Origin of the sequence: Pseudomonas sp. JY-Q, from assembly GCF_001655295.1 — a bacterium.
GTDB classification, from domain to species: Bacteria; Pseudomonadota; Gammaproteobacteria; order Pseudomonadales; family Pseudomonadaceae; genus Aquipseudomonas; species Aquipseudomonas alloputida.
Genome location: NZ_CP011525.1, coordinates 3,361,709 through 3,418,681, shown reverse-complemented (window position 1 = coordinate 3,418,681; position 56,973 = coordinate 3,361,709). Strand labels below are relative to the sequence as shown.

Sequence of the window (56,973 nt, the reverse complement as noted above, 5' to 3'; positions counted from 1 at the left end):
CTAGACCAGCGTGTACAGCTGGCCCGGGCGCAGTTGCGCCAGGGCCGTTCAATTGCTGAAGTTGCACAGGAGGCCGGGTTCGCTGATCAGGCACACCTGCAGCGGGCATTCAAACAGCACCTGGCGGCGACACCGGGACATTACAGAAATGCTGTCGCTAGCCTCGGTGCTCCTGCAGGAGCCGTGCATGCCTTAAAGGATCAGGTAAACCGCACTGGCAACCAGTAACACGGCCAGGCTCCGATTGAGCATGCGCAGGTGACGTGGGTTGTCCAGGTACCGGCGAATCACGCTGCCGGCCCAGGCCCAGCAGGCCACTGAGATGAAACAGATCGGCCCGTAGATCCAGGTAAACAGCCACAGCAAGTGCTGTTCACCACCGGTGTAGGCACCCACCCCGGCAACGGCTGCCAACCAGGCTTTGGGGTTCAGCCACTGCATTGCTGCGCCGTGCCAGGCTGAAGGGGCTTGGGTAGGCTGTGCGTTGTTCAGGTTGCCGTCGTCACTGGCCAGCTTCCACGCCATGTACAGCAGAAACGCCACACCGCCCCAGTGCAACATCAGGCCCAGCAAAGGCCAGCGAAGCAGCAGTTGATGCAGGCCCAGCCCGACCAGCACCAGCAACAGGCAGAACCCCAGCGTGGCGCCGGCGACATGTGCAACGCTGGCGCGCAGGCCATGGCGGGCACCGCTACCAAGGGCGACGATGTTGACCGGGCCGGGGGAGATCGAGGCCGCAAGGGCGAAAGCGGCCATGGACAGGTACAGGCTCATGAGGAAGATCCACGTGGTTGGAGAGGCGTCATCCTCGCGTCGCCGACGGTCTGATGTATTGAACAAAAGTACCCGCGCACGACTCGCTCCCGCGGGGCGATAGGGCGTTGCAGGGTCGTTACAGGTTTTGTAATAGTTTTGCGCTACAACAGAAACCTGCTGTGCTTGTAGCATCGTTCTCCCAATTTGTTATCAAGGTCTATATGAGCACCTTCGCGGAGCCCCCCAGTCTTCGGCCTTTCTGGCCATCCTTCTCCCGTCCTTGTGACGTGTCCCACGTGAGTACCCGCTAATGGAATGGCTAGCCGACCCCACGGCCTGGCTAGGCCTGTTGACGCTTATCGTCCTCGAGCTGGTGCTGGGTATCGACAACCTGGTGTTCATCGCCATCCTTGCCGACAAGTTGCCGCCCCATCAGCGCGACCGCGCTCGGGTCATTGGCCTGAGCCTGGCGCTCATCATGCGCCTGGGCCTGTTGGCCAGCATTTCGTGGATGGTCACCCTTACCGCGCCGCTGTTCGAAGTGTTCGGCAAGAGCTTCTCTGGCCGTGACCTGATCATGCTGTTCGGTGGTGTGTTCCTGCTGTTCAAGGCCACCATGGAGCTGCACGAACGCCTGGAAGGTCACGTGAGCCAGGCCAGTGGCACGCTGCGCCATGCCGCGTTCTGGCCGATCGTTGCCCAGATCGTGGTACTGGACGCGGTATTCTCGCTGGATGCCGTGATCACGGCGGTGGGCATGGTCGATGAGCTGTCCGTGATGATGATCGCGGTGATCTTCTCGATCGGTATCATGATCGTTGCCAGCAAGCCGCTGACCCGCTTCGTCAACGCCCACCCCACGGTGATCATGCTGTGTCTGGGTTTCCTGATGATGATCGGTTTCAGCCTCACCGCCGAAGGCCTGGGCTTCCATATCCCGAAAGGCTACCTGTACGCGGCCATCGGCTTCTCGATCCTGATCGAGCTGTTCAACCAGCTGGCGCGCGCCCGTCGCAAGCGCAGCCTGCAACAGCACAAGCCGTTGCGTGAACGCACTGCCCATGCCGTGCTGCGCCTGCTGGGCGGCCGCCGGGTCGAGGCTGACGAGGTCGGCGAGGAGATTGCCGACCTGGTCGAGGGCGGCGGGGAACAGGTGCTGTTCGACCGCCGTGAGCGGGTCATGATCAGCGGCGTGCTGAACCTGGCCGAGCGGCCGATTCGTACGGTGATGACAGCCCGTGCCGAGGTTGATGTGATCGACCTGGCGCAACCGGCCGACGCCATTGCCCAGGCCCTGGCCAATTCGCCGTACTCGCGCCTGCCGCTGATTCGCGATGGTCGCGTGGACGAGCCCCTGGGCTTTGTGCACAAGAAGGAACTGCTGAAGGAACTGCTCTCGGGCAGCCAGCCCGACCTGGAAAGCATGGCCCGGGCGCCGTTGAACCTGCTGGAGAGCTTCAGCATCCTCAATGCCCTGGAGCAAATGCGTGGCCAGTCGACCCATATTGCCTTCGTGGTCAACGAGTTCGGTGACTTCACCGGGCTGTTGACCATGACCGACATCCTTGAGTCGATTGCCGGTGAGCTGCCGGATGCCAGTGAAATTGAAGGCCCGGGCATCGTCCAGGAAGGGGAAGGCTTTGTGGTCAGCGGCGCGCTGAACCTCAGCCAGGTGCAGGCGCGTACTGGCTTCAGTGCCCGTGCTACCGAGGATTACCAGACCCTTGCGGGCCTGGTGATGAGCTTGCTCGACCGCCTGCCGATGGTCGGTGACCGGCTAGCCTGGAATGGCTGGATGCTGACCGTGGAGGCGGTTGAAGAGCGACGGGTACGTCAGGTTCGGCTTACACCGAACGGCGACGCTGACGTAGCAGGTGCTTGAAGCCCTCAAGCACCAGCACCAGTACTGCGGCCCAGATTGGCAGGTAGGTCAGCCACTGATCCGGGCCGATGGTTTCGCCCAGCAGCAACGCCACGCCCACCAGCAGCACGGGTTCGACGTAGCTGAGCAGGCCGAACAGGCTGAATGGCAGCATGCGGCTGGCCAGCACGTAGGCGATAAGCGCCGACGCGCTGATCGCGCCAAGGATCGGCACCAACACATACAGCCCGGGGTGTGCTTGCAGGTCAGCGCTGGAAAGTGGGCTCTGGATCACGAAGTACAGCGCCCACGGCAGCAGCAGGCACATGTCGCACCACAGGCCGCCCAGGTGGTCGGTGCGGCAGCGTCGGCGCAGCACGAAGTAGACCGGGTAGCCGATCGTTACCAGCAGGGTTTCCCAGGCAAAACTGCCATTTTGGTACAGCTCGTGGCCCACGCCCAGTGCGGCGCAGGCCACGGCTACCGTCTGCAGGCGTGACAGGCGCTCGCCATAGACCAGCCGCCCGGTCAGGACCATGGCCAGTGGCAGCAGGAAGTAACCCATCGACACTTCCAGGCTGCGCCCATGCAGGGGCGCCCAGAGAAACAGCCACAGTTGCACCCCCATCAGCCAGGACGTGCCGACCATGCCGAGCAACAGCACCGGCGTGCGTTTTACCCGGCCCATCAGTTCGCCCACCCGCTTCCAGTCTTTCGAGACAAGCATGAACAAGGTGAGGCAGGGCAGTGTCAGCAGGGTGCGCCAGCCAAAGATTTCTTCGCCATCGAGTGGCTTGAGCAGGGAGGTATAGAAGTACATCACAGCGAACAGGCAGGACGCCATGACCGATGAAACAATGCCTTTTGACACGAATGCCTCGAATACGGGAATTGAGCGGGTTGATCAACTGCGCATGATCTCAGGGGGCGCATCTTGCGGCAACTGCGTTGCGCCCGGGCGGGTGGCCAAGGCTGCGAGGAACTGGGCGGCTGGCATGGGCCTGGCGAACAGGTAACCCTGCTGGAAGTCCACCCCATGCTTGGCCAGGTAGTCGCGCTGCATGTCGGTTTCCACACCCTCGGCGACGATGCCCAGGTCCAGCTTTCCTGACAGTTCAATGATGCTCTCGAGTATGTGCACTGACAGCGCATCGGCGCCGATCATGGCAACGAAGCTCTGGTCGATCTTCAGGTAGTCGACCTTGAATTGCCGCAGGTAGTTGAGGCTCGACTGGCCGGTGCCGAAGTCGTCGAGGGCGATCATCACGCCCATGGCATGCAGCTTTTCGAACAACTCAAGGGTGACCGGCGTGGGCTCGATCAGCTTGCGCTCTGTCAGTTCCAGGGTCAGCACCACCCGGCCGGGCGGAAAGTGCTGCAGGAACGTGCGACAGTCATCCAGCAGGCTGAGGTCGCGGCAGTGGTCAGCGGTGATGTTGACACCAATATGGAAGCCGTCTTCCAACAACCCGGCATAGGGCGCCAGGCTTTGCGCGGTATGTGTCAGCAGCGCGCGGGTCATGGCGACAATCTGCCCGCTGTGTTCGGCATAGGGGATGAACAGGTCGGGGCGAACCAGGCCTTCTCGTGGGTGGTGCCAGCGCATCAGCACTTCCGCACCGGCCCAGCGGTAATCGCCCTTGCGCACCACCGGCTGAAAATACGGCAGGAATTCATCGGCCTGCAGGGCACGGTCCAGTTCGGCACGCGGTGAGGTGGCGCGGCGAATCTGCCAGCGGCATGCCAGCGCTGCCAGGGCACCCAGTACCAGCAACAGACTGAGCAGGCCAGGGTAGTGGCTGCGCAACAGTTGGCCTTGCTTGTCGGCACTGTAGCCGCCCTGCACGCTGAAAGGGTAACGCGTCGAGCCTATCAGCACGTTGGCACTGGGGGCGGCAGGGGAGACGCCTTTGTGGACCACGCCATCCTTGCCCATCCAGGCGTCGCCCACGCGGATTTGCAGTTCTTCATCGGGCCCGATCAGGCGCAGTGCTGTTAGCAGGTGGTCGCCGTCCACCGTGGTGATTGCGCCGTGGTCGCCGTCGCTGGCACGGTAGACCAGCAGCGGGTGGCCCGGCGTAACCGAGTTGCCGTCCATCAGCCATAACTTGCCGTCGACGTAATCCCCAGGATTGACCGGTTCGTCGAACTCGCCGAACAGCGAGGTGCAATACAGGTTGTTGTGCCTGAACAGGTTGGTCGAGCGCACGAAGGCATTGCGGGTAACCTGGGCCCGTAGCATAAGCTTGACCTGCTCGCATGGGCTGTCAGTCAGTGGAAGTAGCGAATTGGCGGCACGGGACAGGTTGTCGAGGATGTGTTCGACGTGCTCCAACGCCTGGCGGGTGGTGGCGTGGCTGCTGGCCTGCATTTCACGCTCGACCTGCCAGTTCATCACGGCCAGGCCGCACATGACCGGCAGCACGGCGACGACCCAAGGCAAGAGCGTGCGCCAGCTGAGTGCAGCGCGGCGTTTGGCGGTAAGGGGCATGCTGACCTGACTATCATGGCGTAAAACGAGAGGATAGCCGTTTGTCGCCGCGTACGAGCAACTAAAACGCGACAAACCATTTTACGCAATGTAGAATCGATTTACGAATACAACAATAAGGTCCTTCACCTCCGAAGGATCAAGCCCGCCGAGAATGGGTCCATATGACATACCATGGGTTCAAGCTGATCATAGGTGACTTCCTCGCCCGCAGCGTGCGCGGTATCCCGTGCTCACCGCCGTTTCTGTTCCACATCCTACGCAATCTATAATTTTCGCAGCAGATGAGGACACGAACATGGCTGATATCTTCGACAATCCAATGGGCCTGATGGGCTTCGAGTTCATCGAACTGGCTTCGCCGACCCCTGGCGTACTTGAGCCTGTATTCCAGATACTGGGTTTCACCAAAGTGGCCACCCACCGCTCCAAGGATGTGCACCTGTATCGCCAGGGTGGCATCAACCTGATCCTGAACAATGAACCCAAAAGTATCGCTTCGTACTTCGCCGCTGAACACGGCCCGTCGGTATGTGGCATGGCTTTTCGCGTGCGCAATGCCCATGAGGCTTATGCCCGCGCCCTGGAACTGGGCGCCCAGCCGGTAGAAATCGAAACCGGCCCGATGGAATTGCGCCTGCCTGCGATCAAGGGTATCGGGGGGGCACCGCTCTACCTGATCGACCGCTTCGAGGAAGGCAGTTCGATCTACGACATCGATTTCAACTTCATCGAAGGTGTGGATCGCAACCCGGTGGGTGCTGGCCTGAAAATCATCGACCACCTCACCCATAACGTCTACCGCGGGCGCATGGCCTACTGGGCCGGGTTCTACGAGAAGCTGTTCAACTTCCGTGAAATCCGCTACTTCGACATCAAGGGCGAATACACCGGCCTCACCTCCAAGGCCATGACTGCGCCTGATGGCATGATCCGCATCCCGCTCAACGAAGAGTCGTCCAAGGGCGCGGGGCAGATCGAAGAGTTCCTGATGCAGTTCAACGGTGAAGGTATCCAGCACGTGGCCTTCCTGACTGATGACCTGCTCAAGACCTGGGATGCCCTGAAGGGGCTGGGCATGCGCTTCATGACCGCGCCACCGCAAACCTACTACGAAATGCTGGAAGAGCGCCTGCCTGGCCATGGTGAGCCGGTCGACCAACTGCAAGCGCGTGGCATCCTGCTCGATGGCGCCTCGCAGCCCGAAGACAAGCGCCTGCTGCTGCAGATTTTCTCGGAAACCCTGCTTGGCCCGGTCTTCTTCGAGTTCATCCAGCGCAAAGGTGACGATGGCTTCGGGGAGGGCAACTTCAAGGCGCTGTTCGAATCCATCGAACGTGACCAGGTACGCCGTGGCGTGCTGAGCACAGACTGATCGCCCCTGGAGTACCGTCGTCGTCATGTTCGTTCGGCGGCGGTACCCCGTCTGTTGGCACGTGCCCTGAACAGGGCCAGGTAGACGATCGAGCCGGTCACGATCCCCACCAGCATCAGCGAGGGGACGATCTGCAGCACCGACTGGCGGATTTCCTGAGCGGTGAAACCCTCTGGGTAGCCACCTTTGACCGTGTATCCATACTTGGCCGACATTGCGCTTGTAAAGAACTCGGACTGTGAAGGGCGCTCAAGGTCACGGCTGTCACCGTTGCTCCATATGTAGCGGTCGCCAAATTCGACCAGCAGTGTCAGCCCATCCAGAAAGCCATCCAGCTCGTTGCGAATCTGCATGGCATAGGCGGTGACGATTACGCTATTGCTTTTACCCTTCTGGTGAAAGTCGACCAGCAGCTTCTGACGCGTATCAGGAGGGCCGTAGGACAGTGCGACTCGCTGGCCGGACGACGCGAAGGATGAATAATGCTCCAGCGAACCTGAAGCCGTGCTGCAGTAGGGTTGATTGTCTTTGAGCAAGGTCAGCGACCTGACCATTGAGCGAATGGCAACCTGGTCCTGCAAGGCACTTTTGACGTTATCGCAAGATTCCCCTGCAAATGGCAGGGTGCGCAGGGCCGTCTCGTGCATTCTGTCCAGTGCATTGTCGACGCTGAAAACCGCCTCCTGAACGGAAATGCTGGCGTTTTCCGCAAGTTTCGCTTCCAGCTGGAAAGCCATCACCAGCAAACCGGAAACCACAGGCACCAGCGCCACTGCAATGAGCAGCAGCAGCTCCACCATGCTGCGCCCCGCGTGCATGATTTTCGACATAGGCTAATAGTTCTCCGCTCTGAAACTGTCCGTGGTGAACAGCTGAGCCCTGAGCCTATGTATTTGCTGACCGGGCTGCTCTAGTCCGGCTGCAGTTGAAGCGGTAGGAAATCGAGCGCCTTGATGTAGCTAACTGCCCTTGAGTTTTTTCAGCACTGCCTCGGCCAGCATGGCGGTAGAAGCGGGGTTCTGCCCGGTGATCAGCCTATCATCGTCGACCACGTACGGCTTCCACGGCTCATCATGTTTGCTGTAATTACCGCCGCGACCTACAAGCTCGATCTCCGTCAAGAAAGGCACTACGTCGTTCAATTCGACCAGTTTTTCCTCTATGTTGGAAAAGCCGGTCACCTTGCGGTCTTTGAGGAGCAGGCAGTTGTTACTCAGCTTGATGTTCAGCAGGCCGACAACGCCGTGACAGACTGCTGCGACAATGCCACCTTTTTCGTAGATTTTGCGTGCCAGTTCTTGCAGAGCCTGGTTTTCCGCGAAGTCATACATCACCCCATGGCCACCGGTGTAATAGATGACGCTGTATTCATCGGCTTTCACCTGCCCTGGGGCCAAGGTACTGCCCAGGCGCGTCATGAAGCGCTTGTCGTCGTACCACTGCCAGTCCAGGTCAGGGGCCATATGCAGGCTTTTCGGGTCGACGGGAACGTAACCGCCCTGTGGGCTGACATAGTCGACGGTGTAGCCGGCCTTTTCGACTTTCTCGACAAAGTGAACGGCTTCACCCAGCCACAACCCGGTCGCCCGTTTGAGGGTTGGATACTTCGCTGTATTGGTCAACACCACCAAAATTTTCTTGCTCATGACCCTGCTCCCATCGGCAACCTGAATGGGCCGGTGCTCCCTGGCCCGAGGGAAAACCTAAATAGCATAGCTGCCACCTGCAAGTGCGCCATGGTGTGCGGGACATGCTGTGCTAATTTGAACAAATCCACGGGCGAGCGTGCCAGGCTTGGCGGCGCTGTGGTCAACCCTGAGCATTGCTGGAGTCACGATATTGGTCGCTAACGGTAAGCCACGCGAGCCCGCGTCGCAGGTCATCCTGCAGTCGCCTGTTTTGCCATCGATCGAGCCGATGGGGGAGCGGATAGCCCAGTTCGACTGGTGGCGTACCTCGCTTGGGCCATTGTCGCGCTGGCCTGCTTCGTTGCGCATAGCCGTGGACATGATGCATTTGTCACCTTTCCCATGTGCGGTGGTCTGGGGGGCGGACCTGTGTGTGGTGCATAACGATGGCTACCGGGCGTTGCGGGCATTACCGGATGCGCTGGGCATGGCGTTCGATACCCTGTGGAGTGATATCTGGCCTGCAGTGGGCCCCTGGGTGTTCAAGGCACTGGAAGGCCACTCGAATTTTGTCGAGGACCCACCCCTGCGTATCGTCCGCAGTGAAGGCGCCGAACCACTATGGTGCGCATTCGGTTATGCCCCCCTGCACGATGAACTCGGTAACGTGGCGGGGTTTCTGCATACGGTGATCGAGACCACGGCCAGCGTCGAGGCCCACCGCCATTGGCGTGAGCAGGTGCAGAGCTTTGAACGCCAGGTTGAGCAGCATGTGGCCGAGCGAGAGCAGTTCTGGTTGCTGTCGCGCGAAGCGATGATGATGCTCACCCCTGAATTGAAATTGCATGCTGCCAACCCTGCCTGGTACCGCATTCTGGGCTGGACACAAGAGCAGGTGCAGGCAATGTCGGTGATGGAGCTGGTGCACCCGACAGAGCGTACCGAAGTACGATTGGCAGTGTCCGGGCTGTTCCAATGCAGCCACGCGGAGCAGCTGGAGATCCGCCTGCGACACCGCGATGGTCACTACCACTGGTTTCGCTGGAGTGCGCGGTTTGACGGCAACCTGCTGACGGCGGTTGGCCGGGACATCACCGCAGACCGTGAAGAGGCTGCGCGTCAGGCAGAGGCGCTGATGCACAACAGTGAGCGTATGGAGGTGGTTGGCCAGTTGGCGGGCGGCATGGGCCATGAAATGAACAACTTGCTGTCCGGTATCGGTGGCAGCCTCGAACTGCTGCAGCGACGCCTGCAGGAGGGGCGGCTGGAGCGTGTGGAAGCCTACGTGGACGTTGCGCGCGACGCGGTGCAGCGTGCCATGGACCTGACCCATCGGTTGATCGCATTTTCCCGCCATCAGCCATTGGCCCCTCGGCCACTGGACTTCAGTCGGCAGTTACGCCTGAGCGAACCCCTGTTGCTGCGGGCGCTGGGGGCAGAGATGCGTTTGCACTGGCAACTGGACGTTGCACCTTGGGCAGTGAGCCTGGACGTACCCCAGCTAGAGAATGCCTTGATCCACTTGTGTGCCAATGCGCGTGAAGCATGCCTGGAACAGGGCAATGTCACCCTCAGCAGCGTCAACGAACGGCTGACCGCCTTTTTCCCGGATGAAGGGGGCTTGCCGCCAGGCGACTATGTGGCCTTGCATGTCGAGGACGATGGCCATGGCATGGCAGCGGCGGATATCGCCAGGGCTTTCGAACCGTTTTACACAACCAAACCTCTCGGGCGTGGTGCCGGGCTTGGCCTGTCGATGGTGTATGGCTTCGTCCGTCAGTCGGGCGGGTATGCCTGGATCGAGTCGGCGCCGGAGCAGGGCACCAGGGTTTCCATGCTTTTCCCCAGGTGCCATGAGCCGGTTCCGGATGAGCCCGCGCCGGTACCGCTTTCGCAGCGCATGGCACGGGGCGAGCGCCTGCTGCTGGTGGATGACGAGCTTGATCTGCGCGCGGTCATGCGTGAATACCTGACTGAGCGTGGTTTTGACGTCACGGATGTGGGCGATGCCAATAGCGCACTGGAGCGCTTTCGCCATGGCGGCCCTTTCGATCTGGTCATCACCGATATCGGCTTGCCGGGTGGGTTCAGTGGCCGGCAAGTGGCCAAGGCCATGCGCATGCAGCTTGCACAGCAGAAAATTCTGTTTATCACCGGATATGCGGATCAGTCCATTGAACCGCAATTGCTCGATCAGCCGGGCACGGCATTGTTGAACAAGCCGTTTTCGCTGGCGCTGCTTGCCGATGAGGCGCTACGCATGCTTGACGTGTAAGGCGCTTCAAGGCTTGCCTAGAATCTGTGCCACTCGCGTCTGTAACTGCTGCAACTCGAACGGCTTGCAGATCAGCTGCATGCCTGCGCCCAGGAAGCCTTCGCGGGCCATGGCCGTTTCCGCGTAGCCAGTGATGAACAGCACCGGTAATTGTGGCCGCAGGCTGCGGGCAATTTCTGCCAGTTGCCGGCCGTTCATGCCGGGCAAGCCCACATCGGTGATGAGCAAATCCACCGGTTGTGCCGAGCGCAGCACCTTCAGTCCCTCGTTGGCGTCGGCTGCGCTTTGGCAGGGGAAGCCGTTTTCGCCCAGTGCCTGGCAAAGCAGTTGGCGCACATGGGGATCGTCCTCGACAATCAGCACGTGTCGGCTGCAGCCGTCTTGCCTGGCCGGCACAGGCTTGCTGGATGGCAGGGCCTGGTCGACATGGCGTGGCAAATACAGCTCCACCTGGGTTCCCTGGCCAATCTCGCTGCTGAGGGTGATATGCCCATGGGACTGCTTGCTGAAGCCGTACACCATCGACAACCCCAGGCCAATGCCCTGGCCGGTCGCCTTGGTGCTGAAGAAGGGTTCGAAGGCGTGCTCCAGCGTGCTTTGCGCCATGCCTTGGCCGCTGTCGGTGATTCGCAGGCGCACATAGTCGCCAGTGCGCAAAGCGCCGTCCGCAGCTTGCTCGGTGGCGATGTGATGATTGTTCGCCTCGATGCGTAGCAGGCCACCGTTGGGCATGGCCTCGCTGGCATTGAGCAGCAGGTTGTCGAGGGCCTCTTGCAACTGCTGGTCATCCGCCTCCACGGGCCACAGGTCTTTGGCCGCGTGCACTTGCAGGGTTATTGACGGGCTCAGGCAAGCTTCCAGGCGTTCTGTCTTGAGCAAGGTAGGCAGGTCTATACGTTGGCTGTGCAGCGATTGGCGGGAAGAGAAGGCAAGCAGGCGGTGGGTCAGGCGGGCGGCGCGTGAAACGGCCTCGCGGCCCATGCACAGAACGCCATCCAGTCCCTCGCCGCGGCCTTGGCGCAGCCGCCGCTGGATGAGTTCGAAGCTGCCGCTGATGCTGGTGAGCAGGTTGTTGAAGTCATGAGCGACGCCGCCGGCCAGTTGGCCGATGGCCTCCATCTTGCGTGCCTGGCAGCGGGCGAATTCACCGCGGTCCTGCTCTTCTTCCGGCGTTGGAGGCCGGCTGTCCAGGCGCTGCTGCATACCATAGAGTTCATCACGCGTAACGTACTGTCGCCGGCGGTTGCGCAGTGCGGACCGGGTCATGTGCAGTAACTGGGCATTCTCGTAGGGCGCGCCCAGCCATAGCAGATTGCCCACCGGATGATGACTCACGCCAGCGGCCGACCAGGCGCTCTGGGTCAGCAGCACAATGGGCAAATCCGACCAGCTCGGTTGCTGGTCGATGAATGCCTGCAGCAAGGCGCTTGGGCCTTGGCTGAACACTTGCTCGGCAATAATCGCCAAGCCTGCGCCTTCGGCCAGACGCGCCTGCAGGTTGGCCAGGTCGACCGCGCAGAGGCTGTTGATGCCGGCGGAAGTCAACAGACGTGAGGTATCCGCCGCCAGTTGTGGCGGTGCGAGGATCAAGGCACGTTCATCCAGCGCCAACGAACTGGCCAAAACGACTCTCCTTTAGGGTGGCCTGATACCCACTGGACCCTGGCGCAGGCTCAGGGTTCAACTGAATCCAGGCACTGCCTACAGGCCCTGTTGCAGCGCAGGGTCGTCCGGGTTCTGGCGCTCCAGCTCGGCTAGCGAAACTTGTACGTTCTGCAGTTGGCCGGACTCTTTCCAGTACTGGATCAGCAGCACCCGTACCCGGCGATTGGCTGGCTGGCGATTGAGCACGGTTTCCAGTTGCTTCTGGGCGGCGTCGGGCTGGTCCAGTTCATGCAGAGTGACCGCCAGGGTATAGCGGTAATCGGCGTTGTCCGGGTCCAGTTCCACGGCGCGGGACAGGGCCAGCAAGGCATACTCGTGCTGTTCGTGGCGCTTCAGCCAAAGCCCTAGCTCATACTGCAGAAAGGCCGAGTCGGGGCTCAGCGCCAGGGCTTTGCCCAGCACCTGGCGGGAGGCGTCGTGGTGGCCCTGGCGCTCGAGCAGGCGTACCTGAGTTGCCAGGGCATCGAGGTTGCCGGGGGCAACCGCGAGCGCACGTTGCAAGGCCGCAGCGGCCTGCGTGTAGTCGTTTTCATGCAGGTACAGGCGCGCCAGGTGCACTTGGGCGTCGGCATCTTCAGGCTGTTGCTCCAGGGCTTGCTGGTATTGCTCCAGGGCTGACTGCAGGGGGCCGAAATAGAGGCCGATGGCGTCGGGATCGAGGCCCAGCAGGGCATCCACGGCGGCAAAACGCACGCTTTGCTCACTGTCGTCCAGCAGCGGGCCGAGTACCAGGCTGCGCTGCGCTGGCGGTAGCAGGCGGCGGATACTGGCAATGGCCGCTCGACGCACCAGCGGCTCGGCATTTTCCAGGTCCTGGCGGGCCAGTTTCAATGCCTGCGGCGAGGGGTAGTTGGGCAACTCATCGTAGAGCGCCGCACGGCGGATCGCAGGCAGGTCGTTACGTTGCAATTGCTGGTACAGCACCCGTGCGGCACCGGGCTGGCCATCGTGGGCCTGGCGCAGCGCCTTGGCGTAGCTGTGTGCTGGCAAGGTCGGCGGGGTTGGCGGGGCGTCGCGCCACAGGTAGCCGAACAGGGCCGATACCAGAATCGACAACAGCAGGGCGATCAGGTAGCGGTTGCGTCTGGGCATCGGACGATCCGTGGCGGCGGGAAGGGCAGAGCTTGGGCCAGCCGGGGGGTAAATGCAACCGAACCGGGCACGCCGCTCGCCAGGCGCCAGGCCTGAGGTGGCATTCCATGCACTGCGTATTGGGGTGAATACGATGGCAAACATAAAAAAGCCCCGCGGGCCAAGGCCTGCGGGGCAAACGGTTGGGGGAGGAGCCAACCAAAGGAGTCGTTGAGCAGTGGAATCAGTGTGCGCTGGCCACTGTCTCCGGTTGCCAGCCGCCACCCAGGGCCTTGTAGATCGAGACGATGCCGCGATAAAGGTCGACTTCACCCTGAGCTTGTGCATCTTCAGCACTTAGCCGCTCACGTTCGGCATCGAGCAGTACCAGGTAGTCCACGGTACCCTCGCGATAGCGAATCGAGGCCAGTTCTGCAGCCTTGCGGCTGGCGTCGCTCTGGCGCATCAGCGACAGCAGACGCTGCTGGGTCTTGTCGTAATCGCTGAAGGCGTTGGCCGACTCTTCCAGCGCCAGCAGCACCTGCTGTTCGTAGTTGGCCAGAGCCCCTTCGGCATCGGCCTTGGCGCCGCGCAGGCGGGCCCGCACGCTGCCCAGGTCGAAGGCCGCCCAGGTAATGCTCGGGCCCAGTGCCCAGGCGTTGGCCGCCGAAGAGCCGATCTGCGAGCCGCGGGCGGCGGTAAAGCCGAGGAAGCCACTAAGGCTGACGCGCGGGAACAGGTCGGCGGTGGCCACGCCAACGTTGGCGGTGGCGGCCGCCAGTTGGCGCTCGGCGCTGCGGATGTCCGGGCGGCGGCGCAACAGCTCACCCGGGTCACCGACCGGCAGCGCCTTGGCGATGGCCGGCAGGGCCTTGGGCGACAGGTCTACGCTGAGCGCGTCAGGGCGCTGGCCGAGCAGGGTGGCGATGCGATGCCGCGCCCGTGCCTGTTCGGCTTGCAGTTGCGGCACGGTGGCTTCGACCCCGGCCAGGCGGGCATCGGCACGCACCACGTCGAGGTCGTTGCCCACGCCGGCATCGCGCAGGGTTTCGGTGATGGTGCGCGATTCCTGCTGGGTCTTGAGGTTGGCCAGGGCAATTTTCTCGCGCAATTGCGCGCCACGCAGCTGCCCATAAGCATCCACCAGCTCGGCGATCAGGCTGACCTGCAGCTGTTGCAGGTCGGCGGCGGCTACCGCTTCCTGGGCTTCGCTGGCTTCGATCTGGCGCTGGATGCGCCCGAACAGGTCAAGCTCCCAGGCCATGTCCAGGCCCAGGTCGTAGCGCTCGCTGTTCACCCGCTCGGTGGTCTGGCCGGGGATCTGGCCTTTGCCGAGATCGCTGCTGGCACGGCTGGTGACCACCGGGAACGGGTCGTTTTCGGCGTCTTCGCGGATCGAGCGAGCCGACTTCAGGCGGGCGAAAGCCACGCGCAAGTCACGGTTGCCGTCCAGCGAAGCCTGCACCAGCTGGTTCAGCACCGGGTCGTCGAACTGCTTCCACCACAGGCTCTCGAAGCGGCTACGGTCGTAGGCCTTGGCCTGCACATCGCTGCCCAGTTGTGCAGGTTCGGTGGCGGGCGCCTGATAGTCCGGGCCTACCGCACAGGCCGCCAGGGCCAGTGCCAGCAAGCTTGGGGTCAAGGGTTTGAGCAGGTTCATGCATGGTTCTCCAGCACTTGAGCGTGTTCAGCCTTGCGGGCCTGGCGACGCTCGACGAAACGGCGGATCAGGAAGAAGAACACCGGGGTCAGGAACAGGCCGAATACGGTCACGCCGATCATCCCCGAGAACACCGCCACCCCCATGGCATGGCGCATTTCCGAACCTGCTCCGGAGCTGAACACCAGGGGCACCACACCCATGATGAAGGCGATCGAGGTCATCAGGATCGGCCGCAGACGCAGGCGGCAGGCTTCCAGCACCGCAGCCAGCGGGTCGAGGCCCTTGGCCTGTTCGTCCTTGGCGAACTCAACGATCAGGATCGCGTTCTTGCACGCCAGGCCCACCAGTACGATCAGGCCGATCTGGGTGAAGATGTTGTTGTCGCCACCCGAGACGATCACACCGGTGATGGCCGACAGCAGGGTCATCGGCACGATCAGGATTACCGCCAGCGGCAGGCTCCAGCTTTCGTACTGGGCGGCCAGCACCAGGAACGCCAGCAGTACGCACAGCGGGAACACCAGCAATGCGGTATTGCCCGAGAGGATCTGCTGGTAGGTCAGGTCGGTCCACTCGAAGGTCATGCCGTTTGGCAGTTCCTCTTTCAGCAGCTTCTCGATCGCAGCTTCCGCCTGACCAGAGCTGTAGCCCGGGGCGGCAGCGCCGTTGATCTCGGCAGTGATGAAGCCGTTGTAGTGCATGACCCGGTCCGGCCCGGAGGTGTCGCTGACCTTGAGGAAGGTCGCCAGCGGGATCATCTCACCAAGGTTGTTGCGCACTTTCAGTTGGCCGATCTGCTCGGCATCAAGGCGGAACTGCTGCTCGGCCTGGACGTTGACCTGGTAAGTGCGGCCAAAGCGGTTGAAGTCGTTGGTGTACAGCGAGCCCAGGTAAACCTGCAGGGTGTCGAAGATGTCGGTAATCGCCACACCGTGGGTCTTGGCCTTTTCCCGGTCGATGGCGGCATCGACTTGTGGCACGTTGACCTGGTAGCTGGTGAACAGGCCTGCCAGCTCTGGGACGTTGTGGCTTTTGGCGATGATGTTCTGGGTTTCCTTGTACAGCGCTTCGTAACCCAGGTTGCCACGGTCTTCGATTTGCAGACGGAAGCCGCCAATCGTGCCCAGGCCCTGTACCGGCGGCGGTGGGAAGATGGCGATGTAAGCGTCCTGGATGTCGGCGAACTGGGCATTCAGCGCGGCTGCGATGGCTGCCGCCGACTGGCTCGGGTCCTTGCGCTCATCGAATGGCTTGAGCGGGGTGAACACGATGCCGCTGTTAGGGCTGTTGGTGAAACCGTTGATCGACAGGCCCGGGAAGGCTACCGAGTCGGCCACGCCAGGCTGCTTGAGGGCGATTTCGCTCATGCGCTTGATCACCGCTTCGGTACGGTCGAGGCTGGCCGCGTCCGGCAGTTGGGCGAAGGCCACCAGGTACTGCTTGTCCTGGGCCGGCACGAAACCGGTCGGCGTGGACGAGAAGCCGAGGTAGGTCAGGCCCATCAGGCCGGCATACACGAACAGGGCGATGCCGCTGGAGCGGATGACCCGGCGCACGCCACCGACGTAGCTGTGGCTGGCCCGGTCGAAGAACCGGTTGAAAGGGGAGAACAGCCAGCTGCCCAGCAGCTTGTCGAGGAACCGCGAGAAACGGTCCTTGGGTGCGTGATGGTCCTTGAGCAGCACCGCGGCCAAGGCTGGCGACAGGGTCAGCGAGTTGAACGCCGAAATGACGGTCGAGATGGCGATGGTCAAGGCGAACTGCTTGTAGAACTGCCCGGTCAGGCCGGAAATGAACGCTGCAGGTACGAACACCGCGCACAGCACCAGGGCGGTGGCGATGATCGGCCCGGTCACTTCGCTCATGGCTTTTTGCGTGGCTTCCAGCGGCTTCAGGCCCAGCCCGATGTTACGTTCGACGTTCTCCACCACGACGATGGCATCGTCCACCACGATACCGATGGCGAGCACCAGCCCGAATAACGACAGCGCGTTGAGTGAAAAACCGAACAGGTGCATGACCGCGAAGGTACCGATCAGCGAGACCGGCACCGCCAGCAGCGGGATGATCGAGGCGCGCCAGGTCTGCAGGAACAGGATCACCACCAGCACCACCAGCACCAGGGCTTCGAACAGGGTGTGCACCACTGCTTCGATGGAGCCGCGCACGAAGATGGTCGGGTCATAGACGATGCTGTAGTCCATCCCCTCCGGGAAGTCCTTTTTCAGCTCGGCCATTTTCGCCCGCACTTCGTCGGAGATCTCGATGGCGTTGGAGCCTGGGCGCTGGAAAATCGGGATGGCCACCGCCGGCTGGTTGTTCAGCAGCGAGCGCAGGGCGTACTGGCTGGAGCCGAGTTCAACCCGGGCGATGTCTTTCAGGCGGGTGATCTCGCCATCGGCACCGGCGCGGATGATGATGTTCTCGAATTCTTCCTCGTTGACCAGACGGCCTTGGGTATTGATCGACAGTTGGAAGCTGGTCGAGCCTGGGGCAGGCGGCGCGCCCAGCTGGCCGGCGGCCACCTGGCGGTTCTGCTCGCGGATTGCCGCGACCACATCACTGGCCGTCAGGTTGCGCGAAGCGGTCTTGTTCGGGTCCAGCCAGACGCGCAGCGAGTAGTCGCCCATGCCAAACAGCTGCACATCGCCTACGCCGCCCAGACGCGCCAGCTCGTCCTTGATGTTGAGGATGGCGTAGTTGGACAGATAGAGCATGTCGTAGCGGTTGTCCGGCGAGGTCAGGTGCACGACCATGGTCAGGTCAGGCGAGGCCTTGTCGACGGTGATACCGATACGGGTCACTTCCTCGGGCAGCTTGGGCTGGGTGCGGGTGACGCGGTTCTGCACCTGCACCTGGGCGTTGTCCAGGTCGGTACCCAGGGCGAAGGTGATGGTCAGCGTCAGCTTGCCGTCCGCAGTGGACTGGGAGGACATGTACAGCATGTTCTCCACACCGGTAATGGCCTGCTCCAGCGGCGCGGCAACGGTTTCGCCGATGACCTTGGGGTTGGCGCCGGGGAAGTTGGCGCGCACCACCACGGTGGGCGGCACCACTTCGGGGTATTCGCTGATCGGCAGCTGGAACAGCGAGATAGAACCCGCGATCAGCAGCACCAGCGACAGCACCGCGGCGAAGATCGGCCGGGTAATGAAGAATTTCGAGAAGTTCATCGGTAGGGTCCCTTAACCGCGTGGCGCCTGGGCGCTGGCGACTTTCACGTTGTTGCCCGCCACCTTCGGCGCCGGGTTGCTGGCCTCCAGGGCCTGGCGCTGCTGGGCGAGGGCGGCGAGGGTTTGTTCGCTGGCCATCTGTGTTTCTTCCGGGGTTACCGGCGAACCAGGGCGCACGCGCTGCAGGCCCTTGACCACGATGCGGTCGTCCTTGCCCAGGCCGCTGCGCACGATGCGCAAGCCTTCCAGCTTTGGCCCCAGTTCCACGGCGCGGTAGGTGGCTTTGTTGTCCTTGTCCATGACCAGCACAAACTTCTTGCCAAGGTCGGTGCCCACGGCTTCGTCGTTGATCAGCATGGCGTCGTACTGGGCGCTGCCGACCAGCTTCAGGCGCGCATACAGGCCCGGGGTGAACTGGCCGTTGCTGTTGTCGAATACCGCGCGGCCGCGGATGGTGCCGGTGCGCGGGTTGACCTGGTTGTCGACGAAGTTCATCTGGCCCAGGTGCGGGTTGCCGCTTTCGTTGGTCAGGCCCAGGTATACCGGGGTGCTCTGGCTACGCTGGCCTTCACGGGCCAGCTGGGTGTACTTGAGGTACACGCGCTCGTCGGCGTCGAAGTAGGCGTAGACCTTGTCGGTGGACACCACACTGGTCAGCGGGGTGACATCGGCGGTGACGATGTTGCCGGCGGTGAACTCGGCGCGGCTGACACGGCCACTGATGGGCGCGGTGACGCGGGTGAAGCTGAGGTTCAGGCGTGCCAGGTCGAGCTGGGCCTGGATCGCATCGACGCCGGCACGGGCTTCGGCGGCGGCACTGCTGCGCGATTCGGCCAGTTCGGCGGAGATGGCGTTGCTGTCACGCAGGCGCTCGCCACGGCGGGCTTCGTTGGCGCTGCGGATGGCGGTGGCCTTGGCCTGTTGCAGCTGGGCTTCAAGGCGGCGGACTTCAGCCTGGAACGGGCGCGGGTCGATCTGGAACAGCAGGTCGCCTTTCTTGACCTGGGCGCCTTCGGTGAAGGCGACCTGGTCGATCTGGCCGGAGACCCGCGGGCGCACTTCGACGGTTTCCGGGGCTTCGAGGCGGCCGGTGAACTCGTCCCATTCGGTGATCGGTTGTTCGATCACCTTGGCCACACTTACCTTCGGCGCGGCGGGAGCCTGCACGGCGTCGGGGGTTCGACCGCAAGCGCTGATCACCACCACTGCCAGGGCAGCGAGGGGGAAGCGCAAGGGTTTGAGTGATTGTTCCATGGAGAACTCCGCCAATGTATTAGTAGTGGGCGGAGTGTGAGTGTGTTGCGCGCGAGGCACGAATCGAACGGGACGAAGGTTAATATCACGCTGAATGATAAGTGGGGATCAACTATCGATGGCTGCCAGGGTTGGGCGCAGGGCACCGCCTGTGCGGGCACTACGTTACGCGAAAGCCTGGGCCTGGCCATTCAGTGAATACTTGAGGCCAGCTCGAAGATTGGCATGTACATGAGGATCACGATCAGGCCGATCAGCAGGCCGATGAAGGTCATCAACAGCGGCTCGAACAGTTTGACGAACCATTCCACCCAGCGGCCGATTTCCTGATCATGGAAGTCGGCGCAGCGCTCCAGCATCTCGCCCAGGTTGCCAGACTGCTCGCCAGCGCGCAGCAGGCGCAGTGACACCGGTGTCACCAGGTGCCCGGCCGCGAGTGCATCGGAGAGGGGCAGCCCTTCGCCCACCCGCTGGCTGGCCTGCTCCAGGCCCTGCGCTGCTGCGTTGCCGAGCAGGCCGCGGGCCATGCCCATGGCGGTGAGGATGGGGATGCCGCCTTGCAGCAGGATGCCCAGCGAGCGATAGAAACGCGCCAGCTCGTACATCATCAGGCGCTGGTGCAGCGCGGGCAGGCGCCGCAGTTGGCAGGAGGCCCAGTACCGTACACGCGGGTGCCGGCGCAGCAGCCAAAGCGCCGCGACCCCACCGACGGTGCCCAGCGCCAGTGGCGCTTGCTGGGCATGCAGAAACAGGCCGACCTGCATCAGCACCCGTGACAGCCAGGGGAGCTCGGTGCCCATGCCCTCGAACACCTGGCTGAACCGCGGCACCACATAGCCGAGCAGGAACAGCACCACACCGCCTCCCACCAGCAACAGCAGTAATGGGTAGACCGAGGCACCCACCAGCTTCTGCCGGACCAGGTCCAGGCGCTGGCGATAGCTGATGTAGCGGGTGAGGGCGTCGCCCAGAGCACCGGTGCGTTCGCTAGACTGCACCAGCGCCACATACAGCGGCGGGAATACCCGCGGTTGCTGGCCCAGCGCCTGGGACAGCGAGCGGCCCTCGTACAGCTGGCGCACCAGCTCGGCGAGCACATTGCGCGCTGTCGCTGCGGGGCTCTTCTCCGCCAGGCTTTCCAGTGCGTCAATCAGCGGCAGGCCGGCATTGAGCAAGGTTGACAGTTCCTGGCTGAACAGCACCAGGTCGAACGCCGCTTCACGGCGCCAGGCCATGCCGCGCAGGGTGCCGCCGCTGCTGCGCAGGCTGAGCACACGCAGGCCTTGGTCTTCGGCCTGGCGGCGGGCCTGGTCGGCGTCCTCGGCGTCGATCTGCAACTGCACCACACCCTGCCTACCCAGGGCCTTGAGGCTATAGCGCATGGCCGCTCTCCTTACTGCCAACTGGTGATTTCGGCGTTTTCCCCATCACCACCCGGCTGGCCGTCCTTGCCCATCGACAGCAGGTCGTACTCACCGCCGTTCTCGCCAGGTTGCCGGTAGATGTAAGGGCGGCCCCACGGGTCTTGCGGCACGGCCTTCTGCAGGTACGGGCCGGTCCAGCGAGCCTCGCCACTGGGCGCGACCACCAGCGCCTGCAGGCCTTGTTCGCTGTTGGGGTAGTGGCCGACCTCCAGACGATACAAGTCCAGGGCCTTGCTCAGCCCCTCGATCTGCGCCCGCGCTACCTTGGCCTCGGAGCGGCCTAGCTGACTGAAGTATTTGGGGGCGACGATGCCGGCCAGCAGGCCGAGTACTACCAGTACCACCAGGAGTTCAAGCAGAGTGAAGCCACGTTGCGGGTTGGTTCTGCGCTGCATGGTGAAACCCTCCACTGCATGGGGACAAGCGTTGACATGCACCATGCAACAGCCGTGCACGTCTGCCTTGGGGCCTTGCGCCATGCGGCACAGGAAGCGGCACAGTGCTTGCGTCGTGGTGAATGTCCTCGGGTTTTCCGGGGCATTTCCCCCACATCGGGGGCCACGACGAAGAGGCGACCGGCATGCGTGGACTCATCCTCGGTTTGATCTGGCTGGCGGCAGGTGCTGCCCAGGCCGATGTGTACATCTCAATCGATGCCAAGGGTGGCTACGTAATGACCAATGTCCATCGACCAGGGCGACACTATGAGAAGGTGATCAGCGAGCCGCTGGCCCAGGGCGGGCCGGTCAAAGCGCAGATGATCACCGGCCGCCCTTACGCCGAGGTAGTCGCCACGGCTGCGCGCCTCCACAACCTGCCGCCGGCGCTGCTGCACGCGGTGATCAAGGCCGAGTCCGGCTACAACCCCAAAGCCCGTTCGCGGGCGGGTGCAGTGGGGTTGATGCAACTGATGCCGGACACCGCCCGCGAGATGGGGGTGCAAGACCGCCTGGACCCGGAAGACAATGTGCAGGGCGGGGCACGCTACCTCAAGCAGATGCTCACCCTGTTCGACAACGACATCACCTTGGCCGTGGCGGCCTACAACGCTGGCCCGGATGCTGTACTGCGGCGCGGTGCCGTACCGCCGTTTGCCGAGACCCGGCGCTATGTGCCCACGGTGCTGCGCGAGTATCGAAAGTTGCAAGGGTTGACGGATGATTCGTCTTTGTAACAGCGGGCGTGCAGCTCAAGCATTCCCGCAGGGGCGGCGCCACCCTCAAGCTGTTTTGGGTAGGTGAAGTCAGGGCGAATAAATACCCTTCGGCGGATGCCATCAATTTAATACTATAGTTTCCCCAAGTCTGGGCTATAACCTTCTGAAGGTGCCCAGCTGAGGAGTCCGTTATGGACGCCGCCCCTCGTTCCGTCACTCTTGACGTGCCAGCCGGTAGCGAGTTGGCCGCCCCGCGCAAGCCATTCAACCTGCTGCGCTGGTATGCCTGGGTCAGTCTGGCCATCATTCTCTCGGTGGCGGCCGGGCTGGGGCTGATTTCCAGCCGCTTCATCATCGACGAGAGCGTCGAGCGTGATGCGTTACTCACCGCACAGTTCATCACCTCCATTGCCGATGCCGAAGTGCGCCATGTGTCGATCCCCAATGTGCGGACCATGGGCGAACTGCTCGATCCGCGCACCGACCGCAATAACTTGCCCGACGTCGACCCGCAAGCCCGACGCAAGGCCCGCGGCGAGTTCCTCGACCATATCGCTCACCTGCCCGATATGCTGCTGGCCAATATTTATGCTTTGGACCATACAGTGATCTGGTCCACCAACCCGGCACTGATCGGCAAGCTGATCGAAGGCGACGAAGACCTGAGTCGGGCTTTCGAGTACAAGATGCGGGTCTCGGCCAGCTACCACAATTTCGAACAGGCCCGCGCCGAGCAGAAGTTCATCACCCCGCCCAAGCAGTTGTTCATCGAGAACTACATTCCGCTGTTCGATGCCGATGGCGATCGGGTCACCGCGATGGTCGAGATTTACAAGGAGCCCCACGACCTGATCGCACGCATCGAGCGTGGCCTGATCCTGATCTGGTTGGCCATCACGGTCGGCGCTGCACTGGTCTATGTCGGCCTTTACGGCATCATGCACCGCGCCGCACGGCTGCTGGCGGTACAGCAGAAACGCCTGATCAGCAGCGAAACCTACGTGGCACTGGGTGAGGTGTCTTCGGCGGTGGCCCATAGCTTGCGCAACCCGCTGGCCAGTATCCGCTCAAGTGCGGAACTGGCCCTGGCGTTCGACGAAGGCCCGGCGCAACGCCAGGTCAACGATATCATCAGCCAGGTCGATCGCATGTCGCAGTGGATCCGCCAGATGCTGCAGTCACTGCGCCCGCTGAACGACGAGGTATTGGCGGTGGACTTGCCGCAGGCGTTGCAGGAAAGCCTGCAGACCTACGCTGTGCCGCTGGCGCGCAGCGGGGTAAGCCTGGACCTGCAACCGTTACCGGCCGTGCAGGTGTTGGGGCACCCGGTATTGCTGCGCCAGGTATTCAGTAGCCTGATTGCCAATGCCTTGGAGTCGATGGAGCAGGGCGGGCGGTTGCGTATCGAGGTGGTACGTCACAACCGGCGCAGCCTGACTTTGCGCCTGTCCGACAATGGCAAGGGCATGAACGAAGAGCAGCAGCGTATGGCTTTTCGACCGTTCTTTACCACCAAACAGGGTGGGCTGGGGGTGGGGCTGGTGCTGGTGAAACGCATCATGGAACGTTTCGGTGGTACGGTCCGGCTCAGCAGCAGCGAAGGCCATGGCACGAGGGTTTCGTTAAGCTTTCGACTGGCCTGAATATGTCAAATTACCTCAATATAATTTAGTAAGGTATTGATATAAAAGGATTTTTATTTTTGGGTGATAATCACCCAGATGTGGGGAATCATCCTCTAATCATTCTTAATAAGTTCTTGCAAGCTACTGAAAAATAACGTTTTTAATTTGGCATGGTCCTGCTGGCCGAGTTTTTGCAGCGAAGTTTGTGAAGCGCGACACGCGACAAATGGCAGCTGCGACTGCCCAGGTGGATTGCTACCCAGTGGCTGCTGCCATTGGCCTTGATGCAGTTCTGAACGTACGCCCTGCGCGGGAACCACGCGATGCAGATGCTGGAAAACGAAGCGCCCGACAAGGCCAATGCGACCGCCAGCGGACGGGCCGTACCCTTGCGTGAATTCAACCTGCTGCGCTGGTTTTCGGTGATCAGCCTGTTGATCATTACCGCGGTGGCAGGTGGGCTGGGTTACGTTTCGACGCGCTTCGTGGTGCGCGACAGCGTGCAGCGCGATGCCATGCTCACCGCGCAGTTCATTCAGGCAATGGCCCAGGCTGAAGTGCGTCATTCGCAATTGCCGCCTGGCACCACCATGGGCGAATTGCTGGACCCGCGGCTGGACCTGCAGCACTTGCAGTTCACCCCGGCCTTGGCCGAATCGACCCGCGTCGAGTTCCTCGATCATGTCGAGCACCTGCCGGACACCTTGCTGGCCAACGTCTATGCCCGCGACCGCACTATTGTCTGGTCCACCAACGTAGAGCTGATTGGCAAGCAGATAGAAGTTGATGGCGATCTTGAGCGCGCCTTCCGCTCGCGCAAGGCGGTGTCGGCCAGTTATCACAAGGCCGCCGAGGATCGCGAAGAGCAGAAGTTCCAGCGCGCACCGCGTTACCTGTTCATCGAGAACTACATCCCGCTGTTCGACAGCCAGGGTGAGCAGGTACTGGCCATGGTGGAAATCTACAAGGAGCCGCAGGACCTCATTCGGCGCATCCAGCGCGGCTATGTGCTGATCTGGGCCTCGACACTGGTGGGTGGGGCGTTGATCTACTTCGGCCTGTTCTGGATCGTGCGCCGTGCGGCGCACATGCTGCACCTGCAGCAGGAGCGGCTGGTGGCAAGCGAAACCTACGTGGCGCTGGGAGAAATGTCGTCGGCCGTGGCTCACAGCATGCGTAACCCGCTGGCCAACATACGCTCCAGCGCCGAACTTGCCCAGGAAACCGCCAACCCTGCTGCGCAGAAGAACATCACTGACATCATCAGCCAGGTCGACCGCATGTCGCGCTGGGTGCGCGACCTGCTGGTGTCGCTACGCCCGGCCAGTGACGACCCCGAGGCCGTGGACCTGGTGGCGGCCATCGAGGACACCCACCTGGCCTTCGCCCAGCAGATCGAACGCAACGGCGTGCGCTTCCATTTCGAAGGGCCTGACGTGCAGTGGGTGGTCAGCCAGCCGCTGCAGCTCACGCAGATTCTCAACAGCCTGTTTTCCAACGCCCTGGAGGCCATGCCCGCTGGCGGGATGCTCAATGCCCAGGTCAATGTGCAAGAAGGCCTGCGTGCCGAGTTCGTGCTGACCGACACCGGCAAAGGCATGAGCCAACAGCAGGAACGGATGGTGTTCAAACCGTTCTTCACGACCAAGCAGGGAGGCCTCGGTGTAGGCCTGGCCCTGGTCAAACGCATCATGGAACGTTTTGGCGGCTCGGTCAGCCTGAGCAGCCGCGAAGAGGAAGGAACCCGCGTCAGCCTTACATTCAATATTGCAGCGGGAGGGGAACATGGAGCACAGCATCCTGGTCGTCGAGGATGATGAAATCCTTGCCGACAACATTCGCACCTACCTCAGCCTCAAGGGCTACGAAGTCATCGTGTGCCACAGCGCGGAGCTGGCGCTGGAGCAGATCAAGCGGGCGCAACCTGACGCGGTGCTGACCGACAACTCGTTGCCAGGCATGAGCGGGCACGACCTGCTACGTACCCTGGTGGCCCAGGCGCCAGACCTTAAAGTGATCATGATGACCGGCTACGGCAATGTCGAAGATGCCGTGCAGGCGATGAAGGAGGGCGCCTTTCATTACCTGACCAAGCCGGTGGTACTGGCCGAGCTCAAACTGACCTTGGACAAGGCCCTGGCTACCGAGCGCATGGAGCGCACGCTGTCGTTCTACCAGGAGCGTGAGGCGCAGAAGTCCGGGTTGCAGGCATTGATCGGCGAGTCGCCGGTGATGCTTACCCTCAAGCACACCCTGCGCCAGGTGCTCGATGCCGAGCGGCGCATGGCCAGTGACGACCTGCCACCGGTGCTGATCGAAGGCGAGACCGGTACGGGCAAGGAACTGGTGGCCCGTGCCCTGCATTTTGATGGTTCGCGCAGTAAAGGGCCGTTCATCGAGTTCAATTGCGCTTCGATCCCTGCCAACCTGCTTGAGGCTGAACTGTTTGGCCACGAGAAGGGCGCGTTCACCGATGCCAAGGAGCGCCGGGTGGGGCTGGTGGAGGCTGCCGATGGCGGCACCCTGTTCCTTGACGAGATCGGCGAAATGGACCTGGTGCTGCAGGCCAAGCTGCTCAAGTTGCTGGAGGACCGCAGCATCCGCCGGATTGGTGCGGTGAAGGAACGCAAGGTGGATCTGCGGGTGATCAGCGCCACCAACTGTAACCTGGAGCAAATGGTGCAGCAGGGCAAATTCAGGCGTGACCTGTTCTTCCGGCTTCGCATTATCGCCCTGAAGGTGCCGCGCCTATATTCGCGTGGGCAGGACATTCTGCTACTGGCGCGGCATTTCCTTGCCCACCATAGCCGGCGTTATGGCAAGCCGAACCTGCGCTTTTCTGCCGAGGCCGAAAGCCTGATGCTCGGTTATAGCTGGCCTGGCAATGTGCGTGAATTGCGCAACATGCTGGAGCAGACCGTGTTGCTGGCGCCGAACGAGGTGGTGCAGGCGCATCAGTTGAACCTGTGTATGACCTTGGTTGACGAGCCGTTGACGCAACAGCCGATGGCGGCCATGTTCGAAATGCCGCGGCACGAGCCAGAGCCGGGTACAAGCCTGCCTGACATGGAGCGTGACCTTGTCTGCAAGACCCTGGACCGCACCGACTGGAACGTGACCAAGTCGGCGCGGATGCTTGGGTTGTCGCGGGATATGCTGCGTTACCGGATCGAGAAGTTGGGGCTGACCCGGCCTGACAAGCGTCAGTGGTAGTACAGACCGTGTCGTCAGGGGTTACCTGTGCCCGAGCTGCCTTCTCCTTGCCGGCCGGTACCTTCCGACCCACTGCCATCCATTCCCGGCAGATCGCGGTTGTCATTCTGCTTGGCCGGCGGGCTTTGCGGTTCGTTGCCCTGTACGCGCGGATCGGTGTCCCGCGGCAAAGGCTTCTCGATCGGGTTGAGGGTACTGTCCACGCCTGGCTGTGGCGCCGTATTGTGCGGGTCGTCGGGGTAGGTCGGACCGGTGCCGACAGCAAACGCCAGCTGCGAGGCGAGCAGGGCAATCGACAGGATGATTGAGCGGGGCATGGCAGGCTCCTTTGCTGTACGGGTAAGGCTCATACTTCTCTTTGGCCTTACCCGAAACGTCAAGGTGCCATTACCCCGATCAACGGTCACACCACCAGCGACAGCAACATGATGAAAATGATGCCGACGATGGACAGGATCGTCTCCATCATGCTCCAAGTCTTGAAGGTTTCTGCCACGGTCATGTTGAAGTACTGCTTCACCAGCCAGAAGCCGGCGTCGTTCACATGCGACAGGATCAGCGAGCCGGCACCGGTGGCCAGTACCAACAGCTCACGGTTCACCCCCGGCACCAGGTCGATCACCGGCGCCACGATACCCGCGCCGGTGATGGTGGCGACCGTGGCGGAGCCGGTCGCGATGCGGATCACCGCCGCCACCAGCCATGCCAGCATGATCGGCGAAATTTCTGCCTGCACAGCCATCTGCCCGATCACGTTGCCTACGCCGGTGTCCACCAGCATTTGCTTGAAGCCACCGCCAGCGCCGACGATCAGCACGATGGCGGCAGTCGGTGCCAGGCTCTGGTCGAGCATCTTCATGATCTGCTGGCGGTTGAAGCCGCGGGCCGAACCGAAGGTGTAGAAGGCCAGTAGCAGGGCGGCGAGCAGGGCGGTGATCGGGTGGCCGATCAGGTCCATCCACTGGCGCACGATGTGCTCGGCAGGCAGCACCACGTCGGCGAACGTTTTCAGCAGCATCAACGCGACCGGCAGCAGTACGGTGATCAGGGTGATGCTGAAACTTGGCAGGTTGCCCTGATCGGACTCCTTGGCGATCTGGTCCATCAGTTCCTGGGACGGGTTGCCCGGGATGTAGCGGGAAATGAAGTTACCGAACAGAGGGCCGGCGATGATCGCGGTGGGCAGTGCGACGATCAGGCCGTAGAAGATGGTCTTGCCAATGTCCGCGTGGAAAATGCCGATCGCCAGCAAGGGGCCCGGGTGTGGTGGCACCAGACCGTGCACCACCGACAGGCCGGCCAGCAGCGGAATGCCGATTTTCACCAACGAGACGCCCGAGCGCCGGGCGACGATGAACACCAGGGGAATCAGCAGCACAAAGCCGATTTCGAAGAACAGCGGGATGCCCACCAGGAAGGCGGCGAACATCATCGCCCAATGCACGTTCTTCTTGCCGAAGGCGCGGATGAGGGTTTGCGCGATCTGGTCGGCACCACCGGAGTCGGCCATCAGCTTGCCGAGCATGGTGCCCAGGGCGAGCACGATACCGACGAAGCCGAGTACGCCGCCAAAACCGTCCTGGAACGATTTCATGACCTTGGCCACCGGCATGCCGGAAGTCAGGCCCAGGAAGCCGGCCGCGAGGGTGAGGGCGACGAAGGGGTGAACCTTGAAGTGGGTGATCAGCAGGATCAGCCCGACGATGGTAACCAGCGCGTCGAGCAGCAGGAAGGTATCAGTAGCCAGTCCGAACATGGTTTGAAGGCCTCGGTCTTATCGTTGTTTTGGGCGTAGCTTTTTGGAGTCTTTGCCGCGTTTACGGGTTGGGGTAGCGCTGTCTTTGGTGAGACGGAAAAGCCGCCGAGGTCAGGCGGTTTGCGCCAGGCCCGGCTCACCGCAGCGCTTTAGCCAGTGGTCCACCGCTTCGGCCAGTGCTTCGATCGGTTGGGTGGCGTCCAGTGCCAGCGTCAGTGGCTCGCCGCGTGGCGATTCCAGGGCCGCGAACTGGCTGTCGATGAGGCTGGCCGGCATGAAGTGCCCTGGGCGAGCCAGCACGCGTTTTTCGGCCTCGGCAGGCGACAGTTCGAGGAACACGAACACCAGCCCGGGCATGGCATCGCGCAGGGTGTCGCGGTAGCGGCGCTTGAGTGCCGAGCAGGTCAGGATCGGGCGTTCACCGGCCTGGGTGGTGGCTTGCAACTCTTCACCAAGGCGGACCAGCCAGCCGGCACGGTCGCTGTCGTCCAGCGGGATGCCAGCGCTCATCTTGCGGATGTTTTCGGCAGGGTGGAAAGCGTCGCCTTCGATCAGGCGGCCGCCGCTTCTGGCAGCGATGGCAGCGCCGATGCAGCTTTTGCCGCAACCGGCCACGCCCATCACCACAATAGCGGACAGGGGAGAATTCATCAGTACCTCCTGCGGGTGAGATAGCGCTGTCTCGCCGTTGACGAACAGCCACCTCCCCGGTGTTATTGGTCTTGTCCTTACGCAGTATGGACGCCTGGTGGCGAGCGCGTGGTGGCTGCTACCAAAGATTACATTGCCTGCATCCTGAGACAGCGCTACCTTAGTGGCCGTTCCCTCTCCTTGCAAGTAGTAAAATTACAACATTCATGTCCCGCACCGGCTCCCGAACTACAGGTCGTCCCACCCTGGCTGAAGTTGCCAGGCTTTCCGGGGTTTCCCCGATTACCGCTTCGCGCGCCTTGCGTGGGGTCAGCACCGTTGCGCCTGACCTGGTGGAAAAGGTCATCGCCGCAGCGGCGAACCTTGGCTATGTGGCCAACCCGGCCGCCCGGGCGCTGGCCTCGGCACGCAGTCAGTCGGTGGTGGTGTTGATCCCGTCGTTGTCCAACCAACTGTTCATCGACACCCTGGAGGCCATTCACGAGGTCATGCGCCCTCGTGGGCTAGAGGTGCTGATCGGCAACTATCACTACGACCTTGCCGAAGAAGAGAACCTGATCCGCAATTACCTGGCCTATCAGCCCTGCGGCATTTTGCTGACCGGCTTCGAGCGTAGCGATGCTGCGCGGCAGATGCTGGCTGCCAGCGGCGTGCCGTGTGTGCACATGATGGAACTCAATGGTGAGCCAGGGGCTTTGTCAGTCGGCTTCTCGCAGCATCAGGCCGGGCGTGCTGCTGCACGGCACCTGATCGAGCGGGGGCGCAAGCGCCTTGCATTCATTGCGGCGCAACTGGACCCGAGGGTGATGCAGCGTGCCGAGGGTTTCCGTCAGGCTTTGGCAGAGGCTGGTTTGCAGGCTGCCGAGCTGGAGGTGTTGGCCCCGGAGCCATCGTCGATAGCCCTGGGCAGTGTGCTGTTCAGCCAGCTGATGCAGCAGGCGCCGGATGTCGACGGTATCTTCTTCTGTAACGACGACCTGGCTCAGGGCGCGGTGCTGCAGGCCTTGCGTCAAGGGGTGGAGGTGCCACGCCAGGTGGCGATGGTCGGTTTCAACGATCTACCGGCCTCGGCGCATATGGTGCCACGGCTGACCTCGATTCGCACACCACGGGCTGCGGTGGGGCGGGGCGCAGCGCAGGCGTTGCTGGCGTTGCTGGATGGCAAGCGGGTGACGAATGCGCAGCAGGATCTGGGCTTTGAGCTGATGGTGCGCGAGAGCACCTGAGAGTGCCCGCCAAGGCCTTCTCGCGCGAATGCCACAGGAATGATTGGCCCGAAACGAATGTGCAGCGGGTTTACCTGCGAAGCGGGCGACGGGGGCATGGCACCGGCTGCGCCGGTGTTCGCGGGTGAACCCGCTCCTACAGGCGCTGTCGATGCCACGACTTGCCAACGGCGATCTATGCTCAGAAAACCGCGCATAGGGAGCCCCGCGTCATGTTCGATTTCCACCGCAAGTCTGATTTGGCAGAAATCCAGCGCAACCGCCAGGCGTTGGCCAATGCGCAAGCCAAACTGGCCGCTATCGGCCGTTCCATGGCAATGATCGAGTTCGCCCCTGACGGCACTATCCTCGACGCCAACGAGCGCTTCTGCCAGGCCATGGGCTACAGCGCTGACGAGCTGCGAGGCAAGCATCACCGGCTGTTCTGTGAGCCGGACTATGCAAAAAGCGCCGAATACCAGCAACTGTGGCGCGAGTTGGGGCAGGGCAAGGCAATCAGCGGTACGTTCGAGCGCATCGACAAGGCGGGTCGCGAGGTCTGGCTGGAAGCCAGTTACATGCCCGTGCTGGACGAGCACCGGCAAGTCACCAGCGTAATCAAGGTGGCATCGGACATCACCCAGCGGGTGGTGCTGGAGCACGAGAGCGAAAGCCTGCTCAAGGCCATCAGCCGCTCCATGGCGGTGATCGAGTTCACCCCGCAAGGCCGGGTGATCAAGGCCAACCAGAACTTTCTCGACACCATGGGTTACCGCCTTGATGAAGTGGTTGGCCGCCATCACGGGCTGTTCTGCCTGGCGCATGAACGCGAATCGGCCCAGTACCGGGAGTTCTGGGCTTCGCTGAACCGTGGCGAATACCACTCGCACCGCTTCGAACGCGTCAACAAGCAAGGCCAGACTGTTTTCCTGGAGGCCTCCTACAACCCGATCTTCGACAGCAAGGGCCGCCTGTGCAAAGTGGTCAAGTTTGCCAGCGACATCACCCATCAAGTCTGCACCCAGCAAAGCGCCGCCCATGCCGCCCATGCCAGTTCGGTGCAGACCGATGCCTGCGCGCGCAAGGGTACCGAAGTGGTGCAGCAGACCGTGCAGGTAATCGAGCAGATTTCCCAGGAGCTTAACGACGCAGCGCGCAGCATCGATGCGGTAAACAAGCAGTCGGATGTGATCGGGCAGATTGTGCTGACCATTCGTGGCATCGCCGACCAGACCAACCTGTTGGCCCTTAATGCAGCCATCGAGGCCGCGCGTGCCGGCGAGCACGGGCGAGGCTTTGCCGTGGTGGCCGATGAGGTGCGCAACCTGGCCGCGCGAACCAGCAAGGCCACCCTGGAAATCGTCGATGTGGTGCGGCAGAACCACGACCTGTCGCTATTGGCAGTGGCCAGCATGCAATCGAGCCTCAACCGTACCGGTCACGGCGTGGCATTGGCCAATGAGGCGGGGACAGTGATCATGGAAATTCAGCAAGGTTCACGGCACGTCGTGGACGCCATCAGCCAGATCAGCTCGACGCTGCAATTGCATTGAGCGCCTCGCGCATCTCGTCAAGCAGTGCCTGCAGGCTGACTTGCAGTTGCCCGCGTTGCTCAACGGTTGGTAGCCCTCGTGCGTGGGCGTGTTCGATGGCTTCACAGTCTTGGACCACGGTGCGCACCCTGATCATTTTGGCGCCACCCTTGATGCGGTGGGCCAAGGCGCGTACCGCTTCATCAGGGGCGTCTGTGGCCAAGGCACGCAGGGCGGCCAGGTCTTCACCGACGCTTATCGACAATTGCTCCAGCAAATGCCGCGTCAACTGTTCGTCGTCCTGGGTCAGGTGGCGCAATTCGGCCAGGTCGAACCCACCATGGGAAGGCTCCGGCGACGGCTGCTGAGGGCGCACCTGGGGCAGATGGGTCTTGAGCGTGCGCAGACCAATCGGCTTGAACAGGCATTCGTCCATGCCGCTGGCCAGGCAGCGAGTACGCTCCTCGGCCTGGGCGTTGGCGGTCACGCCAAGAATACGGCCTGCTGGCAGGCCGCGTTCGCCCTCCAGGCTACGAATGCGCCGGGTGAGTTCATGCCCGTCCATGACCGGCATGCTGCAATCGGTGATCACCAGGTCGAAGCGCGCTTCCTGCCAGCGTGCAAGGGCGATCTCGCCATTCTCCGCCAGTGTCACGTGGTGCCCCAGGGTTTGCAGTTGCCGTTCCAGCAATAGCAGGTTGGCTGGGTAGTCGTCGACCACCAGAATATTGAGCGGGCCGCTGTTGCTTTCATGTGTCGTGAGTTGCGGGTCCGCTTGTGCCGGGGCTTCGCAGGCGGGTAACCGCAGGCTGACTTGTACCCGGGTACCAACGCCCTCGACGCTCTGAAGGCTCAGGGCGCCGCCCATCAGTTCGGCCAGGGTACGGCTGATGACCAACCCCAGGCCTGCCCCTTGACGTGCCCTTGGGCCATCGACCTGAACGAAGGCACTGAACAGCCTGGCCTGGTCGGCGGGGCTGATGCCGATGCCGGTGTCACGCACATTCAGCTCGATAGCCAGAGCGCCGTGGCCGGCAACTTTGGGCAGCAGCAGGCATGCCTGCACTTCACCACGGTCGGTGAACTTGATGGCGTTGCTGATCAGGTTGGACAGAATTTGCTTGAGTCGCAGTGGGTCAGCCAGCACCCATACCGGCTCTGCAGGCAGCTCGCCCTGCAGATGCAACCCTTTGGCCCGGGCATTGCCTTCGAACACCCGCAGCGTGGCGCGCACCAGTTCGACCAGATTGGTAGGCACCGGTTGCAGGCTGATATGGCCGGATTCGATGCGGGAAATGTCGAGAATATCGCCAATCAGCTCAAGCAGGCCAATGGCCGAATCATGGGCGGTCTGCAAGGTCTGGGCGTCGCTGCGGCCGCTGCGGCTATCTTCCAGGGCCAGTTCCAGCAGACCGATCACCGCATTCATCGGGGTACGGATCTCATGGCTCATGGTGGCCAGGAAGGTGCTTTTGGTCTGGCTGGCCTGTTCGGCATCGTCTTTGGCCTGGCGTAACTGTTCCAGCAGCCCACGGCTCAGCGCGAGCTGTGCCTGCAGTGCGTGCTGTGCCTCGGTGCGCTGGTTGATCAGCTTGCGCAGGTAGCTGTTCCAGAACACCACCCCGGCCAGCAGCAGGGCCGACAGCACCAGCACCTGCAAAGCCAAGGTGCGGTAGTCGCGCCATGGGCTGTCGCTCACCAGTGTGCTGGTGCGCCAGCGGTTGATCAACTGGTCCAGTTCTTCAGGTGGAATGCTTAGCAGCGCCTTGTCGAGAATGGCCTGCAGCTGTGGCTGGTCGGCGGCTACGGCAAAGGCGGCAATGGCCGGGGCGTCGTCGAGCACGCTGGCAATGCGCAAACGGTCCTTGAACACATGGCTGATGTAATAGGCCGCATTGATATGGCTGCTCAGGGCCACGTCGGCAACACCGTTGGCCACGGCCTCCATCTGGCCCAGTGGGTTGTCAACTTCGACGATCTTGGCCTGCGGGTATCGCTGTTGCAAAACGGCCTGCAGCGGTGAGCCGCGCACCAAGGCGATGCGCTTGTCATCCAGGGCCTTGGTCTGTGCAGGTGATTCACCGTCGTTGCGGGTGACAAGCACGCGCGGGCTGACCAGGTAGGGGCGGGTGTAGCGCAGTTGCTTCAAGCGGTCGGCACCATAGCCCAGCGCCCCGATCATCTGTGCCTCGCCGTGCACCAGGCGGTCGATCATGGCCTGCGATGAAGCACTCTCGACGGGTGTGAACTGCAGCCCAGTGCGCAGCGAGATCTGCTTGAGCAGGTCCAGGGTGATACCGCTAGGGCGGTGCTGAGCATCGTTGAACGTCAAAGGTGCCAGCGAGGTATTGACCAGTACGCTGATAGTGGGGTGGGCGGTGATCCAGGCTTCTTCTTCTTCGCTCAAGGCAGTGAGGTGGCGCTGCAGCAGCAGGCTGGTGTTACCACTGCTCCAGCGGCGCAGAATGTTCAGGCGTTCACTTTCGCTAATGCGTGACAGCGCCTTGTCCACCAGCCGATGCAGGCGCGGGTTGTCGCTGGCTATGGCGAAGGCAAAAGCCTCTGGAGCCAGTTGGGAGAAATGGTCGATTTTCAACGTGCCCTGAAAACTTTTGCCGATCATGTAGTCGGTGCTGATCGCATCGCCCAGATAGGCGTCCGCCTCGCCCAACACCACAGCAGCGAGCCCGGCCAGGGTCGAGCGGTACAGGCTCAGTTGCGCCTTGGGGTACAGGGTGCGAACGCTGACGGCCGGCAGGTAGTGATCGACCATCGCCAGGCGCAGGCCGGCGAGGTCGGGCGTGCTTTTCAAGCTGTGCCCCTCACGGGTGACGATCACTGGCAGGTCGTCGGCATAGGGGGTGCTCAGGCTAAGCTGGGCGTCTGCCGCTTCGAAGGCGTTGGAGCTACCTAGCAAGTCGATATGGCCATCACGCAGGGCAGTGATGGCCTCGTGACGGCTGTCAAAACGGCGTACTTCAATGGGTATGTCAAGCTGTTCGCCGATGATGCCGGCGTAGTCTGCGCTTAACCCCTCATAGTCATGCTGACTGACATTGATTTCGAACGGGGGGTAGTCGGGGCGCGCGCTACCCAGTATCAGGCGTTGGCGATTTTTCAGCCAGTGGCGATCATCGCCGGATAACGTCAGTGGGGCAGCGGCACTGATTGAGCGCGCCAGCAGATGGCGTGGTTCGCTGCTGGCCTGCAGCACCGTGGAGTTGGCCAGACCGATAGCCAGAAGGACGCTCGCCAGCAACTGTTTCATGGTAGCCGAGCGCTCAATAGACGCTGTTGCGCTTGGCCAGGTCGACCATTTCCACGAGAGACTCAGTCTTGAGCTTTTCCATGATGCGGCCCCGGTAGGTGCTGATGGTCTTGGCGCTGAGGTTCATGCACGTGCCGATGTTCTTGTTGTTCTCGCCGCGCGCAAGGCGCCGCAGCACTTCCATTTCTCGGTTGGAGAGACTGGCCAGGCGCACTGGCTCGCTCTCCAGCGAGTTGCTGTTGACCGACATTTGCGGAAAGGTCGAATAACCTTTGGTCAGGGCCTTGAGGGCGAACAGCAGGGCCTCGTGGTCCTCTTCCTTGGTGACGAAGGCACCTATCCCGGCATCCAGGCAGCGGCGTACATACAGGTCAGTGGCCTGGCCGGTCAGCACCATGATCTTCGGTACCGGCTCCAGGCTCTGCAATCGCTTGATGACTTCCATGCCGTCAAGGCCAGGCAGGCCGATGTCGAGAATGACTACGTCCGGGCGCAGTTCGCGGGCTACCTGAGCCACTTCACTGCCATTGCCGACCTCGCCGATGACATGGAAGCGCTCGCGCTCGAGCAGTAGGCGCAGGGACAGCCGGACAATGGGGTGGTCGTCGACGATCAGCACGGTTGTCATGAGGAAAACTCCTGTAGGGATGTGGTCCGCTTCCTGGAACACTCAGGAATACGTCTGCAAGTGGGGTTATCGGAAGCGCTGCACGATACGACCATTCCCGAAGTTTGGTAATGCCGAGTATAGAAGTGTTGAAAACCCCAGTGCTTTTTGTTGAAAAGTCCTACAAGAAACAGGAAAGACATCACCCTGAGAAAACGGTGATGCCGCTTCTTTGCAGTTGTTCAGGCGCAGGCAGCGTGCGGTTTGTGTATACGCAGTGTGGAGGCAGGGTTGTTGGCCAATGCCTGGCCGACCCGCGTCGGGCGGGCTACCAACTGCCCGGTACAATTTGGGCAGCGGCCTTGGAAGCGGGTTTCGGCACAGGCACGGCAGAACGTGCATTCGAAGGAGCAGATCATAACGTCGGGGCTGTCACCCGGCAGGTCGGTATCACAGCACTCGCAGTTGGGGCGTAATTCCAGCATGGGCATGGCTCCTGTTCGCAGGCGGGAACCCGGAGTCTGCTACGCCCGAGGCAAGGCTGGCAATGTTCAGTCGCCAGGGCGGTACAGGTGGGCATGCCCGGCACGGTACAAGGCCGATTCGGCGAACGGTGTATCCCCCAGTACGTGGCCTACCAGGATCAGCGCCGTGCGCCGGAAATCCTTGGTCGCTACGCGTTCGACGATATCACCGAGGTTGCCGCGCACCCAATCCTGGTCTGGCCAGGTGGCCCGATGCACCACCGCAACCGGGCAGTGCGCGCCGTAATGCGGCATCAACTCATCGACAATGCGCGACAGGTGCTTGACCCCCAGATGAATTGCCAGGGTGCTGCCATGGCGCGCCAGGTCGCCTAACTGCTCACCCGGCGGCATGGGCGAGCTGTCGCCATAGCGGGTGAGGATCACGGTCTGCGCCACTTGAGGCAAGGTCAGCTCGCAGCCGAGCAGGGCGGCGCTCGCTGCCGTGGCGGTAACGCCGGGGATGATCTGGTAATCGATGCCCAGCGCCTGCAGGTGGCGAATCTGTTCACCGATGGCGCCGTACAGGCTGGGGTCGCCGCTGTGCACCCGGGCCACATCCTGACCTTTTTCGTGTGCGCTGCGCATGGCAGCGATGATCTGTTCCAGATGCAGTTCGGCGCTGTTGATCACGGTTTCGGCCTGGTGGCCTTCGAGCACGGCGGCGGGTACCAGTGAACCGGCATAAATGATCACCGGGCACTGACGAATCAGCCGTTGGCCCTTGACCGTGATCAGCTCCGGGTCGCCGGGGCCGGCACCGATAAAGTAGATGGTCATGCAAAGTCCTGGCAAAAAAGAGGGTACGAAACGCTCAGCAGGCCAGGGCGAGCGTCGCCGGGCCCAGTACCTGGCGCGTCAGCAGCAGCCTGGCCGTACCCTGCCGCTGGCTGGCCAAGGCCAGTGCCGCGCTCTCGGCTACGCCCCAACAGCCACTGTGCTGGTGGGCAGCGGCGGAACGGTGGCTGAGCAGTGGTTCATAGGGTTGCAGTTGCGCGCCATGGTACAGCACCAAGGGCAAACCGAGGCGCTCTGCCAATTGCTGCAAGCCGGGCTCGTCGGCCTTCAGGCTGATGCTTGCGATGCCGCGCAGGTCGGCCAGCGCCAGCCCCTGGTTGTCCAGGGCCTGGCGCAGCAAGCGTTGCAAGGCATCTGCCGGGCAACCCCGGCGGCAGCCAAAACCGGCATAGAAGGCAGGCATCAAGCCTGGCTGGAACGGCGGAACAGCCAGGCGCTGAGCAGGCCCAAGGCCAGCCAGAAGGCGGCGTTGGTCAGCCAGGAGGCGACTTTGAACTGGGTTTCCAATGCTTCAGGGGCCAGGCTTTCGTGCACCTCGGGTTGCGGTGCACCGATTACATGGGGAATGACCAGCAGCACGGCGCCCAGCGCCTTCAGCAGCCAGTGGCGGGCGAACACCAGCAAGGCCAGGCCCAGCGCTGTGGCACTGGCTGTACCAACCCACCAGGTTTGGCGTTGCCCCAGGTCGGCGGCCGCAGTCCCCGGCAGTTCTGGTGGCAAGCCCAGGGTGGGAGCCAGGCAGAACACGGCGAAGCCAGCCAACCCCCACAATGCGCCAGTGGCAGCGCGTTTGGGCTCGCGAAGGCTGTACAGGGCGGCGAGGATCAGGGCGAAGCCGACTGCGACCACCAGGTTGCCGCCTGTGGTGGACAGCACGCGCTGCCAGCCGTCTTCCGGCGACCAGGCTTCGGCGCTGTGTTCATGAGCGGCCACTTCGCTACCGTGTTCGTGGTGTGCGGCCGGGGCCGAGGACTCGTAGGTTTCCGCCTCCAGAATCAGCGGAGCCACCCAGAAGCTTTGCAGCAAGGTCAGCAACAGGGCTGCAAGGAGCCCGCTGAAACCCGCAGTACGGGCAATGCGCGTGATCATCAGGCGTACTCAGTGGCAGGGGAAGGCGGCGCTGTGGCGGGTGTCGTGGGCGGCGTTGTGCACAGCCTCGATGTGCGAGAACCCGGCAAAGTACACCAGGCACAAACCCAGCAAGCTGGCACCGACGGCGATGATTACACGCTGGCTGAGGGTAACGGGGGTAGCAAGGCTGTGTTGTTTGGCGCTGGTGACGGGCATGACGCGATCCTCTGCTTTTTGTGGGCAATGGGCGAGCGCGGCAGCCCCGGACGTGGTCGCCCAAGGGAATGCAACAGCGCCCGCCCACCGCGGGGTGTTCATGAACGCCAGGCCGGTCTCCGGGCTTGCGAGGAAGAGCTGGGCTCCTGGAACGCGTCACCTTCCCATGCCGCACTACAAGGCACAGTGGTACAGACGCTTCACTCGCTTACCGTTGCGGGGGCAGCACCGGCATTGTCCGGCCCTGCTGAAGGGCCTGGGACGCACCGGTTTCCCGTTTCACCCCCTGAGGGGCACCTGAACGTGAGGCATAAGGAGAGCATGGGGCGGGCTTGGCGTCAATGTCATACAGCGCGCGAGGCTGCCGAGCAGCAGGTAGGACAGGCTCAGGCCTGCCGTGTTCTTCCAGCAGGCAGAAGTGCAGAAACCGGGCGATCACCCGCGGGCGAATGCCGCCAGCTTGTCGCCATCCAGGCGGTAGCGCACCCACTCATCCTGCGCCTCGGCCCCCAGCTTCTGGTAGAAGCCGATCGCTGGCTCGTTCCAGTCCAGCACGCTCCATTCCAGGCGCCCGCAGTTGTTCGCCAGCGCTTCGCGGGCAATGTGCTGCAACAACTGCCGGCCGGCGCCATCGCCGCGTTGCTCGGGGGTTACGTACAGGTCTTCCAGATAGATGCCATTGCGCCCGAGCCAGGTCGAGTAGCTGTAGAAGTACACGGCAAAGCCAATTGCACGGCCATCACGCTCGCACATCAGGGTGTGCACAGTGCTGCCTTCGTCGAACAGGCTGTGCTCGATATCGGCAAGGGTGGCGACTACCTCGTGGCGCGCGCGTTCGTACTCGGCCAGTTCGGTGATGAAGGTGAGGATCTGCTCGGCATCGGTACGAACGGCAGGGCGAATGGTAAGGCTCATGGTGACGGCTTCCTTGATCCGGATTGTCGGTACAGTGATGTGTATCTGCGTAATTTAATCGAACTGTACCGGTTGCTGGGAGTGGCGCTCCGTTAGTGTGACAGCACCCATAAAGAAAGTGGAATGCCCGCCATGCTTGCCTCTGCCGACCTGCTGACCGCCTTCGTGCTGTTTGCCTTCGTGTCTTCCATCACCCCGGGTCCCAACAACACCATGTTGCTGGCCTCGGGGGTGAACTTCGGCGTGCGCCGCTCGGTCCCTCATGCCTTGGGTATCAGTTTTGGTTTCATGATGATGGTGCTGGCCGTCGGCCTGGGGCTGGGTGAAGTATTCAAGGCCTGGCCACCCCTGTACACGGTGCTGCGCTACGCTGGCGCCGCCTATCTGCTGTACCTGGCCTGGAAGATCGCCACTTCCGGGCCGGTCGGCACGGCCGCGTCCAGTGCGCGCAAACCGCTGGGCTTCTGGGGGGCGGCGGCGTTCCAGTGGGTCAACCCCAAGGCTTGGGTGATGGCGGTAGGGGCGATTACCACCTACACGCCAGCGCAAGGCTATGTAACCAACGTGATCGTCATTGCGGCCTTGTTCGCGTTGGTCAACTTGCCCAGCGTGGGGGTATGGGTGATGTTCGGCAGCGCCCTGCGCAACCTGTTGCAAAACTCGCGCTGGCTGATGCTGTTCAATGTCGTGATGGCCCTGTTGCTGGTGATTTCACTGTACCCGCTGCTGTTTGTAGAATCAGCGTTTTCCTGACCCCGAGAGTACAGTAAGCCGATGCAGTTGATTCCCTGGTCCCACGAATGCGCCGAAGGTTTCACCCTGCGTGGCTGGCGAACCCCGGCCAGTGGCAAACCGCTGCTGCACTTCCTGCATGGCAACGGCTTCTGTTGTCTGGCTTACCAACCGTTGCTGATGCGCCTGGGCGAGCATTTCGACCTGTGGCTTTGCGACGTTCAGGGCCATGGGGACAGTGACCATGGTGGGGTGTTTCGCGGCTGGAACCGCACCGCTGCCTTGGCGGTGGAGGCCTTTCAGGGCGGACGTGGCGAGTATGGCGACGTACAGCGGTTTGCCGTAGGCCACAGCTTTGGTGGCGTGCTTACGGGGCTGATCCTGGGCAGTGAGCCGCAACTGTTCGCCCGTGCCGTGCTGCTCGACCCGGTACTGTTCAGCCGACGCATGATCGGCGTGATGGGGGCGGCCGCCCTGGTCGGCCTGCATCAGCGCCACGCCCTGGCCCGCAAGGCTGCCACCCGCCGCAGCCACTGGCCCGATCGCGAGTCGGCGTTGGCCTCGCTGGAAGGGCGCGGCATCTTCAAAGGCTGGACCCATGCGGCGCTGCAGGCCTATGTCGAGCATGCCATCGGTGAGTGTGGCGAGGCCGTGGTGCTCAAGTGCCGGCCCAGCCGTGAAGTGGATATCTTCAGTTCATTCCCTAAACGCATGTGGGCCAGTCTGGCCGCAATCAGGACGCCGACACGGGTGTTGTATGGCGAAGACACCTATCCCTTTGTGCCACGTTCGGTCAATCGCCTGGCGCTGCTAAACCGCAATGTGACCGCACGGCAAGTTCCCGGTGGGCACTGTTTAATGCAGGAAGACCCGGCCATGGCGGCCGAGCAAGTGCTCGGTTTTTTGCAGGGTTGACTGTTCTGCAGATGGGACGATGCATGCCATTTCAGCCGTCTACCGCTTGATTGGCATCATTGATAAGGTTACCTCAACCAAGAGAGGAGCCTTCTCATGAAAAAGATTCTGGGTATTCACCGCAGCCCTCACGCCCATTGGGTGGGGGATGGTTTCCCGGTGCGCAGCCTGTTCACCTACGACAACCTGGCCAGCCGGATCAGCCCGTTCCTGCTGCTGGATTACGCCGGCCCGCATGATTTCGCCCCGACCCAAGCACGACGCGGTGTAGGCCAGCATCCGCATCGCGGCTTCGAGACCGTGACCATCGTCTACCAAGGTGAACTGGAGCACCGTGATTCCACCGGTGCTGGCGGCTTGATCGGCCCAGGTGACGTGCAGTGGATGACGGCTGCCAACGGGATCATTCATGAAGAGTTTCATTCCCCGGACTTTGCACGCAGTGGCGGCACTCTGGAAATGGTCCAGCTGTGGGTGAACTTGCCGGCGCGGGACAAGCGTGCAGCGGCTGGCTACCAGACGCTGCTGGCCGGCGACATTCCGGTGGTAGCGCTTGACGGTGATGCCGGGTGCTTGCGAGTGATTGCCGGTGACTACCATGGCCACCACGGGCCGGCCAGAACCTTCACCGCGATGGACGTGTGGGATTTGCGGCTCAACGCCGGCGCGGCCTTGCAGTTGCCGGTTGCTGCCGGGCGCAATGCAGCGCTGGTGGTGTTGCGTGGTAACGTTCGAATCAATAGCGAGCGCGAAGCAGGCCCGTCGAGCCTGGTGCTGCTCGACCGGGAGGGTGTAGACGTAGCTGTCGAGGCGCTGGACGGCGCAAGTGTGCTGCTGCTCAGCGGTGAGCCAATCGATGAGCCGATCGTCGGCTACGGCCCGTTCGTGATGAACAGCCAGGCGGAGATTGCCGAGTCGTTCGATGATTTCCATGCCGGGCGGTTTGGGCAGATGCAGGATGAGAGGGGAGGTGCCGCGCACTGATCCTGTTGATTGGGTGGCCTGTCCCGGCCCTGTCGCTGGCAGGCCATCTTCCCACGGCCACCCGGCTGGACATTGGTCAACGCGTTGCTGACCAAGACCACTCGTCGTCAAGTCTGCTAATGCAGTCGAACACTCGGCCCTCGCGGAGAATCTTCCACTAAGGTGCTAAAGGATCCCCCGCAAGCTCATTGCCCGGGCGCATGGACAGCTGGCCGAGCATGCGCAATATCAATTGGCGCCCCGCCCGACAAAGGCGTACTCCCAAACAACAGGCCATCCCACAGAGAGGGTCGTACCATGTCGTTGATAGGCGTTTCGATACTAGAGATGCGGCAACTGATCGAGCAGGCCTGCTTGCCAGACCGCTGTGAAGTCAGCTGCCCGGACGGCGCCAACCTGACCATCCGCCTGGGCCAGGGCCAGGATCTCGATCAGGGTGTGACCCTCAGCGGGGTCGCGCTGCAAAACCTCAACAGTTGCCGTGACCTGGTCAACCTGGTGGAGCAGCTGCATGCGCTGCGTGACAACCACCCGGCGCCACTCAAGGCGATTGCCTGAGCGCGCCTGTCGTGCCCCGGTCAGCCAAGGCTGGCCGGGCTGCTGAAAGCAACGCGCTGGCATGCGCCCAGGCAGCCACAACCCCCGTTGATCGGCTTATTGCAGTTCCAGCAGCAGGTTCAATCCACCGTCGCCGCACTTTCCCTTCTCGCGAACCACGCCGTGGTAACTCCGCCCATCCCAGACGAAGGCCACACTGTGAGCTCGGTCGATCTTGTCAGGCAGTGGGGGGCACACGTGCAGGCGCAGCCCTGGGCGACCCTGCAGGTTGAGGGCGGCGAGCTGGCATTGGCATTCCACGCGTTGCGCCACCGGGCCGAACAGGGTGTCGCGTACGTAATCGAGCTGCAGCGAAGCATTGGGTGCGCGGCCAGGCATCTTCATCGGTACATGGCTCCGTTGCAACGGCTCGAAGAACCAGGCGGGTTGGGCATGGCAGGCTCCAGACAAAAGAAAGGCGGCTTATCATTCGAAGCTTGCCTGGCCAAGATGTTCAATGTGTTTCATGTGCGTTCATCTTGTTTTGCGCGGGGTGGCAGATGACGGCCCCTGTTCAGGCACCCGCCTTGCGCAAGGTCAGGTTGATCCGCCGTTCGCCCAGGCGCGGATGCACACCGGGTTTGATCGGTAGCACGCCGTGGAAGCGCAAGCGGTCTTCGCCGCCCCAAACCAGCACATCGCCGTGGCTCAGCGCAATGCGCTGAGCCTTGTCGGCACGCTGCAGGCCGCCGAACAGGAACACCGCCGGTAAGCCCAACGACACCGACACGATCGGTTGGCCGAAATCCTGCTCGTCGCGGTCCTGGTGCAGACTCAGGCGTGTGCCTGGCAGGTAATGGTTGACCAGGCAGGCATCCGGCACAAAACCGTCAAACCCGGCCATGGCTGCCGCGCGGGAGGCCAAGGCGAGCAGAACCGGGGGCAGGGCGGGCCAGGGCTGGCCACTGAGTGGGTCGCTGGGGCTGTACCGGTAGCCATGTTGATCACTCACCCACCCCAGCGTACCGCAGTTGGTCAGGCCCACTGCCATGCGCAGGCCTCCTGGGGTGTACATGTGCCGGAACGGCGCAGCACGCAGCACCGGACGCAGGGCATCGAGCAGCGCCTCGGTTTCGGCCAGGGCGAAGCCGGGCAGCAGCACGGTGTGGCTGGCCAGGCGTTGCGGCTGGGCGCCGAACAGGTCGAGGTCGGACTGGATCATGCGGCTGCACATCTTCGAGCGGTTTGCCATTGTACCCGACAGATACACGTCAAGGGATCGCACACGCCGATCGGATCGAACGATTGCAGAGGGCGGGATAACAGAAAAAGGAACCGCGGCACCAGGGAGAGGAGCACCGCGGTTCAAGGGGGAGCGGTTTACTGCTGGGTCACAGTGGCCAGGTTCGCGCTGCCCAGCTGGGTGATGGTGGCGGATTGGGCGACGCCACTTTGGTCGACGAACGCCTTGTTGCTTTGGCCTCCCTGGGTCACGTAGGCGACGTTGATGCTGTCAGTCTGTTTGATGGTGGCTTCGTTTCCGCTTCCGTAGAGTTGGTTGGTGTAGCTCTGGTTGCTATAGCCGGACTGGTCGAGCGTGATGGTGTTGCCGGTGCCCTGGCTGCTGCCGTAGGCATAGTTGTCGGTCCCACGCTGGTCGGCGATCAGAATGTTGTCAGTGCCGTTCTGTTCGAAGTACAGCTCGTTGCTGACGTCATCCTGCTTGGTCGACATCTGGTTGCCTTTACCCGTCTGGGTCAACGTGGCCTGCTGGTCAGCGCCCTTCTGGGTCAGATTGACACCGTTGCCATTGCCCGTCTGGTTGATGGTGGCGTTCTGGTTGGTGCCGAACTGGCCACCCATCTTGGCGCCTTTCCAGTTACTGGCGGTGATGCTGTTGCCATTGCCTTGGGTGTTGATGGTCAGGTTGAGGTTCTCACCATTCTGATAGGTGAAATGCAGGTTGTTGTTGCCGGTTTGGGTAATGGTGGTGGTCGAGTTGTTGGTCTCGAACTGGTCCGACCAACTGGCGTTGGCATTGCCTTGCTGCGACAGGCTGACCTTGTTGCTGACGCCGAAGCTCTGGTCGATATAGCCTTCGTTCGACTGGCCGGTCTGGACTACGGAGGCCTGGCTACCGATCTGTGTGTCCTGCCACACTTCCACGGAGTTGCCGCCCCCGTACTGGCCAATGGCAATGGTGCCACCGGTGCCTTCGCGCTGGTCGCCATAGGCCCAGTTGTCGTGGCCATCCTGATAGACCTGGATATCGCCATCGATATGGTTCAGGTGCTCGGCGGCGGCGTAGTTGTCCTGGCCGGTCTGGTTGACGGTGCTGCGGTTGTTGCTGCCACCGAAGGTCTGCTCGATGAACGCTTCGTTGCGCTGGCCGGATTGCCAGCTGGTGGCTTTGCTGCCTTCCTGGCTGTCCTGCCACACGGTGGATTTATTGCCGACGCCTTGTTGGGTTTGCAGCGATTCGTTGTTTGACCCTATCGACTGGCTGGCGAAGGCATCGTTGTAGCTGCCTCCGGCGTGCTGGGTGATCTGGCTGCCGTTCTCGAACAGTTGCTCAGCGTAGCCGGCGTTGTACTGGCCGGTGGCGCTCTGCTGAATATCGCTGGTGCTTTCGGTCTGCACGGCGAGGTGGTTGTGGCCCTTGCCAGTCTGGTTCTGGGTGGCCGAGGCGAAGGATGCCTGGGTCTGAGAGACTTCGGCGATGTTTTCCTTGCCGTCCTGGGTCTGGGACGAGGTGCTGTCAGCAGCCATGGCCTGACCTGCGAGGGCCAGGACGATAGCGGCACTTAACGGAGCGAGCTTGTACATGGTGGTGCCTCCAGGTCTATCGGTATTGGGTGATCTGAACATGCTGGCCATTGCCAGCCTGGGTCACGGAGCTGTTGAGCCCCGAGCCGGACTGCACGATGCTGGCGCTGTTGTCGTTGCCGATCTGCTCGATGGCAGCGTTGTTGCTGCTGCCACTCTGGCGAATCGACGCGCTGTTGCCATTTCCCTGTTGGCGGATGATGGCCATCAGGTCACTGCCTTCCTGCAAGATGTACGCTTCCTGGGCACCGCCGGACTGGACGATACGGCCCAGCAGGGCCTGACCGTTCTGGTCGATGGCGGCGCGGTTGCCTGACCCTTGCTGCTCGATCACCGCAGCCTGGCCGGCACCGGCCGGCAGCAGGCGGATGATCACGGGTTCACCGAGGTCGTTGCCGGGTGCGAGGTCGGCATTGTCCATCAGGTCCTCTGCCCAGCAGGCCTGGCCCGCCAGGGCCAGGCAGAGCAACAGGGAGTACAGCCGTTTCATCGAAGCCTCCGGCTTTTACTGCACGACTACGTTGACGGTGCGCGTGGTGCCTTGGCTGGTTGTGATCGTCGCCGTCGGTGCCGCAGTCGGGATGATCGTGGTGCTATTGCTCACCGCCAGGCGCCAGCGGCCGGTCAGCGCTACCGTGGCCGTACCCAAGGTCTGGACGCCGGTAGTCGTGGTTACCCGCACGGTTACGGTATTGCCGGTGGTCACCGACGAGGTGCCACTGATGTCCCAGTTGTAACGGTTGTTGGAGCGCGCCGTGACCGTGGCTGCCGTGACGGCGAAGGTTTCAGCGGCAGGCCGAGGCGACACGTTGACGGTGACCGTACCTGGGGTGGACAGCCCCCCCAGCGAGTCACGTGCCTGGTAGGTGAAGGTGGTGGTGAAGGCTGTGGTTACAGTGGCCGGTGGGGTATAGGTGACGGTTGTGCCGTCGGTGCTGACCGTGCCGCGGCCGGCGGCCGGCTGGGTGATGTTGGTCACGCTCAGCGGTACGTTGCCTTCTGGGTCGGTGTCGTTGGCCAGTACGTTGATGGTCAATGGCACGCCCAAGGTGGCGACGGTTTCCGGGTTGGCAGTCGGTGCCTGGTTAGGTGCGACGTTGATCGTGACCGTGGCCGGTTCCGATTTCAGCCCCTTGGCATCCACCGCCCGGTAGCTGAAGTTGGCTACCAGCGGTTGTGTGGCCCCGGTCGGCGGCGTGTAGGTAACCGAGGTGGTGCCATTCATCACGACGCCGCCAAGGCCGGTCCCAGGTTGGGTCAGGTCGCTGATGGTCAGCGGCACGTTGCCATCCGGGTCGCTGTCGTTCAGCAGCAGGTTGAGTGTGATCGGTACACCGACACTGGTGCTGCCGACATCGGCCTGGGCGAGCGGTGGCTGGTTGGCGGCCTCGACCGGGGCGTTGCCGACCACGATCACTGGCTCTACATCACTACCGCCGCGGGCAGACTTGACCGTAACGGTGGCGGGCGGTTGCGCCAAGTCGTTGACCGTGATGCTTTGCAGTGTGCCCGATTTCGACAGGCGGCCGTAGCCTTGGGCGAGCAGGTCGGGGACCGCTACTTCGTCGCTGGAACTGGCCTCGATCAACAGACGTTTGTTGGCCCAGTCGTAGCGTGCGGTGCTGACTTTGACCACGTCGCTGAGCTTGCTCGAGAGCGCAGTCGGCTGGGTGCCGCCGACTGCGTTGCTGGCGGTGACAACCACCACCTCTGGCGGCACCGACTGGTTGAACTGCTGGCTGAAGAACAAACCGTTGTTGTCCGAAGTCAGGGTGAACTGACAAGGCGAAGGCGGCGTGCCGATCAGTGCCAGGCCATTGCGCATACACAGGCTGGCCTCACTCGGGGCCTTGGCGAACACCTCCACGCGGGTACCGCTGCCGTTGCGCGAGTAGGTGGCGCGCTCCAGCGTGACCGGGGTTTGTGCTCGCGGGTCCAGCACCTTGCCAGACACTGTGAACGTGTTGGTCTGAATGGCGCCCGCGGGCCCTTCGATGCGCACGAAGTTGGTATTGAAGGGGCTACCGGTTACCGCTTCGGTGATATTGGGGTCGCCGATGTAGGTTTCGGTGGTGCCAGTGTCAGGATTGACCTCTGTATACGGCCCGCCAACCCCCTTCAGCCAAGGGCCGATCGCCCCCCCCAGCGCCCCCCGGAAGTTGCCGGGAGCGCCAATGCCTATGTCCCGGGTGATATTGATCGCGCGACGACCTGCCGTGGTGACGTTGACCGTCTCCACCCCGTAAGGGTGCGTGATGGTGTAGGTACCGGTGCGTGGGACCGAAGCGCGGATACGGATGCGGGCGAAGCTTTGCTGATCACCGTCTACCGGGTTTTCAGCCGCGAAGGCTGCCTCTATACCGGCAACGTAGACCTCCAGTTCATAACCGCTGTTACCTACTTGTGGTATCGAGGTTTCGGCCAGGAACCAGAACATCTCGGGTGGCCAGTTATCTGGAAATACCAGCGGCAGGGCATCGTCATAGATCCCGGGCTCGGGCAACAAGGTGCACATGTAGGCGGGCGCCCCTGGTGCGCCTGGCGCACGGGTGCTGGTGGCACGCGACTGGCACAGCTCCAGGGATTGGTCGAGGCTGTCCTTGTACCACATCGGATAGCCACCCGTGGCGAAGGTGTAGGGCCCCGGGTCGACATCAGACAGCGCGGCAAACGCGGCGCTGGTAACGGTAAGAGAGAAACCGGCGGCCAACAGCGCACGGCGCGACCAAGTGTTCATGCTGCCTCCTTGAAGGCTGAGCCTTTGTCTGTTCATGGCACCAGCACCACGTCTTCGGTGTCGCTACCACCGTTGGCGCTGGTGACCTGCACCTTGGCCGGCGGAATGGGCGAGAGGGTCATGCTCAATGTCTTCACGGCGCCGGTACCGCCAAGGTTGCCGATCAACGTGCCGTTGCCGGTATGCGCGGTAAGTACGGGTGGTGTGGTCTCGTCGCTGGTGTTGGCCACCAGGGTCAGCTCGCCGGTAGACAAGCGGTACTGGGCCTGTGTGATGGTGACCAGGTCGGTCAGGGGGACGTTGCTGGTGGTCAGGCTGCTGGTCGGGATTGCCACGCTGTTGTCAGCGGAAAGTGTCACGAGGGTTCCGGCCGCCGGGTTGAGGACTGACTGGGCGTACCAGGCGCCGGTGCCGTTGGCCTCGGTGAGGCTCAGGTTGGGGGTCTGGCTGGTCAGGGTGACGCTTGCCGGTGGCGGCGGGGCCAACACGAAAATGTCTTGTTGGGCGATCAGGTCGCCGTTTTCGGTATGGCGTGAGTACGTGCTGCGTTGTGGCATCAGCGGGGTTGGCAGGGCCACTTCGGAAAGTTTGCCCGAGACAGCGAACAGCTCGGTGCGCAGGTCGATGCCACCAGGGCCCTCAATGCGTACGTAGTTGGTGTTGAATGGGCTGCCGGTGACCCGCTCTTCCAGGTTCGGGTCGCCGATGAAGCGCTCGTTGCCTTCGGTGTAGGGGCCGTTGACACTGCGCAGAAACGGCCCGACATCACCCTTGAGTGCGCCGGTGAAGTCGCCTGCCCCGGCGATGCCGATGTCACGGGTCATGTTGATCGCCCGGCGCCCCGCAACGGGCACATCGAACACTTCAACGCCATAGGGGTGGGTGACCACGTAGGTGCCCGCGGTGGGTACGTCGACCCGGATACGGACCCGGGCGAAGCTGACCTGGTCACCCTCGACAGGTTCTTCGGCAGCGAATGCCGCTTCGATCGCCGTGCCATAGCTGAGGTCGATGCCACGGGCGGCGTCGACGATTGCAGCGTCGGCAGTGAACCAGAACGCTTCGTCAGGGAAGTTGGTGGGGAAGACGATGGGTTGGGTATCGTCGAACACACCAGGCGTGGGCAGCAGCGTGCACATGTATGAGGGTGCACCAGGTGCGCCGGCGACCCGGGAGCTGACGGCCTTGGTCAGGCACAGGTCGAGGGTACGACCGTGGCTGTCCTGGTACCAGGCGGGGAAGCCGCCATTGGCAGGGACGTAAGCGCCTGGATCGACAGCGTTCAAGGCGGCCTGCGCGGGAAGCTGGAGCATGCCGGCGAAAATCGCCACTGCCAGCGGGTGGGGTATCGGTCGGTGCATGAGTCAATTCCTCCTGCAAACGGGCCCATGGACTTGGGGCGTCTGGGAGGAGATCGGCAAGAGCTGTGCCAATATCTGAAAGTTGCGCTGCAGGCCTTGGGGGGCAAGGGGCGAGCCTCTCCGCGAGGGATTTTGCAAGCGGCTGGCGGTGGGCAGCGTTCCCCCAAGGTTGGGGATTGGGGGCCGGTAATTTCAACCCGGTTTTCGATGTAGAGCCGATCGCTGAATACAGTCAGGATCAGGCAGTAGGCGCGGCCGGTTATTCTTGCGATCTGGAGGCCCGTGTTTTGCGTGGTTTTTTCGCCGGCCGCTTGCCGGGCTTGAGCTGCCAGCGGTCGGCGTTGGCGAGCAGGCGTGCCTGGATTGCGGGTGGGTAGTCGCCCAGGGTTGTCACGGGGGGGACTGGCTTGCCGGGCAGGCCGGCCTCGCGGATGACCTTCGGCCAGCGTGGTCGCCAGCACAGCAGCAGGCTGAGCCAGTGGCCGGTGCCGATGATGATGAACGCGGGCCAGACAAACAGCAGCGCAACTTTGAACAGCCAGCTGCTTTTGCGGAAGAAACGCCCAAGGCCTTCGAACTGGGCGCTGAATGCCTGGATGGGTGAGGGTAGCTGGGTGCTCAGGCGGGGGCGGGGGACGGCGTGTGGGCCTTCTTCCATGTAACGGCGGATGAATTCCCACTCATCACGCAGTTCGCTGCCGCCTTGGCCTTGTTTGCCCAGCAGGGCCATCTCCATGTGGGGCAGGCCGGTGCGGCTGGGGTGCCAGATTAGACCGAGTCGTATTCCAACGCTTAGCGAATCATCTTCTGGGCGAATGCCCGTGCTGCCGGTTGTTTTCCAGGGGAAGGTGACGATGCCACCACAGTAGCTGGGTCGATGGAGGTGGACCTGTTGAGTTATTCGATTGAAGCGAATAAGTAGATGCCGACTGGTCAGCATTTCCAGTCGCGAGATTTTTACGCCGTACTTCAGGTAAAAATACAATGCTGCTCCTGAAGCTGAAGCCAAGAGAGCTGTAAGTAAGACTGCTATAAAGGAGATTGAATAAGGTTGGGTGATATCAAGCCAGATGGAACCGACAGCTATGCCGATTCCGAAAATTATCCCAGGCAGTACTCCGCCGATCGTGACTAGCGTAATGAGGCCGCGCTTCTCTTCTGAGCCGCCACAGCGCATTTCCATGTAGGTTTCATTGAATGCATAAACAGGGCCGCGTAGGAGGGGTGTTTCACTTACCTGGCAAAAGTGAATTTCTTCATTCAGGTCGCCTTCATAAAAATCTCTATTTGCGCGCTTCTCTGCTGGTGTCATCCCTGCTTCGTACGTTCTACGTGCAGCTTCTGGCTGAGTTGCCATCTGCCAGAATCCCCATTCGATAAGATACATTATAAAACCTCGCTGATAGCAGAATGTAGGGCGCTCAGTTCTTCCTGCTCTTCATAGGGCTTGATATTTTTATGAGTTCGGAAGCAGCTGCGTTTGCACCACTTCTCTAACGCGTCATCTTCCAAAATATAGATTATGAGTGTCAGGATGAGTCCGATCCAAAATGCACCTAAGGATGGTCTGAAATAGCCCTGTATTTCTGACTGACTTCAGCCTACGCTGATTTTGAAAGCGGTAAACCGATCAAAAAACGATCAAATCGCCCGCTTATTTCGGTGTTTCTGGCCCCAGCGAGCACCTCGCCGCGCCATTTTCTGCATTACAAGCGCACCTCTCCTGCATTCGTCAGTAAATGTCGGCGTGCCATCCATAGGTTCGACAGGGCGAACAGCGTCACCAGTTGCGCGGTGTTCTTCACCAGCCCCCGGAAACGCACCTTGGTGTAGCCAAACTGCCGCTTGATCACGCGAAATGGATGCTCGACCTTGGCGCGCACCTGGGCCTTGGCCTTCTCGATCTTGCGCTTGGCCTTGTACAACGCGCTGCGCTTATCGAGTTTCTTGTAGGTGCTGCGGCGTGCCGCCACCTGCCAGATAACCTTACGATCGACATGCTCTGGACGTTTCTCAACGCCGGTGTAGCCCGCGTCCGTACAAACCACGTTCTCGTCGCCATGCAGCAACTTGTCGACCTGAGTAACGTCCGCAACGTTGGCCGCCGTACCCACCACGCTGTGCACCAGGCCCGACTCGTCATCCACGCCGATGTGCGCCTTCATGCCGAAGTAGAACTGCTGGCCTTTCTTGGTCTGGTGCATTTCCGGGTCGCGCTTGCCGTCCTTGTTCTTGGTCGAACTCGGCGCATGGATCAGTGTGGCATCGACGATGGTGCCCTGGCGCAGCGACAGACCACGATCACCCAGGTAACCGTTGATCACACCGAGGATGCCGGCCGCCAGTTCATGTTTTTCCAGCAGGCGACGGAAGTTGAGGATGGTGGTTTCATCAGGAATGCGTTCCAGGCTCAACCCGGCGAACTGGCGCAGGATGGTGGTCTCGTACAGCGCTTCCTCCATCGCCGGATCGCTGTAGCCAAACCAATTCTGCATCAGATGTATGCGCAGCATCGCCATCAACGGATACGCCGGACGACCGCCTTCACCCTTCGGGTAGTGCGGCTCGATCAGGGCAATCAACCCCTTCCACGGCACCACCTGATCCATCTCGATCAGGAACAGCTCTTTGCGGGTCTGCTTGCGCTTGCCGGCGTACTCGGCGTCGGCGAAGGTCATTTGCTTCATCGGAAAACTCGGCGGGTGGAGTCCGGGTATTTTGCCAAAATCAGGAAGTCTTTTTCAGGATTTCCCTAAGACTAAACGTGCAAGCAGTAGGCGAGCAGCTTGTGCCCGCCGCTGCCGTGGTCATCGCGGCCGCCAGGAGTTCGGTCTTCACCCGCGCATCACTGTCAGGCAGTTCGCGCGCTTTAAAGGCCATCAGCATCCCCTCCAGCAGGCACACCAGCCCGGAGACACGCACTTTGTAGAAGTCACTGTTACGAGCCTGCATCAACCCTTCAGCCCAGGCCTGGTCGAGGTACCTTGATACCTGGCCTGCACTGCGTTGTGGGTCAATGGGCTGCCCGCTACGTGCAGCTTCACTCAGGCGAATATCGACAGCCGTTTCATGCACCGAAGCGAACAAGGTCAGCCGCAAACCCTGGTGCAACGCGCGGTCCATGCTGTTGGGGGTCGCGGTGCGCAGCACTTGCCGCCCCAGCGCGACGTACCAGGCATACAGGCCGATGCTGGCCGTGCTGCTCTGTGCCTGCATCTGTTCGTACAGGGTGTTGATGCGCCCAAAGGCATTGGCAGCGGCATGGGCTTGCCGGGCAAGTGCTTCCGGCAGGGCGAAGGATGACGCTGACTGTGGTTCGCTTTTAGCCGCTTCCAGCAGCGCCGCCAGTGCTTCCCGCAGGTCCTCCTGGTTGTAGGTGATGCCGCGTATTGCCAGGTTGCCCCGGTCTGCCACGTCGCTGCGCCACCAGTGGTCCAGCACCTTCGCGCCCCCTTCACTCAACTCCATGCCGATCACGCACTGGCCGGTCTGCTCGGCAAAGGCCAGGCCGTTGATGAGGTCGGCGTTGTCGTAGCGGTCCAGCGCTTGCAACAAGCGTTCGCTGACCACCCAGCGGGTATGGTCCTTGGCGCGGTCCTCGGCGGTAGCAGGAAGTGATGGTTCAAAGAGTCCATGGGTACGCTCCATCTGCAAGGATGATGTATGGCATCAATTGATCTCCTTGGGCCTTCTGGGCGTGCGCGGTTTGCGTGGCTTTTTCTCCGGCCGCTTGCCGGGCTTGAGCTGCCAGCGGTCGGCGTTGGCGAGCAAGCGTGCCTGGATTGCGGGTGGGTAGTCGCTCAGGGTTGTCACGGGTGGGACTGGCTTGCCGGGCAGGCCGGCCTCGCGGATGACCTTCGGCCAGCGCGGTCGCCAGCACAGCAGCAGGCTGAGCCAGTGGCCGGTGCCGATGATGACGAACGCGGGCCAGACAAACAGCAGCGCAACTTTGAACAGCCAGCTGCTTTTGCGGAAGAAACGTCCAAGGCCTTCGAACTGGGCGCTGAATGCCTGGACGGGTGAGGGTAGCTGGGTGCTCAGGCGGGGGCGGGGGACGGCGTGTGGGCCTTCTTCCATGTAACGACGGATGAATTCCCACTCATCACGCAGTTCGCTGCCGCCTTGGCCTTGTTTGCCCAGCAGGGCCATTTCCATGTGGGGTAAGCCGGTGCGGCTGGGGTGCCAGACCAGGCCGAGTCGCGTGCCCATGCTGAGTGAGTCATCTTCTGGATATAAGCCAGTGCTTCCGGTTGCATTCCATGGAAAAGTTACGATTCCACCGCAGTATTTCGGTCGATGTAGGTGAACTTGTTGGGTTACTCGATTGAAACGAATGAGCAAGTGACGGCTAGTCAGCATTTCTAGTCGGGTTAAGTGGATTCCATACTTTGAATAAAGATACACTAAGGTAGAGCTGACTGAGAGCATTATAAGTGTTGAAAAAATAGTGATTACGGAACGCCCATCCGGATCGGTGATGTCCATCCATAAAAATCCAGTGGTGATCATTAGTCCCACAGCAATGGCCGGGGCGACAGCGCCGAGCGTTGCGAGCGTAATAAGTCCACGCTTCTCTTCTGAACCTCCGCAGCGCATTTCTAAAATAGTGTCGCTGAACGCGAAAACAGGTCCTCTTGCATAGGGTTGTTTACTAACGGATTGGAAGTGCATTTCTTCAGTCAGGTCACCCTCATATAAATCTTGACGCTTTTCGTTCGGTGTCAGTTCTGCTTCATATGCTTTTCGCGCGGCTTCGGATTCAGTAGCCATTTGCCAAAAACCCCATTCGATCAGATACATCACAATACCTCGCTGAATGCGGAGTGCAGGGTCTTCAGCTCTTCTTGTTCTTCAAACGGTTTTGAGTTTTTTGCAAGGCGGAAGCTGCTGCGTTTGCACCACTTTTCCAAAGCATCGTCTTCAAGTATGTAAATAATCAATGTGAAGACCAGGCCAATCCAGAACGCCCCAAGAACGAGGCGCGCAAGTAATAACCGAGCAGCCTGCGTGCCGAGCTTCTTTGCAAGTGCTCCCAAGGAGGTGGATAGCATCCTGACGAGCTTGGTCTTGGCATTTTGAGAAAGGTAGTCGAAAAAAGGTTTTGCAGTCGCAACGGCCGTTCCTAACTCAGCAAGTGAGAGAGTCACTGTAGCGACCCCTCTTACAAAATAAGTAGCCGACAAGAGTCTGGAGTTTTTTTGAACCTGCTTGGTAGCGCCACTCTGGCTGCTTTTGAAATGCTCAACCGAATCAGTGAAATCCCACCACGCCAGCAGTGAACCCCCGGTGCCAGCTAAACTGGCGCCCCATAGTTTCAAGCGCCCTAAAGCGGCCGCTGCTCCTCGTCCGGTCACACTGTTCGCGCCGTACCGCGCGACCACCTGGTCCACATAGCTGGCTCCAACTTCAAAGCCCGCCGCAGCCGTGGTCATCGCGGCCGCCAGGAGTTCGGTCTTCACCCGCGCATCACTGTCAGGCAGTTCGCGCGCTTTAAAGGCCATCAGCATCCCCTCCAGCAGGCACACCAGCCCGGAGACACGCACTTTGTAGAAGTCACTGTTACGGGCCTGCATCAACCCTTCAGCCCAGGCCTGGTCGAGGTACCTTGATACCTGGCCTGCACTGCGTTGTGGGTCAATGGGCTGCCCGCTACGTGCAGCTTCACTCAGGCGAATATCGACAGCCGTTTCATGCACCGAAGCGAACAAGGTCAGCCGCAAACCCTGGTGCAACGCGCGGTCCATGCTGTTGGGGGTCGCGGTGCGCAGCACTTGCCGCCCCAGCGCGACGTACCAGGCATACAGGCCGATGCTGGCCGTGCTGCTCTGTGCCTGCATCTGTTCGTACAGGGTGTTGATGCGCCCAAAGGCATTGGCAGCGGCATGGGCTTGCCTGGCAAGTGCTTCCGGCAGGGCGAAGGATGACGCTGACTGTGGTTCGCTTTTAGCCGCTTCCAGCAGCGCCGCCAGTGCTTCCCGCAGGTCCTCCTGGTTGTAGGTGATGCCGCGTATTGCAAGGTTGCCCCGGTCTGCCACGTCGCTGCGCCACCAGTGGTCCAGCACCTTCGTGCCCCCTTCACTCAACTCCATGCCGATCACGCACTGGCCGGTCTGTTCGGCAAAGGCCAGGCCGTTGATGAGGTCGGCGTTGTCGTAGCGGTCCAGTGCCTGCAACAAGCGTTCGCTGGCCACCCAGCGGGTATGGTCCTTGGCGCGGTCCTCGGCGGCTTGCTGGGCGTGTTGCATGGCCTGCTCGAAACCGTCGAGCTGATCGTGCATGGCCTGGCGGTCGACCAGGTGGCCGTATTTCTGGTCGAACCGCTTGCGGAACTCGCCGGCATCCTGGCGGGCCTGGACTTTGCTGCGGACCTCGCGCTCGAACTGCGCCAGGTGGGGCTTCATGCGTTCATCATGGGCATCGGCCTGTTGATTGGCCCGTTCGGAGAACAAGTAGATCTCGGGATGCAGGTGGGGCTGGTTGCGGACTTTTTCGGCCATGACTTCGCGCTTGACGATCTGCTCGGCCACCATCTGCGGGTAGAGTTTTTCGATTTCCAGGAACGACTGCGCGACCAGCAGCTTGCGTTCGTTGTCCACCCCGGGTTCCACGGTGCGCGCCAGCCACTGGGTCTTCACATCCTCGACAGCGGCGTTGCGCCAGGCGTTGAGCTCCTGGGTGATCCCGATGGCGTCTTCGATGACGATGGCGGCGCCACGGGGTTTGCTGTGGTTCACCAGCGGTGCCAGCGCTTGGCGTGATGCGTGCGGCGAGACGATCTGGTCGTTGTTGAACGGCTGCAGGTCCAGCAGTGCCTGCAGGTCTGCATCGTTTTGGGCCTTGAAGTCGGCCACCCAGTTCAGTTGGTCATGCTTGAGGACGTGGGGCTGTGGCGGGGCGTCGGAGGGCTGGATGAAGCGGGCGATATCGATCGTGGGCAGGCTGCTGCGGTAGTCGTCGTCGAGCAGGCGGTAGTTGTCGAGCATGCGCGGGGTCAGCGGGGAAGGGCTGAACAATGGGCGCAGCTCCTGGATGTCATCCAGGTCGTAGAGGGTGATGGTCCAGCCGAAACCGCGAAGGATCTCATCCAGATTGCCGGCGCTGGGGGCAGGCGCCCAGGGGGCGTCGCTGCTGATGTACAGCAGCGAGCCATTGGGCGCCACGCGGTACTGGCTGTGCCATTCGTAGGCCGGCGCGCTATGGCGCTTGATCAGCAGGTAGAGAAAGCCCTCGCGCAAAGGGCGGATGGCGTAGCTGGAGTGGGTCAGCTCGCCGACCTCCTGGAACGGGCTGAGATAGCCTGGCAATTTGGGCAGGCGGGCACGTTGTGCCGGGTTGCCGCCGACGGCGGCGTAGCGCAGGGGCAGCAGTTCGAAGCGGCGGGTGCAGTCGGCGACGGGGCTGTTGCGCAGGGCCGGGCGGTAGCCGGAGGTGATGCGCCTGCACAGTTCGAGGGTTTCGCTGAGTGAGTCCATGGTTGTGTTGTGCCTCAGTCCTTGGTGCGCAGGCAGCGCTGCACGTTGTCCATCAGGGATGTCTGCTGCTCGCGCGTGGCGGCAATCGCCTCCTGCCAGGCTGGCGAGCTACTGAGCTGTTCGCCACCGCGAGCCAGCATCAGCACATAGCTGATAAGGTCTTCTTCACGCCCCAGGCCTTGCGCGCGCGCCTGATCCAGATAGTGCTGAATCAAGCCAACCCGTGTGCCGTGGCA

At 62.0% G+C, this 56,973-nt stretch carries 48 protein-coding genes, 2 pseudogenes and 1 riboswitch (2 of these 51 only partly in view); of the genes and pseudogenes, 15 read left to right on the top strand and 35 right to left on the bottom strand.

What is annotated here, in order from left to right:
- Positions 1-228, top strand: partial view of an AraC family transcriptional regulator gene (locus AA098_RS15505; RefSeq protein ID WP_003253877.1) — the 3' portion only. 621 nt of this gene lie to the left of the window's left edge; 228 of the gene's 849 nt are visible here — the last part of the coding sequence; its start codon lies off the left edge, out of view; the stop codon is at positions 226-228.
- On the opposite strand, the gene AA098_RS15500 is transcribed toward AA098_RS15505, so the two are convergent.
- A complete protein-coding gene (locus tag AA098_RS15500) occupies positions 193-774 on the bottom strand; it encodes a LysE family translocator (protein WP_003253874.1) in 582 nt (193 codons plus the stop codon). The genes AA098_RS15505 and AA098_RS15500 overlap by 36 nt on opposite strands.
- Positions 775-1,066: 292 nt before the next feature.
- Between AA098_RS15500 and AA098_RS15495 the strand changes: the two genes are divergently transcribed.
- Positions 1,067-2,638, top strand: a complete 1,572-nt coding sequence (locus tag AA098_RS15495) for a TerC family protein (RefSeq protein ID WP_003253871.1) — start codon at positions 1,067-1,069, stop codon at positions 2,636-2,638.
- Here AA098_RS15495 and rarD read toward each other — a convergent pair.
- Positions 2,601-3,488, bottom strand: coding sequence for an EamA family transporter RarD (gene rarD, locus AA098_RS15490; RefSeq protein ID WP_003253870.1), 888 nt, complete (start codon positions 3,486-3,488; stop codon positions 2,601-2,603). The genes AA098_RS15495 and rarD overlap by 38 nt on opposite strands.
- A 33-nt stretch (positions 3,489-3,521) precedes the next feature.
- Positions 3,522-5,108, bottom strand: a complete 1,587-nt coding sequence (locus AA098_RS15485; protein WP_064614686.1) for an EAL domain-containing protein — start codon at positions 5,106-5,108, stop codon at positions 3,522-3,524.
- Positions 5,109-5,406: 298 nt separating this feature from the next.
- Between AA098_RS15485 and hppD the strand changes: the two genes are divergently transcribed.
- The gene (gene hppD / locus AA098_RS15480; RefSeq protein ID WP_003253865.1) at positions 5,407-6,483 is read left to right on the top strand and encodes a 4-hydroxyphenylpyruvate dioxygenase; all 1,077 of its coding nucleotides are present in this window, start codon (positions 5,407-5,409) and stop codon (positions 6,481-6,483) included.
- Between the two features lie 23 nt (positions 6,484-6,506).
- On the opposite strand, the gene AA098_RS15475 is transcribed toward hppD, so the two are convergent.
- Complete coding sequence (locus AA098_RS15475; RefSeq protein ID WP_003253863.1) at positions 6,507-7,313, bottom strand: CSS-motif domain-containing protein; 807 nt, start codon at positions 7,311-7,313, stop codon at positions 6,507-6,509.
- 129 nt (positions 7,314-7,442) lie between these two features.
- Positions 7,443-8,129: a type 1 glutamine amidotransferase domain-containing protein gene (locus AA098_RS15470; protein ID WP_003253860.1), complete on the bottom strand. Its 687-nt coding sequence runs from the start codon at positions 8,127-8,129 to the stop codon at positions 7,443-7,445.
- Between the two features lie 193 nt (positions 8,130-8,322).
- Here AA098_RS15470 and AA098_RS15465 point away from each other — a divergent pair, with 193 nt between their 5' ends.
- Positions 8,323-10,386: a PAS domain-containing sensor histidine kinase gene (locus AA098_RS15465; RefSeq protein WP_064614684.1), complete on the top strand. Its 2,064-nt coding sequence runs from the start codon at positions 8,323-8,325 to the stop codon at positions 10,384-10,386.
- Between the two features lie 6 nt (positions 10,387-10,392).
- Here AA098_RS15465 and AA098_RS15460 read toward each other — a convergent pair whose 3' ends face one another.
- The 7 genes from AA098_RS15460 to gspG all read right to left on the bottom strand — a co-directional run bounded on the left by AA098_RS15460 (position 10,393) and on the right by gspG (position 21,031).
- On the bottom strand, positions 10,393-12,009 hold the full coding sequence (locus AA098_RS15460; RefSeq protein ID WP_064614682.1) for a response regulator: 1,617 nt from the start codon (positions 12,007-12,009) through the stop codon (positions 10,393-10,395).
- Between the two features lie 78 nt (positions 12,010-12,087).
- Entirely contained in the window at positions 12,088-13,143 is a 1,056-nt protein-coding gene (locus AA098_RS15455) for a HEAT repeat domain-containing protein (RefSeq protein ID WP_004576565.1), read from the bottom strand.
- Positions 13,144-13,366: 223 nt separating this feature from the next.
- Positions 13,367-14,782: an efflux transporter outer membrane subunit gene (locus tag AA098_RS15450; protein WP_003253851.1), complete on the bottom strand. Its 1,416-nt coding sequence runs from the start codon at positions 14,780-14,782 to the stop codon at positions 13,367-13,369.
- Positions 14,779-17,958, bottom strand: a complete 3,180-nt coding sequence (locus tag AA098_RS15445) for an efflux RND transporter permease subunit (protein ID WP_003253849.1) — start codon at positions 17,956-17,958, stop codon at positions 14,779-14,781. Before AA098_RS15445 ends, AA098_RS15450 begins: the two co-directional genes overlap by 4 nt.
- Positions 17,959-17,970: 12 nt before the next feature.
- Positions 17,971-19,212: a multidrug efflux RND transporter periplasmic adaptor subunit MexE gene (gene mexE / locus AA098_RS15440; RefSeq protein ID WP_003253847.1), complete on the bottom strand. Its 1,242-nt coding sequence runs from the start codon at positions 19,210-19,212 to the stop codon at positions 17,971-17,973.
- 191 nt (positions 19,213-19,403) lie between these two features.
- Complete coding sequence (locus tag AA098_RS15435) at positions 19,404-20,594, bottom strand: type II secretion system F family protein (RefSeq protein ID WP_064614680.1); 1,191 nt, start codon at positions 20,592-20,594, stop codon at positions 19,404-19,406.
- 11 nt (positions 20,595-20,605) lie between these two features.
- A complete protein-coding gene (gspG, locus tag AA098_RS15430; protein ID WP_003253843.1) occupies positions 20,606-21,031 on the bottom strand; it encodes a type II secretion system major pseudopilin GspG in 426 nt (141 codons plus the stop codon).
- Positions 21,032-21,216: 185 nt separating this feature from the next.
- On the opposite strand from gspG, the gene AA098_RS15425 reads away from it, so the two are divergent.
- From AA098_RS15425 to AA098_RS15410, 4 genes are all read left to right on the top strand, one after another.
- Positions 21,217-21,810, top strand: a complete 594-nt coding sequence (locus tag AA098_RS15425; protein WP_060538428.1) for a transglycosylase SLT domain-containing protein — start codon at positions 21,217-21,219, stop codon at positions 21,808-21,810.
- 173 nt (positions 21,811-21,983) lie between these two features.
- Positions 21,984-23,435, top strand: a complete 1,452-nt coding sequence (locus AA098_RS15420; protein ID WP_064614678.1) for a HAMP domain-containing sensor histidine kinase — start codon at positions 21,984-21,986, stop codon at positions 23,433-23,435.
- A gap of 305 nt (positions 23,436-23,740) precedes the next feature.
- On the top strand, positions 23,741-25,234 hold the full coding sequence (locus tag AA098_RS15415) for a HAMP domain-containing sensor histidine kinase (RefSeq protein ID WP_004576568.1): 1,494 nt from the start codon (positions 23,741-23,743) through the stop codon (positions 25,232-25,234).
- On the top strand, positions 25,203-26,630 hold the full coding sequence (locus tag AA098_RS15410; RefSeq protein ID WP_003253836.1) for a sigma-54 dependent transcriptional regulator: 1,428 nt from the start codon (positions 25,203-25,205) through the stop codon (positions 26,628-26,630). Before AA098_RS15415 ends, AA098_RS15410 begins: the two co-directional genes overlap by 32 nt.
- A gap of 14 nt (positions 26,631-26,644) precedes the next feature.
- Here AA098_RS15410 and AA098_RS15405 read toward each other — a convergent pair whose 3' ends face one another.
- The 3 genes from AA098_RS15405 to AA098_RS15395 all read right to left on the bottom strand — a co-directional run bounded on the left by AA098_RS15405 (position 26,645) and on the right by AA098_RS15395 (position 29,037).
- The gene (locus AA098_RS15405; protein ID WP_060546692.1) at positions 26,645-26,947 is read right to left on the bottom strand and encodes a hypothetical protein; all 303 of its coding nucleotides are present in this window, start codon (positions 26,945-26,947) and stop codon (positions 26,645-26,647) included.
- Positions 26,948-27,033: 86 nt separating this feature from the next.
- On the bottom strand, positions 27,034-28,386 hold the full coding sequence (locus AA098_RS15400; protein WP_003253832.1) for a GntP family permease: 1,353 nt from the start codon (positions 28,384-28,386) through the stop codon (positions 27,034-27,036).
- 111 nt (positions 28,387-28,497) lie between these two features.
- Entirely contained in the window at positions 28,498-29,037 is a 540-nt protein-coding gene (locus AA098_RS15395; protein ID WP_003253831.1) for a gluconokinase, read from the bottom strand.
- Positions 29,038-29,243: 206 nt separating this feature from the next.
- Between AA098_RS15395 and AA098_RS15390 the strand changes: the two genes are divergently transcribed.
- The 3 genes and pseudogenes from AA098_RS15390 to AA098_RS30225 all read left to right on the top strand — a co-directional run bounded on the left by AA098_RS15390 (position 29,244) and on the right by AA098_RS30225 (position 31,795).
- Positions 29,244-30,263, top strand: coding sequence for a LacI family DNA-binding transcriptional regulator (locus tag AA098_RS15390; RefSeq protein WP_003253830.1), 1,020 nt, complete (start codon positions 29,244-29,246; stop codon positions 30,261-30,263).
- Positions 30,264-30,475: 212 nt separating this feature from the next.
- Positions 30,476-31,258: pseudogene (locus AA098_RS30230) on the top strand (PAS domain-containing protein); the annotation flags it as partial.
- Between the two features lie 42 nt (positions 31,259-31,300).
- Positions 31,301-31,795 (top strand): methyl-accepting chemotaxis protein, encoded by a 495-nt coding sequence (locus AA098_RS30225; RefSeq protein WP_371044604.1) that lies wholly within the window; start codon positions 31,301-31,303, stop codon positions 31,793-31,795.
- On the opposite strand, the gene AA098_RS15380 is transcribed toward AA098_RS30225, so the two are convergent.
- The 8 genes from AA098_RS15380 to AA098_RS15345 all read right to left on the bottom strand — a co-directional run bounded on the left by AA098_RS15380 (position 31,770) and on the right by AA098_RS15345 (position 39,173).
- The gene (locus AA098_RS15380; protein ID WP_064614676.1) at positions 31,770-35,042 is read right to left on the bottom strand and encodes a transporter substrate-binding domain-containing protein; all 3,273 of its coding nucleotides are present in this window, start codon (positions 35,040-35,042) and stop codon (positions 31,770-31,772) included. The genes AA098_RS30225 and AA098_RS15380 overlap by 26 nt on opposite strands.
- Positions 35,043-35,055: 13 nt before the next feature.
- Positions 35,056-35,670, bottom strand: coding sequence for a response regulator transcription factor (locus tag AA098_RS15375; RefSeq protein WP_003253824.1), 615 nt, complete (start codon positions 35,668-35,670; stop codon positions 35,056-35,058).
- Between the two features lie 221 nt (positions 35,671-35,891).
- Positions 35,892-36,134, bottom strand: a complete 243-nt coding sequence (locus AA098_RS15370) for a DUF1272 domain-containing protein (RefSeq protein ID WP_004576571.1) — start codon at positions 36,132-36,134, stop codon at positions 35,892-35,894.
- Between the two features lie 66 nt (positions 36,135-36,200).
- Positions 36,201-36,953: a precorrin-4 C(11)-methyltransferase gene (gene cobM, locus AA098_RS15365; protein ID WP_004576572.1), complete on the bottom strand. Its 753-nt coding sequence runs from the start codon at positions 36,951-36,953 to the stop codon at positions 36,201-36,203.
- Positions 36,954-36,987: 34 nt separating this feature from the next.
- Positions 36,988-37,374 (bottom strand): cobalamin biosynthesis protein, encoded by a 387-nt coding sequence (locus tag AA098_RS15360; RefSeq protein WP_003253817.1) that lies wholly within the window; start codon positions 37,372-37,374, stop codon positions 36,988-36,990.
- Positions 37,374-38,060, bottom strand: coding sequence for a CbtA family protein (locus tag AA098_RS15355; RefSeq protein WP_014756910.1), 687 nt, complete (start codon positions 38,058-38,060; stop codon positions 37,374-37,376). The genes AA098_RS15360 and AA098_RS15355 overlap by 1 nt, the downstream gene beginning before the upstream one ends.
- 9 nt (positions 38,061-38,069) lie before the next feature.
- Positions 38,070-38,258: a CbtB domain-containing protein gene (locus tag AA098_RS15350; RefSeq protein ID WP_003253813.1), complete on the bottom strand. Its 189-nt coding sequence runs from the start codon at positions 38,256-38,258 to the stop codon at positions 38,070-38,072.
- Positions 38,259-38,350: 92 nt separating this feature from the next.
- Positions 38,351-38,574, bottom strand: a riboswitch (cobalamin riboswitch).
- A 119-nt stretch (positions 38,575-38,693) separates the two neighbouring features.
- Entirely contained in the window at positions 38,694-39,173 is a 480-nt protein-coding gene (locus tag AA098_RS15345) for a GNAT family N-acetyltransferase (protein WP_003253811.1), read from the bottom strand.
- 123 nt (positions 39,174-39,296) lie between these two features.
- Here AA098_RS15345 and AA098_RS15340 point away from each other — a divergent pair, with 123 nt between their 5' ends.
- The 4 genes from AA098_RS15340 to AA098_RS15325 all read left to right on the top strand — a co-directional run bounded on the left by AA098_RS15340 (position 39,297) and on the right by AA098_RS15325 (position 42,362).
- Positions 39,297-39,926 (top strand): LysE family translocator, encoded by a 630-nt coding sequence (locus AA098_RS15340; protein WP_012052198.1) that lies wholly within the window; start codon positions 39,297-39,299, stop codon positions 39,924-39,926.
- 21 nt (positions 39,927-39,947) lie between these two features.
- Positions 39,948-40,820, top strand: a complete 873-nt coding sequence (locus AA098_RS15335) for an alpha/beta fold hydrolase (RefSeq protein ID WP_064614674.1) — start codon at positions 39,948-39,950, stop codon at positions 40,818-40,820.
- A gap of 96 nt (positions 40,821-40,916) precedes the next feature.
- Positions 40,917-41,804, top strand: coding sequence for a pirin family protein (locus AA098_RS15330; RefSeq protein ID WP_004576573.1), 888 nt, complete (start codon positions 40,917-40,919; stop codon positions 41,802-41,804).
- A gap of 297 nt (positions 41,805-42,101) precedes the next feature.
- Positions 42,102-42,362 carry a DUF1652 domain-containing protein gene (locus tag AA098_RS15325; protein ID WP_033725899.1) on the top strand — a complete coding sequence of 87 codons (261 nt, stop codon included), beginning with the start codon at positions 42,102-42,104 and terminating at the stop codon, positions 42,360-42,362.
- Between the two features lie 96 nt (positions 42,363-42,458).
- On the opposite strand, the gene AA098_RS15320 is transcribed toward AA098_RS15325, so the two are convergent.
- The 12 genes and pseudogenes from AA098_RS15320 to AA098_RS15265 all read right to left on the bottom strand — a co-directional run.
- Positions 42,459-42,746 carry a hypothetical protein gene (locus tag AA098_RS15320; protein ID WP_003253801.1) on the bottom strand — a complete coding sequence of 96 codons (288 nt, stop codon included), beginning with the start codon at positions 42,744-42,746 and terminating at the stop codon, positions 42,459-42,461.
- Between the two features lie 169 nt (positions 42,747-42,915).
- Positions 42,916-43,575 (bottom strand): DNA oxidative demethylase AlkB, encoded by a 660-nt coding sequence (alkB, locus tag AA098_RS15315; RefSeq protein ID WP_019751428.1) that lies wholly within the window; start codon positions 43,573-43,575, stop codon positions 42,916-42,918.
- A 146-nt stretch (positions 43,576-43,721) separates the two neighbouring features.
- A complete protein-coding gene (locus tag AA098_RS15310; RefSeq protein ID WP_003253796.1) occupies positions 43,722-45,167 on the bottom strand; it encodes a curlin in 1,446 nt (481 codons plus the stop codon).
- Between the two features lie 16 nt (positions 45,168-45,183).
- Positions 45,184-45,657, bottom strand: a complete 474-nt coding sequence (locus AA098_RS15305; RefSeq protein ID WP_004576576.1) for a curlin-associated protein — start codon at positions 45,655-45,657, stop codon at positions 45,184-45,186.
- Between the two features lie 15 nt (positions 45,658-45,672).
- Positions 45,673-47,904 carry an Ig-like domain-containing protein gene (locus AA098_RS15300; RefSeq protein WP_003253792.1) on the bottom strand — a complete coding sequence of 744 codons (2,232 nt, stop codon included), beginning with the start codon at positions 47,902-47,904 and terminating at the stop codon, positions 45,673-45,675.
- 32 nt (positions 47,905-47,936) lie between these two features.
- Positions 47,937-49,265, bottom strand: coding sequence for a hypothetical protein (locus AA098_RS15295; protein WP_004576577.1), 1,329 nt, complete (start codon positions 49,263-49,265; stop codon positions 47,937-47,939).
- 259 nt (positions 49,266-49,524) lie between these two features.
- Complete coding sequence (locus AA098_RS15290; protein ID WP_064614672.1) at positions 49,525-50,652, bottom strand: DUF6708 domain-containing protein; 1,128 nt, start codon at positions 50,650-50,652, stop codon at positions 49,525-49,527.
- Positions 50,653-50,971: 319 nt separating this feature from the next.
- A complete protein-coding gene (locus AA098_RS15285; RefSeq protein WP_064613796.1) occupies positions 50,972-51,952 on the bottom strand; it encodes an IS5 family transposase in 981 nt (326 codons plus the stop codon).
- A gap of 103 nt (positions 51,953-52,055) precedes the next feature.
- Positions 52,056-52,868 (bottom strand): annotated as a pseudogene (locus tag AA098_RS15280) (hypothetical protein); the annotation flags it as partial.
- Positions 52,869-52,934: 66 nt separating this feature from the next.
- Positions 52,935-54,065 carry a DUF6708 domain-containing protein gene (locus tag AA098_RS15275; RefSeq protein WP_064614670.1) on the bottom strand — a complete coding sequence of 377 codons (1,131 nt, stop codon included), beginning with the start codon at positions 54,063-54,065 and terminating at the stop codon, positions 52,935-52,937.
- The gene (locus AA098_RS15270) at positions 54,065-56,737 is read right to left on the bottom strand and encodes a T6SS effector BTH_I2691 family protein (protein WP_064614667.1); all 2,673 of its coding nucleotides are present in this window, start codon (positions 56,735-56,737) and stop codon (positions 54,065-54,067) included. Before AA098_RS15270 ends, AA098_RS15275 begins: the two co-directional genes overlap by 1 nt.
- Before the next feature lie 14 nt (positions 56,738-56,751).
- On the bottom strand, positions 56,752-56,973 hold the 3' end of the coding sequence (locus AA098_RS15265) for a DUF4123 domain-containing protein (RefSeq protein ID WP_064614665.1). Its footprint extends 657 nt past the window's final position; the window shows 222 of its 879 coding nt (coding positions 658-879); its start codon lies off the right edge, out of view; the stop codon is at positions 56,752-56,754.

What these genes read in the sequence shown, in the direction of transcription:
- AA098_RS15500 (WP_003253874.1), bottom strand. Translation starts at nt 774, where the DNA reads ATGAGCCTGTACCTGTCCATGGCCGCTTTCGCCCTTGCGGCCTCGATC.
- AA098_RS15495 (WP_003253871.1), top strand. Translation starts at nt 1,067, where the DNA reads ATGGAATGGCTAGCCGACCCCACGGCCTGGCTAGGCCTGTTGACGCTT.
- AA098_RS15485 (WP_064614686.1), bottom strand. Translation starts at nt 5,108, where the DNA reads ATGCCCCTTACCGCCAAACGCCGCGCTGCACTCAGCTGGCGCACGCTC.
- hppD (WP_003253865.1), top strand. Translation starts at nt 5,407, where the DNA reads ATGGCTGATATCTTCGACAATCCAATGGGCCTGATGGGCTTCGAGTTC.
- AA098_RS15475 (WP_003253863.1), bottom strand. Translation starts at nt 7,313, where the DNA reads ATGTCGAAAATCATGCACGCGGGGCGCAGCATGGTGGAGCTGCTGCTG.
- AA098_RS15470 (WP_003253860.1), bottom strand. Translation starts at nt 8,129, where the DNA reads ATGAGCAAGAAAATTTTGGTGGTGTTGACCAATACAGCGAAGTATCCA.
- AA098_RS15455 (WP_004576565.1), bottom strand. Translation starts at nt 13,143, where the DNA reads ATGCCCAGACGCAACCGCTACCTGATCGCCCTGCTGTTGTCGATTCTG.
- AA098_RS15450 (WP_003253851.1), bottom strand. Translation starts at nt 14,782, where the DNA reads ATGAACCTGCTCAAACCCTTGACCCCAAGCTTGCTGGCACTGGCCCTG.
- AA098_RS15445 (WP_003253849.1), bottom strand. Translation starts at nt 17,958, where the DNA reads ATGAACTTCTCGAAATTCTTCATTACCCGGCCGATCTTCGCCGCGGTG.
- mexE (WP_003253847.1), bottom strand. Translation starts at nt 19,212, where the DNA reads ATGGAACAATCACTCAAACCCTTGCGCTTCCCCCTCGCTGCCCTGGCA.
- AA098_RS15435 (WP_064614680.1), bottom strand. Translation starts at nt 20,594, where the DNA reads ATGCGCTATAGCCTCAAGGCCCTGGGTAGGCAGGGTGTGGTGCAGTTG.
- gspG (WP_003253843.1), bottom strand. Translation starts at nt 21,031, where the DNA reads ATGCAGCGCAGAACCAACCCGCAACGTGGCTTCACTCTGCTTGAACTC.
- AA098_RS15425 (WP_060538428.1), top strand. Translation starts at nt 21,217, where the DNA reads ATGCGTGGACTCATCCTCGGTTTGATCTGGCTGGCGGCAGGTGCTGCC.
- AA098_RS15420 (WP_064614678.1), top strand. Translation starts at nt 21,984, where the DNA reads ATGGACGCCGCCCCTCGTTCCGTCACTCTTGACGTGCCAGCCGGTAGC.
- AA098_RS15415 (WP_004576568.1), top strand. Translation starts at nt 23,741, where the DNA reads ATGCAGATGCTGGAAAACGAAGCGCCCGACAAGGCCAATGCGACCGCC.
- AA098_RS15410 (WP_003253836.1), top strand. Translation starts at nt 25,203, where the DNA reads ATGGAGCACAGCATCCTGGTCGTCGAGGATGATGAAATCCTTGCCGAC.
- AA098_RS15405 (WP_060546692.1), bottom strand. Translation starts at nt 26,947, where the DNA reads ATGCCCCGCTCAATCATCCTGTCGATTGCCCTGCTCGCCTCGCAGCTG.
- AA098_RS15400 (WP_003253832.1), bottom strand. Translation starts at nt 28,386, where the DNA reads ATGTTCGGACTGGCTACTGATACCTTCCTGCTGCTCGACGCGCTGGTT.
- AA098_RS15395 (WP_003253831.1), bottom strand. Translation starts at nt 29,037, where the DNA reads ATGAATTCTCCCCTGTCCGCTATTGTGGTGATGGGCGTGGCCGGTTGC.
- AA098_RS15390 (WP_003253830.1), top strand. Translation starts at nt 29,244, where the DNA reads ATGTCCCGCACCGGCTCCCGAACTACAGGTCGTCCCACCCTGGCTGAA.
- AA098_RS15380 (WP_064614676.1), bottom strand. Translation starts at nt 35,042, where the DNA reads ATGAAACAGTTGCTGGCGAGCGTCCTTCTGGCTATCGGTCTGGCCAAC.
- AA098_RS15375 (WP_003253824.1), bottom strand. Translation starts at nt 35,670, where the DNA reads ATGACAACCGTGCTGATCGTCGACGACCACCCCATTGTCCGGCTGTCC.
- AA098_RS15370 (WP_004576571.1), bottom strand. Translation starts at nt 36,134, where the DNA reads ATGCTGGAATTACGCCCCAACTGCGAGTGCTGTGATACCGACCTGCCG.
- cobM (WP_004576572.1), bottom strand. Translation starts at nt 36,953, where the DNA reads ATGACCATCTACTTTATCGGTGCCGGCCCCGGCGACCCGGAGCTGATC.
- AA098_RS15360 (WP_003253817.1), bottom strand. Translation starts at nt 37,374, where the DNA reads ATGCCTGCCTTCTATGCCGGTTTTGGCTGCCGCCGGGGTTGCCCGGCA.
- AA098_RS15355 (WP_014756910.1), bottom strand. Translation starts at nt 38,060, where the DNA reads ATGATCACGCGCATTGCCCGTACTGCGGGTTTCAGCGGGCTCCTTGCA.
- AA098_RS15350 (WP_003253813.1), bottom strand. Translation starts at nt 38,258, where the DNA reads ATGCCCGTCACCAGCGCCAAACAACACAGCCTTGCTACCCCCGTTACC.
- AA098_RS15345 (WP_003253811.1), bottom strand. Translation starts at nt 39,173, where the DNA reads ATGAGCCTTACCATTCGCCCTGCCGTTCGTACCGATGCCGAGCAGATC.
- AA098_RS15340 (WP_012052198.1), top strand. Translation starts at nt 39,297, where the DNA reads ATGCCCGCCATGCTTGCCTCTGCCGACCTGCTGACCGCCTTCGTGCTG.
- AA098_RS15335 (WP_064614674.1), top strand. Translation starts at nt 39,948, where the DNA reads ATGCAGTTGATTCCCTGGTCCCACGAATGCGCCGAAGGTTTCACCCTG.
- AA098_RS15330 (WP_004576573.1), top strand. Translation starts at nt 40,917, where the DNA reads ATGAAAAAGATTCTGGGTATTCACCGCAGCCCTCACGCCCATTGGGTG.
- AA098_RS15325 (WP_033725899.1), top strand. Translation starts at nt 42,102, where the DNA reads ATGTCGTTGATAGGCGTTTCGATACTAGAGATGCGGCAACTGATCGAG.
- AA098_RS15320 (WP_003253801.1), bottom strand. Translation starts at nt 42,746, where the DNA reads ATGAAGATGCCTGGCCGCGCACCCAATGCTTCGCTGCAGCTCGATTAC.
- alkB (WP_019751428.1), bottom strand. Translation starts at nt 43,575, where the DNA reads ATGTGCAGCCGCATGATCCAGTCCGACCTCGACCTGTTCGGCGCCCAG.
- AA098_RS15310 (WP_003253796.1), bottom strand. Translation starts at nt 45,167, where the DNA reads ATGTACAAGCTCGCTCCGTTAAGTGCCGCTATCGTCCTGGCCCTCGCA.
- AA098_RS15305 (WP_004576576.1), bottom strand. Translation starts at nt 45,657, where the DNA reads ATGAAACGGCTGTACTCCCTGTTGCTCTGCCTGGCCCTGGCGGGCCAG.
- AA098_RS15300 (WP_003253792.1), bottom strand. Translation starts at nt 47,904, where the DNA reads ATGAACACTTGGTCGCGCCGTGCGCTGTTGGCCGCCGGTTTCTCTCTT.
- AA098_RS15295 (WP_004576577.1), bottom strand. Translation starts at nt 49,265, where the DNA reads ATGCACCGACCGATACCCCACCCGCTGGCAGTGGCGATTTTCGCCGGC.
- AA098_RS15290 (WP_064614672.1), bottom strand. Translation starts at nt 50,652, where the DNA reads ATGTATCTTATCGAATGGGGATTCTGGCAGATGGCAACTCAGCCAGAA.
- AA098_RS15285 (WP_064613796.1), bottom strand. Translation starts at nt 51,952, where the DNA reads ATGAAGCAAATGACCTTCGCCGACGCCGAGTACGCCGGCAAGCGCAAG.
- AA098_RS15275 (WP_064614670.1), bottom strand. Translation starts at nt 54,065, where the DNA reads ATGTATCTGATCGAATGGGGTTTTTGGCAAATGGCTACTGAATCCGAA.
- AA098_RS15270 (WP_064614667.1), bottom strand. Translation starts at nt 56,737, where the DNA reads ATGGACTCACTCAGCGAAACCCTCGAACTGTGCAGGCGCATCACCTCC.